Annotated in this window: 36 protein-coding genes and 2 pseudogenes; 17 read left to right on the top strand and 21 right to left on the bottom strand. The window is 67.6% G+C overall.

Going from position 1 to position 42,334, the window contains the following annotated elements; translation table 11 throughout:
- From LI92_RS22190 to eccB, 4 genes and pseudogenes are all read right to left on the bottom strand, one after another.
- A pseudogene (locus LI92_RS22190) lies at positions 1–95 on the bottom strand (WXG100 family type VII secretion target); the annotation flags it as partial.
- Positions 96–194: 99 nt separating this feature from the next.
- Positions 195–494 (bottom strand): PE family protein, encoded by a 300-nt coding sequence (locus LI92_RS06255; protein ID WP_046317140.1) that lies wholly within the window; start codon positions 492–494, stop codon positions 195–197.
- 361 nt (positions 495–855) lie between these two features.
- Positions 856–5,070 (bottom strand): type VII secretion protein EccC, encoded by a 4,215-nt coding sequence (locus LI92_RS06250; RefSeq protein WP_046317139.1) that lies wholly within the window; start codon positions 5,068–5,070, stop codon positions 856–858.
- Positions 5,067–6,578 (bottom strand): type VII secretion protein EccB, encoded by a 1,512-nt coding sequence (gene eccB / locus LI92_RS06245; RefSeq protein ID WP_046317136.1) that lies wholly within the window; start codon positions 6,576–6,578, stop codon positions 5,067–5,069. Before eccB ends, LI92_RS06250 begins: the two co-directional genes overlap by 4 nt.
- A gap of 468 nt (positions 6,579–7,046) precedes the next feature.
- On the opposite strand from eccB, the gene LI92_RS06240 reads away from it, so the two are divergent.
- Positions 7,047–8,825 (top strand): molybdopterin-dependent oxidoreductase, encoded by a 1,779-nt coding sequence (locus LI92_RS06240; RefSeq protein WP_046317133.1) that lies wholly within the window; start codon positions 7,047–7,049, stop codon positions 8,823–8,825.
- Positions 8,826–8,959: 134 nt separating this feature from the next.
- Here LI92_RS06240 and LI92_RS06235 read toward each other — a convergent pair whose 3' ends face one another.
- The 5 genes from LI92_RS06235 to fabG are packed head-to-tail and all read right to left on the bottom strand — an operon-like array spanning position 8,960 to position 13,406.
- Entirely contained in the window at positions 8,960–9,523 is a 564-nt protein-coding gene (locus LI92_RS06235) for a hypothetical protein (protein WP_046317131.1), read from the bottom strand.
- A gap of 15 nt (positions 9,524–9,538) precedes the next feature.
- Positions 9,539–10,258, bottom strand: a complete 720-nt coding sequence (locus tag LI92_RS06230) for a GntR family transcriptional regulator (protein ID WP_046317129.1) — start codon at positions 10,256–10,258, stop codon at positions 9,539–9,541.
- A gap of 3 nt (positions 10,259–10,261) precedes the next feature.
- On the bottom strand, positions 10,262–11,455 hold the full coding sequence (locus LI92_RS06225) for an acyl-CoA dehydrogenase family protein (RefSeq protein WP_046317127.1): 1,194 nt from the start codon (positions 11,453–11,455) through the stop codon (positions 10,262–10,264).
- Positions 11,452–12,672 (bottom strand): acetyl-CoA C-acetyltransferase, encoded by a 1,221-nt coding sequence (locus LI92_RS06220; protein WP_046317124.1) that lies wholly within the window; start codon positions 12,670–12,672, stop codon positions 11,452–11,454. The genes LI92_RS06225 and LI92_RS06220 overlap by 4 nt, the downstream gene beginning before the upstream one ends.
- Positions 12,669–13,406, bottom strand: coding sequence for a 3-oxoacyl-ACP reductase FabG (gene fabG / locus LI92_RS06215; RefSeq protein ID WP_046317123.1), 738 nt, complete (start codon positions 13,404–13,406; stop codon positions 12,669–12,671). Before fabG ends, LI92_RS06220 begins: the two co-directional genes overlap by 4 nt.
- 93 nt (positions 13,407–13,499) lie before the next feature.
- Between fabG and LI92_RS06210 the strand changes: the two genes are divergently transcribed.
- Positions 13,500–14,666 (top strand): acyl-CoA dehydrogenase family protein, encoded by a 1,167-nt coding sequence (locus LI92_RS06210; protein ID WP_046317121.1) that lies wholly within the window; start codon positions 13,500–13,502, stop codon positions 14,664–14,666.
- A 326-nt stretch (positions 14,667–14,992) separates the two neighbouring features.
- A pseudogene (locus LI92_RS23675) lies at positions 14,993–15,368 on the top strand (peptidoglycan endopeptidase); the annotation flags it as partial.
- Between the two features lie 319 nt (positions 15,369–15,687).
- On the opposite strand, the gene LI92_RS06200 reads toward LI92_RS23675, so the two are convergent.
- Complete coding sequence (locus LI92_RS06200; RefSeq protein ID WP_046317117.1) at positions 15,688–16,251, bottom strand: SAM-dependent methyltransferase; 564 nt, start codon at positions 16,249–16,251, stop codon at positions 15,688–15,690.
- 21 nt (positions 16,252–16,272) lie between these two features.
- Between LI92_RS06200 and LI92_RS06195 the strand changes: the two genes are divergently transcribed.
- Complete coding sequence (locus LI92_RS06195; protein ID WP_353585444.1) at positions 16,273–16,851, top strand: diacylglycerol-binding protein; 579 nt, start codon at positions 16,273–16,275, stop codon at positions 16,849–16,851.
- A gap of 15 nt (positions 16,852–16,866) precedes the next feature.
- The gene (locus LI92_RS06190) at positions 16,867–18,522 is read left to right on the top strand and encodes a ribonuclease H-like domain-containing protein (protein ID WP_046317113.1); all 1,656 of its coding nucleotides are present in this window, start codon (positions 16,867–16,869) and stop codon (positions 18,520–18,522) included.
- 6 nt (positions 18,523–18,528) lie between these two features.
- Here LI92_RS06190 and LI92_RS06185 read toward each other — a convergent pair whose 3' ends face one another.
- Positions 18,529–18,921 carry a hypothetical protein gene (locus LI92_RS06185; protein WP_046317111.1) on the bottom strand — a complete coding sequence of 131 codons (393 nt, stop codon included), beginning with the start codon at positions 18,919–18,921 and terminating at the stop codon, positions 18,529–18,531.
- 110 nt (positions 18,922–19,031) lie between these two features.
- On the opposite strand from LI92_RS06185, the gene LI92_RS06180 reads away from it, so the two are divergent.
- The 3 genes from LI92_RS06180 (at position 19,032) to LI92_RS06170 (ending at position 21,721) form a co-directional block, all read left to right on the top strand.
- Positions 19,032–19,343, top strand: a complete 312-nt coding sequence (locus LI92_RS06180) for a DUF732 domain-containing protein (protein WP_046317110.1) — start codon at positions 19,032–19,034, stop codon at positions 19,341–19,343.
- 164 nt (positions 19,344–19,507) lie between these two features.
- Positions 19,508–20,197, top strand: a complete 690-nt coding sequence (locus LI92_RS06175; RefSeq protein ID WP_046317152.1) for a VldE C-terminal domain-containing protein — start codon at positions 19,508–19,510, stop codon at positions 20,195–20,197.
- Between the two features lie 12 nt (positions 20,198–20,209).
- On the top strand, positions 20,210–21,721 hold the full coding sequence (locus LI92_RS06170) for a hypothetical protein (RefSeq protein WP_046317107.1): 1,512 nt from the start codon (positions 20,210–20,212) through the stop codon (positions 21,719–21,721).
- A 3-nt stretch (positions 21,722–21,724) separates the two neighbouring features.
- On the opposite strand, the gene LI92_RS06165 is transcribed toward LI92_RS06170, so the two are convergent.
- Positions 21,725–22,843 carry a hypothetical protein gene (locus LI92_RS06165; protein ID WP_046317105.1) on the bottom strand — a complete coding sequence of 373 codons (1,119 nt, stop codon included), beginning with the start codon at positions 22,841–22,843 and terminating at the stop codon, positions 21,725–21,727.
- 158 nt (positions 22,844–23,001) lie between these two features.
- Here LI92_RS06165 and LI92_RS06160 point away from each other — a divergent pair, with 158 nt between their 5' ends.
- The gene (locus tag LI92_RS06160) at positions 23,002–23,403 is read left to right on the top strand and encodes a DUF6319 family protein (protein ID WP_152665354.1); all 402 of its coding nucleotides are present in this window, start codon (positions 23,002–23,004) and stop codon (positions 23,401–23,403) included.
- 15 nt (positions 23,404–23,418) lie between these two features.
- Here LI92_RS06160 and LI92_RS06155 read toward each other — a convergent pair whose 3' ends face one another.
- Positions 23,419–25,779, bottom strand: coding sequence for an AAA family ATPase (locus tag LI92_RS06155; protein ID WP_286134891.1), 2,361 nt, complete (start codon positions 25,777–25,779; stop codon positions 23,419–23,421).
- 58 nt (positions 25,780–25,837) lie between these two features.
- Here LI92_RS06155 and LI92_RS06150 point away from each other — a divergent pair, with 58 nt between their 5' ends.
- Complete coding sequence (locus LI92_RS06150; protein ID WP_046317103.1) at positions 25,838–26,338, top strand: TspO/MBR family protein; 501 nt, start codon at positions 25,838–25,840, stop codon at positions 26,336–26,338.
- Positions 26,339–26,350: 12 nt separating this feature from the next.
- Here the strand turns inward: LI92_RS06150 and LI92_RS06145 are convergent, their stop codons facing one another.
- Entirely contained in the window at positions 26,351–27,358 is a 1,008-nt protein-coding gene (locus LI92_RS06145) for an oxygenase MpaB family protein (protein ID WP_046317145.1), read from the bottom strand.
- A 225-nt stretch (positions 27,359–27,583) separates the two neighbouring features.
- On the opposite strand from LI92_RS06145, the gene LI92_RS06140 reads away from it, so the two are divergent.
- The gene (locus LI92_RS06140) at positions 27,584–29,782 is read left to right on the top strand and encodes a molybdopterin-dependent oxidoreductase (RefSeq protein ID WP_046317144.1); all 2,199 of its coding nucleotides are present in this window, start codon (positions 27,584–27,586) and stop codon (positions 29,780–29,782) included.
- 23 nt (positions 29,783–29,805) lie between these two features.
- On the opposite strand, the gene LI92_RS06135 is transcribed toward LI92_RS06140, so the two are convergent.
- The 3 genes from LI92_RS06135 to LI92_RS06125 all read right to left on the bottom strand — a co-directional run bounded on the left by LI92_RS06135 (position 29,806) and on the right by LI92_RS06125 (position 33,056).
- Positions 29,806–30,855 carry an esterase/lipase family protein gene (locus LI92_RS06135; RefSeq protein WP_046317101.1) on the bottom strand — a complete coding sequence of 350 codons (1,050 nt, stop codon included), beginning with the start codon at positions 30,853–30,855 and terminating at the stop codon, positions 29,806–29,808.
- 89 nt (positions 30,856–30,944) lie between these two features.
- Positions 30,945–31,574: a chymotrypsin family serine protease gene (locus LI92_RS06130; protein ID WP_046317099.1), complete on the bottom strand. Its 630-nt coding sequence runs from the start codon at positions 31,572–31,574 to the stop codon at positions 30,945–30,947.
- A 285-nt stretch (positions 31,575–31,859) separates the two neighbouring features.
- Positions 31,860–33,056 (bottom strand): NAD(P)/FAD-dependent oxidoreductase, encoded by a 1,197-nt coding sequence (locus LI92_RS06125; RefSeq protein WP_046317097.1) that lies wholly within the window; start codon positions 33,054–33,056, stop codon positions 31,860–31,862.
- A gap of 131 nt (positions 33,057–33,187) precedes the next feature.
- Between LI92_RS06125 and LI92_RS06120 the strand changes: the two genes are divergently transcribed.
- Both LI92_RS06120 and mgtA read left to right on the top strand, forming a co-directional pair.
- Positions 33,188–33,634, top strand: a complete 447-nt coding sequence (locus LI92_RS06120; RefSeq protein ID WP_046317095.1) for a hypothetical protein — start codon at positions 33,188–33,190, stop codon at positions 33,632–33,634.
- 41 nt (positions 33,635–33,675) lie between these two features.
- Complete coding sequence (mgtA, locus tag LI92_RS06115; protein ID WP_046317093.1) at positions 33,676–36,315, top strand: magnesium-translocating P-type ATPase; 2,640 nt, start codon at positions 33,676–33,678, stop codon at positions 36,313–36,315.
- Between the two features lie 174 nt (positions 36,316–36,489).
- Here mgtA and LI92_RS06110 read toward each other — a convergent pair whose 3' ends face one another.
- Positions 36,490–36,720: a hypothetical protein gene (locus LI92_RS06110; RefSeq protein WP_046317091.1), complete on the bottom strand. Its 231-nt coding sequence runs from the start codon at positions 36,718–36,720 to the stop codon at positions 36,490–36,492.
- A complete protein-coding gene (locus LI92_RS06105; protein WP_046317089.1) occupies positions 36,720–36,998 on the bottom strand; it encodes a hypothetical protein in 279 nt (92 codons plus the stop codon). Before LI92_RS06105 ends, LI92_RS06110 begins: the two co-directional genes overlap by 1 nt.
- 531 nt (positions 36,999–37,529) lie before the next feature.
- On the opposite strand from LI92_RS06105, the gene LI92_RS23670 reads away from it, so the two are divergent.
- Both LI92_RS23670 and LI92_RS06095 read left to right on the top strand, forming a co-directional pair.
- Positions 37,530–38,825 (top strand): hypothetical protein, encoded by a 1,296-nt coding sequence (locus tag LI92_RS23670; RefSeq protein ID WP_046317087.1) that lies wholly within the window; start codon positions 37,530–37,532, stop codon positions 38,823–38,825.
- Positions 38,822–39,541: a glycosyltransferase family protein gene (locus LI92_RS06095; protein WP_046317084.1), complete on the top strand. Its 720-nt coding sequence runs from the start codon at positions 38,822–38,824 to the stop codon at positions 39,539–39,541. The genes LI92_RS23670 and LI92_RS06095 overlap by 4 nt, the downstream gene beginning before the upstream one ends.
- 325 nt (positions 39,542–39,866) lie before the next feature.
- Here LI92_RS06095 and LI92_RS06090 read toward each other — a convergent pair whose 3' ends face one another.
- Both LI92_RS06090 and LI92_RS06085 read right to left on the bottom strand, forming a co-directional pair.
- Positions 39,867–40,280, bottom strand: coding sequence for a hypothetical protein (locus LI92_RS06090; protein ID WP_046317082.1), 414 nt, complete (start codon positions 40,278–40,280; stop codon positions 39,867–39,869).
- A 165-nt stretch (positions 40,281–40,445) separates the two neighbouring features.
- The gene (locus LI92_RS06085) at positions 40,446–41,021 is read right to left on the bottom strand and encodes a hypothetical protein (protein ID WP_152665353.1); all 576 of its coding nucleotides are present in this window, start codon (positions 41,019–41,021) and stop codon (positions 40,446–40,448) included.
- Between the two features lie 127 nt (positions 41,022–41,148).
- On the opposite strand from LI92_RS06085, the gene LI92_RS22930 reads away from it, so the two are divergent.
- Both LI92_RS22930 and LI92_RS06080 read left to right on the top strand, forming a co-directional pair.
- Positions 41,149–41,514: a hypothetical protein gene (locus tag LI92_RS22930; RefSeq protein WP_152665352.1), complete on the top strand. Its 366-nt coding sequence runs from the start codon at positions 41,149–41,151 to the stop codon at positions 41,512–41,514.
- 6 nt (positions 41,515–41,520) lie between these two features.
- Positions 41,521–42,222 carry a hypothetical protein gene (locus LI92_RS06080; protein ID WP_046317081.1) on the top strand — a complete coding sequence of 234 codons (702 nt, stop codon included), beginning with the start codon at positions 41,521–41,523 and terminating at the stop codon, positions 42,220–42,222.
- Positions 42,223–42,334: the final 112 nt, after the last annotated feature.

Here is a 42,334-nt window from a genome sequence, read left to right as displayed (position 1 = left end):
CGGCGAGCCTCGTCCTCAACGGTCTGCGCGTGCACATCGAACCGGCCGGCCATCGCACGCATCGCGTCCGGGTCGGTCATAAAACGTGTAGCCACTGTTTTCTCCTTTTCTGAAGCTTGTCGTTCTTCGTTGGTTGACGGGTTATTGCACCCGGCTAGGCGACGTCGGTAGCCGGGGAATGCGGGTAGTTCGATTTACCCCGCCGCAGCCGCATTGGCTGCCTCGGTGGCGGCGTAGGAGGTTGCACTGCTGTTGAGAGTGGCGACGAACATGTCGTGAATCGCCGCGGCCTGCGCGCTGACCTGCTGGTACATCGTCGCGTGGGCCGCGAACTGCGCCGCGGTCAGCGCGGACACCTCGTCGGCGGCCGCTGGGACAACGCCGGTGGTGGGGGCCGCGGCAGCGGCGTTCTGCGCGTTGAGCGCCGCACCCAGTCCGCTCAGGTTGGCTGCTGCAGCTGACAGCGCTTCGGGCTGCGCATTCACAAACGACATTGGCAGGTACCTCCTCCGGATTGCCCTCAGCAATCTCTCTGGTGTCGATCGTAAGGCCTGCAACGGCCCCGGAGAACCCGTGACGCCGAGTGTTCATCTGCAGATAACAAGTGTTCACCTGGGGTAACAATGCAGTCACGATTAAGCCGTGCTGTTGCTCCGGAAATGGGCTTCAGGCAGGAGAAACACACTGCTGAGATTTTCGGGCGGGCACCCGCGGGTTAACGACACCGACATATGCGGCCCCTTCGCCCCGGTTTAAATCATGCCGCGGCGAATTGCCGCTCAGCACTTTGCTGTGAAGACGCCAGCAACCACTGCGACGCTGTTACCGGCGTCACAGTGGTTGCTGCTCGAACACCTAACCAGTCGGAGTGGTTGCCCGCTCCTGCGCCGGCGCCCGGCGCAGCTCGGTGGCTGCGACCTGGACGAACACCCCGGTGTCCTCGGCCATCAACAGACCCCGGCCGCGGGGCAGCGGGCCGCCCTTCATCTTGCCGCGGATGAAGCCCTCGTCGGGGTCGGCGTCCATCACCAGCAGCGGCGCATTGGCCTGGTGCAGGGCCCGCAGCAGCGGATCGGCTCCCGCCGACGACCAACCCCCGAACGTCCGGGTGGCGATCACATGCAGGCCCACGTCCGCCGATCGCGTGACCCAGGGGGCCGCCTTTTGGAACGGCGAGTCGAAGCCCGGCGGGAACTGCTGGATGTCGTCGATGATCAAGAAGATCTCCGGACCGCTCCACCACGTCCGCGACAGCAGCTCCTCGGCCGACAGCCCCGGCGGAGGTTCGCGCCGGGCCAAGGTGGCGGCCAGTTCGTTGACCAGCTCGATGGTGCCGTCCAGGTTGTAGGCGAACTTCTCCACGTAGTCCGGACCGAGCGTGGTCAGCAACTGCCGGCGCGGGTCGACCAGCCACACCTGCGCCGACGGCCGGCCGTCCGGGCTGGGTTCCGGGGCGCTGCTGGCGCCCGGCGCATAGAGCCGTTCGATCTCGCTCATGATGGTGGCCAGGGTGGTGGTACGCCCACATTCGCGGCGCCCGGTCACCATCAGGTGGCCGTTCTCGGCGAAGTTGAGGTAGACCGGTTGCAGGTCCAGCTCGGAGATCGCCCAGGCGATACCGCCGGCACCCACGCCTTCGCGGCGGTCGTTGGCCGCCACCGCGCGCACCTCCTCCAGCCCGAACCGGGCCGGCAGGCGCCGCACCGGACGCACCCGGCCCACCGCCACCTGGCTGACGGCCGCGGCGACGCTGTCGGACTCGAACACCCGGGCGTCGGTGTCGGCCATCGCGGGCCGCGCGATCAGGGTGTGCAGACCGGACTGGGGATCGCTGTCGAGGCGCACGTAGTTGACCGCGACCATGCCCCGTCCCGGTTTGACCGGGACGTCCTTGGCGAACCGCGAGCGAACCAGCTTGGCGTCCTCGACCGCGGCCAGACGCAGCTCCACCCGGGAGCCGAAGCCACTGCGCACCGGCGGCCGCAGTTCCGATTCGCGGTCGGCGGTCACGATGACGTGCACACCGAACGAGGGCCCCTGGTTGATGATCTGGTTGACCTGCTCGACGAGCACCTCGTTGTCTTCCGAGAGCGCCCGGTAGTTGTCGAGCACCAGGTAGACGTCGCCGAAACCGTCGTTGGGCACCCGGCCCGGGGCGCCCTCGAACTTCCGCCGCCGGAAAACGTCCATCGACGCGACGTCGCATTCCAGGAAGCTGCGCTTGCGGGTCCGCACCAGGGCGAGCAGTTCGGCCACGGTGCGGCGCACGCCGTCCGGGTCGGTCGGCCCGCAGACGCTGCCCACGTGCGGCAGGCCCGCGACCGTGGTCAGCGAGGTACCGCTGTAGGCCAGGCAGTAGAACTGGACCTGTTCGGGCGTGTGGGTCAGGGCCGCCGAGCAGATCAGTGTCTGCAGGGCCGTCGTCTTACCCGAACCACCGGCGCCCAGGATCAGCACGTTGGCCCCGGGACCGGCGGTGTCCACGGTCAGCGGTGGCTGGTCGTGCTTGAAGGGCCGGTCGATCACACCGATCGGGAACACCAGGTCGCGGCGGGTGCCGTAGTCCTGCTGCCACGGGTGGCCCAGGTAGCGATTCACCAGCTCCTCGATGGACACCGGGACGTCCAGCGGTGGCTGCCACAGCCGGTAGGGCTCGAAGTCGATCTGGCGCAACTGGTCGATGATGACCGTGCCCACCTTGGGGGTCCGGATGAAGTCCTCCTCCTCGGCGGGTTCACCGGAGACCGCCGCGGGCTTGGAGTCGATCGCGGCGAGCTCGTCGGCCGCCTCGATCTCGGGGGTGCTGACGCTCACCTCGAGCGGAGTGAACTCGGTGGTGAACAGCTGCGGCCGGATGTAGTCGACCGCGTGCGTCAACGGCATCTGCTCGTCGTCGAGCAGCCCGCCCCGGTGGTAGTCGCGCCACAGGAACTCGGCCTGGAACCGGATGACCTCTTCCCCGCTCTTACGGAAGTAGCCCAGGCCCGCCTTGGCCGGCAGGTTGACCGCGTTGGGCACGCCGGCCGCCTGTGCGGCGCCGGCGGTCTGCGCCTTGAGCACCAGCCGGTAGCCCATGTTCTCCATCAGCTTTTCGGCGCGGCTCTCGATGGTCTGCGAAGCCATCATCAGGTGCACCCAGTAGGCGCGGCCCTGCCGGCCGATCGAGTCCAGCACCTCGACCGCGGTGGGCATGATGCGGAACCACTCGTAGAACTCGTCGATAACGACCACCAGCATCGGCAGCGGCGGCAGGCTGTCGTCCCCCCGCGCGCGCATCCGAGACCGGATCTCGTTGTATTCCTTGGCGCCGTCGACACCGGCGTTGTCGCACATGGACTTGCGCCGGGCGATCTCACCCCACATGGCCTCCAGGAACCGCTCCATGAGGGCCTGGTCGTCTTCCAGGTCGGTGATGATCCGCGATACGTGCGGCACCCCGGCGAACGGCTTGACGGCCGAGCCACCCTTGAGGTCGGCCAGCACGAACTGCAGGTCTTCGGGCGAGTGGGCCAGCAGCAGCGACTCGATCACCGTGCGCACCAGGGTCGACTTACCGGAACCGGTGGTGCCGGACATGACGCCGTGCGGGCCGTCGCCGCCCTCGTCGAGCGACTTCATGTCCAGGAACAGCAGTTCGCCGTTGTCGGAGCGGTTGCCGAACGGAATCCGCAGCCGGCCCCGGGCCCCCCCGGCGCGCCGGCTCGCCCACAGCTCGGCGAAGTCGATACGCCCGGCGTCTTCGATCCCGTAGTAGGACAAGATGTCGCGCGCACCGATGTGGTGCGTCACCTTCTGGCCGATCTCCTCGTAGGCCGCCGCGAGCCGCCAGTGCGACATGCGCTGGGAGAACAGTTCGGCGTCAGTCGCGCTGACCTGGTCGGCCAGGGCGAAGAACCACTCGTTGTCGTCGATCACCATCCAGGTGTCGCGGTCACGGGGCAGGGCGTTGATGATGCCCTTGTCGTCGATGCGCAGCACCCGCTGCGAGACACCCCGCCATTCCGGTTCCCCGGTCAGATCGAAGAACGTCACCCCGTCTATGCCCTCGGTGGTGTTGACGTACTCCCACTGCGGGTCCAGGCCGTCGACGATGATCAGGTGGTGCGGAGTCGGCGTCTCGGCCGACGAACTGGCGTGGCGCGGCATGAAAGATCCACGTCCGGAGAACAATTCGGCGTGTTCGGTGGCGAAGTCCTGCACCGAGCCGTAGACCATGCGGGCGTTGCCGGCGGCGTCCTGGCGGCGCGGGTCGCCGAAGTGCGGCATCCACTTCACCCAGTCCCACTGCGGCACATCGGAAGTGACGACGATCATGCGCAGGTGGTCGGGGCCGTGCGAGAAGGCCAGCTGGCAGATGATCGCCCGCATCAGCCCGAGCACCTTTTCCCGGTCGCCGACCAGGGAGTACCACGGTTCGACCAGCAGCGAGATCATCTTCGGCAGGTTGTAGACGACGCTCTGGTAGCGCCCGAACTCCTGCAGCGCCTTACCGGTCACCGGTTCGAGTTCGATGTCGGTCGGCATGTTCTGGGGCTCACCCCAGGTGACCTCGGGCCGCGTCATGCCGACCCCGACCCGGGCCAACCCGAAGTTGAGGTCCTTGCCGTTGGGCTGCCGCTCCCACATGCGCGACGACCCCACCGAGGCGGTCAGCGTGGCCGGTGCCGGGTGGTACCAGCGGTAGTTGGCGTCCATGCTGTCCGCGGAATCCGAAGCCGACTCCCGCAGGCGGTCCAGCATCAGCATGAACTGGGCGCGCATCGCGTCCAGCTTCGGCCGGCTCAGTTGCTGGGCGCCGCCGCCGAAACGGCCGCCGAACATCATCATCGCGACGCCGCCGATCATGAAGATCGGGAAGATCGAGCCGGCGCCCAGGAACATCCGGGAGCCGCTGGCCACGGTCATGGCCACCATGCCCACCAGCAGGCCGACCACGAGCACCCCGACCACCACCAGCCACCACGGCTTGCCCTCGGGCGGCGGGACGCTCAGCGGCGTCGGCAATACGATGTTCTCCGGCTTGACCACCGGCGCGCGTTCCGGCGTCGGCCGGGCGTATCCACGTTTCATCTGGGCACCGCCAATTCTGCTGGGCTCATATCGGTTGGCAGGGTGTCGTGACGCACCAGCGCATCCTGCCGGGACAGGGTCGGGCCGTGCGCCAGCAGGCGCAACGCCACCGACGGGGCCGGTGCCGGTTCGCCGACCAGCCCCAGCGCCTTGCGCTCGTCGTCACCGGGAATCCCGAAGCGCACGCCGGACGCCGACAGCCACCACAACGATTCCCGCGTGGAGGCGTCCGGGTCGTTGCCGGTCACCGCGACGAAGTTGCCGTAGCCCGGGCCGAAGTAGACGCGGTCGGCCTCCGGCAGGGCGGGGTCATTGGTCTTCACCAGGGAGACCACCCGGCCCATCTCCTTCTGGGGCACGGGAATCGTCGGTCCCGACACCACCTGCACGCGGGCCCGGCTGTCTCCGGTGGACCGCTCCCACCACCAGCAGGTGGAGGGGTTCTCCTTGATGTCGACCACCTGAAGCGGTCCTTCGGGGTAGGCCGAGAGGTCCAAACCGGTGACCACCGGCATCTTGGCCAGGTCCTGCGGTGTCACCACCGCCGGCGCACCGCCCCCGGTGGCGCCGGCGTTCTGCAGAATGCGGGCCACCACCGGCGACACGGTCTGGATGCCGTTCATGAGCACGACCGAATACTGTTGCGGCCCAGCCAGCTGCGGGGTGGTGAAGACGGTGCCCACGGGGCCGGGGGCATCCGGGAAAGCCGGCGGCTTGCCGGCATCGGGCACGAACGGCACGGCCAGTTCCGGGCCCACCGGCAGTGCGTCGAACAGCGCCTGGCTCATGGGGCGGGCGTGGTCCACCTGCTCGGGCGTCAGGCCCAGGGGCAGCAGCACCGCCCGGTCGGCGGCGTCGATCAGCGAGCGGCGGCCCTGGCGAACCACCCAGGACTCGTTGCCGTAGCGCAGCACCACCGCGTCCGGACCGTCGAGCACCCGGCGGCGCGAGTTGAGTTCGGGGGCGCCGTCGATCACGGTCACCGTCACCGGCGACGGGGCGCCGACGCCTTGGACGTTGGCCACGGTGTCGCAGATCAACCAGGACGACGTCAGGGGCGAGGTCGGCCGGATGTCCGACGGCGCACCCGGAATTCCGACCAGCGGACCGTGCGGCTGCTCGGCGATCTGACTCGATCGCACCTTGTGCGGGTTGTCCGGCCGCCCGGCGATCAGGCGGGCCGAGGCCAAATTCAATGCCGGATATATGGTGCCGCCCACTCGCACGTACAAGGCGCCGGAATCGCGGTCGGCGATGATAGGCGATTCGTTCATCTGGCCCGAGGGGCTCAGGAACGACCACAGCAGCGCGCCCAGGCAGACCACCGCGGCCGCCGAGACCGAGGCCACCACCGCCAGCGACTGCCGCCGGCCCGGCTCGACTTCCATCCGGACCTGCCAGCGCGTCAGCGCCATCGCGGTGCGCCGCGCCAGGAATTGGTACCCGGTCATCTGGGTACGCGTCGACAACCCCAGGCCGTAGCCGGAGCCCCGCTCTTCGTCAGTCACGGTGGGCCCCCATCCACACCTGCCGCGCTGACGGATAACGGCGCACCGCCGGTCCCCTGTTTGTCGTCATGTACCCCTGCCTGGTCACAAGTATCTACACTGCGCATGCTAGCTGTGTCACGCTACGACTGCCCGCCGTGCAGATTGCAATCTGACGGCGACGGCGAAACTCGGTCCGCCCGTTCTTGGCGCAATTATGACTGCGCTAGATGAACGATCTGTTAAGCGCGAGATTGGCATGAGTTGATCGGCGTGTTTACGCGGCGGAAAGCGATGGTGCCGGCACGTGAATTCCGGCCCGCGTTCACCCCGGGCGCCGGCGGCGCGCACCGGCCGCAGCCGGGAAGCGCGCACGTGTGGCGGTGGGTGAAAAATCCGCACCTGCGGTATCGGGATTTCCTGCCAGACCGCTGCGGATCTCGTGTCAAAGTATCGTGACACGATGGTTTTCGCGCTACCGTCGGCAGGGTGACTACGACAGACGGCCGCCCCGGCGACGCCGGACCGCAGGCCGACCAGGGCTACCGGGCCGAGATACACCAGAACCACAGCGAGACCGTCGACGTCGAGACTTACGGTGGCGGCTTCGACCTCAGCCGGCGTGCGGTCGCCCCGCATCTGCGTCTCGGCCGGGACCGCTGGTTCAACCTGCTCTGGCTGATTCCGATCGGATTCGCCGGGCTGGTGGCAACCATCGCGATCGGCAAAGGTATTCGCAACATCCCTGCCGTTGAGGAATTCATCACACGCTACCCGGGCAGCGCCGCCTCGTCGGAATTCCCCGGCGGAATCCCGGCCTGGGCGGGCTGGACGCACTTTTTCAACCTGTTCATGATGATCTTCATCATCCGCGCCGGCATCCAGATTCTCTGCGACCATCCCCGGCTCTACTTCAGCCGCAACTCCCCCCCCGGCAAAGACGAATGGCTGCGGGTCGGGCCACCGGTCCCCGACGATCCGTACTGGACGGCCAACGCCGACACCGTCGCACTGCCCGCCCAGTTCGGCCTGCCGGGCTTCCGGCACTCGATCGGACTGGCCCGCTGGTGGCACCTGGGCGTCGGCACATTGTGGCTGCTCAACGGGGCGGTCTTCTACGTCCTGCTGTTCACCACCGGCCAGTGGCACCGCATCGTTCCCACCAGCTTCGACGTGGTGCCGAACGCCGCCTCGGTCGCGATCCAATACGCCTCGCTGGACTGGCCCACCGACCACACCTGGTCGAACTACAACTCGCTGCAGATGCTGTCCTATTTCGTCACGGTGTTCATCGCCGCTCCGGCGGCGCTGATCACCGCACTGGGCATGTCCCCCGCGTTGTCTCAGCGGTTGGGGCTGGTCAGCAAGCGGATGCACCTGAACCTGCAGATCGCGCGTTCGTTGCACTTCGTGGTGCTGGTCTACTTCTTGGTGTTCATCCTCGTGCACGTCACGATGGTGTTCGCCACCGAAGCCCTGGTGAACCTCAACCACATGTTCGCCGCCCGCGACGACCACAGCTGGGTCGGCTTCGGCGTCTTCGCAGCGGCGTTCGTGGTCTGCGCCATCGCCTGGATCGCGGCCACCCCGCTCACCCTGCGCTACCCGCGGGTTGTGCAGAAGATCGGCTATGCCCTGATCGGGCCGTTCCAGCGGGCGCTGGAGCGGCTCGACCCCAAGCCCGGCACCTTCACCGAGGCGGACATCTCGCCGTTCCACTGGCGCAACGGCCGGTTACCCGACACCGTCGAGTACAAGGAGTTGGAGGCCGGAGACTTCCGGGATTGGCGCCTGAAGGTCTACGGCCTGGTCGAGAACCCGATGGAGTTCTCGCTCGAAGACCTCAAGGCCCTGCCCTACCACGACCAGATCACCCAGCACATGTGCGTGCAGGCCTGGTCGGGCGTGGCCAAGTGGGGTGGCGTGCAGATGGCGACGATCATGAACATCGTCAAACCGCTGCCCGAGGCCAAGTGGGCGATCTTCTACTCGATGGGTCTGGGCGCCACCGGCGGGATCTTCTACAACGCTCACCCGGTCGACCAGATGTGGCACCACATGTCGATGCTGGCCTACAACATGAACGACCAGCCGCTGCCCTACATGCATGGCCGGCCGCTGCGGCTGCGCAATGAGCTGCAGCACGGCTACAAGTTGGTCAAGTGGATCAAGGGCATCGAGTTCGTGGCGAGCTACAAAGAGATCGGCAGCGGCCACGGCGGCTACAGCGAAGACCACAAGTTCTTCGGCCGTCACCAGACGATCTGAGCTCGCAGGCTGCCAGGCAGCGGCGGCCAGGGCGTACCGCATCTGCGGCTCCTGGCCGGCCCGGGGCGCACTGATCCGGCGCGCCCGGCGCCACCCGGTGCGGCCCCACCCGCAGCTACCGCAGCGCGGAGGACTCAGATGCCGGTCCAGGCGGTGTCGAGCTGTTCGGCCACGTCGATGATCTGCGCTCGCTGAGACTGGGGGCTGTCGATCTCAGCTGCCACATAGCTGGCGATGAAACGCCGGATCTCGCCGTCGACGCCGGCGAAGATCCGCAGCAGCTCGCCGCGGATCGACGTCGAGGACACCTCGACGGTGATGTCGGAGGGCCGCGGTTTGGGCACGTCGATGATCAGCAGCAGCGGCTCGGCGGCGCGCGCGGTGGCGCGCAACGCGATGTCGCCGGACACGGTGAAGCGTTGCTTGTCCAGACGCAGGTCGATGAGCAGGTCGATCTCCAGCGGAATGTGGATCGCGAAGGTGAGTAACTCGCCCAGGGTTCGTGTCACCCGCGGCTGCTGGACCCGCACCGTCGCGCTGACCTTGGCGATGCCGCCCGGTCCCTGCCGCATCGACGGCATGGCAAACTCGTCGCCGGCGATGTCGGCGAACGCAGCTGCCACTCGTTCTTCACTGACCGCGACCTCGAAGAACTTCCGGCCGAACTCTTCGTAGGTCACGAAATTGTGGTTCTGCATAGTGTTGATACGGTCTCACGTCCCCGGCGCCGGCGGGAGTTGATCGGGGTGCGCGTCGCCGTCTCGGCACTCCACCACGCCGCGGCCGGCCAGGTGCTCGATCAGCGGCATCACGCCCGCTGCCAGGTGCTCGGCCATCGCCGAGCGGGCCAGCGTCTGGTCGCGCGCCGCCAGGGCGGCGAGCACCTTGCGGTGGTCCTGCATGGAGCGCTCCGGCCATCCGGCGATGCCCGGAAAGACCGCCTCCGGGGCGTACCGGGTGACCTGCGACATGATCTGGGCCAGCTTGGGCGAGTCGGCCGCCACGTTGATCGCCCGGTGGAAATCGTGGTTGAGCCGCACGATCCGCTCTTCGTCGTCGCCGGCATAGGCCTGCTCCAGCCGGTCCTGGATCTCGTTGAGCTCGCGCAGCTGCTCCTCGGTGACACCGGCCGCAGCCCGCGCCGCCAGCTCGCCGCCCACGAACGCCTGGACATCAGCGACGTCGGCCAGGTCTCGCCTGGTCACCGGCAACACCACGAACCCGCGGTGGGGCTGCTGGTCGAGCAGGCCTTCGGCGCGCAGTTCGAACAGCGCCTCGCGCACCGGAGTGACGCTGATGCCCAATTCCGTTGCCAGCTGGTCCAGCCGGACGTAGGCCCCCGCGGCATAGGCGCCGTCGAAGATGCGCTGCCGCACCAGCCGTGCGACGGCCTCCGACAGCTGCGGCCGAGTGCTGAAGTCGGGCGCGGACATGTCTTAGATGCGGTAGTCGGCGAGCAGCCGTTTACTGATGATCTGCTTCTGGATTTCGCTGGTCCCCTCGCCGATCAGCAAAAACGGCGCGTCGCGCATCAGGCGCTCGATCTCGTATTCCTTCGAGTAGCCGTAGCCGCCGTGGATCCGGAAGCTCTGCTGAGTCACCTCGTTGCAGTACTCGCTGGCCAGGTACTTCGCCATGCCCGCGGCAACGTCGTTGCGCTCGCCGGAGTCCTTCAGCCGGGCGGCGTTGACGACCATCAGGTGTGCGGCCTCCACCTTGGTGGCCATTTCGGCGAGCCCGAACGCAACCGCCTGGTGTTCGGCGATCGGCTTGCCGAACGTGCTGCGCTGCTGGGCGTACCGGGCGGCGAGCTCGAAGGCGCGAATCCCGACCCCGCAGGCGCGGGCCGCCACGTTGACCCGGCCGACTTCAATGCCGTCCATCATCTGGTAGAAGCCGCGGCCGGTCGTGCCGCCCAGGATGTCGGCGGCACTGGCGCGGTAGTCGTCGAAGATCATCTCGGTGGTGTCGATGCCCTTGTATCCGAGCTTGTCGAGCTTGCCGGGGATGGTCAGCCCCGGTACGACTTCGCCGAACCCGGTGGGCTTTTCGACCAGGAACGCCGTCATGTTGCGGTGTGGGGTGTCGGCGCCCTCGTCGGTGTGCACCAGCACGGCGACCAGGCTCGACGTTGCTCCGTTGGTCAGCCACATCTTCTGGCCGTTGATGAGGTAGTCGCCCTCGGGGGTGCGGGTCGCGCGGGTGCGGATGGCGGCCACGTCGGATCCCAATTCGGGCTCGGACATCGAGAACGCTCCGCGCACGTCGCCGGTCGCCATCGCCGGCAGATAGCGCTGCTTCTGCTCCTCGGTGCCGTGCTGGCGCAGCATGTAGGCGACGATGAAGTGGGTGTTGATCACCCCGGAGACGCTCATCCAGCCGCGCGCGAGCTCCTCGACGCACAGCGCATAGGTCAGCAGCGACTCGCCCAAACCGCCGTAGGCTTCGGGGATCATCAGGCCGAACAGGCCCAGGTTCCGCATCCCGTCGACGATCTGTTGCGGGTAGGCGTCGGCGCGTTCGAGTTCGGCCGCGTGCGGTATGACCTCTTTGTCGACGAATGCCCGTACCGCAGCGACGATCTCGGTCTGACTCTCGGTCAGGCCCAGCGTTTGGCAGATTCTGCTCATGCATCGATCCTCTCGAACACCGCGGCCAGTCCCTGGCCGCCCCCGATGCACATGGTCTCCAGACCGTAACGTGCCTGACGACGGTGCAGTTCGCGCGCCAGCGTCGCTAGCATCCGCCCGCCGGTCGCACTCACCGGATGGCCCAGCGAGATCCCGGAACCGTGCACGTTGGTCCGCTCCCGGTCCGCGTCGCCGAACTTCCACTCCGCCATGACGGCCAGCGCCTGGGCGGCGAACGCCTCGTTCAGCTCGATCAGGTCGATATCGGCCAGGGTGAGACCGGCCTTGGCCAGTGCCACGTCGGTGGCGGGTACCGGTCCGATTCCCATGACGTCGGGCTTGACCCCGGCGAGCCCCCAGGAGACCAGTCGCACCAGCGGGGTCAGTCCCAGCTGCGCGGCCCTGTCCCGGGTGGTCACCACACACATCGCGGCGGCGTCGTTCTGGCCGCTGGAGTTGCCGGCCGTGACGGTGGCTTCGGGATCGCTTTTGGCCAGAACGGGTTTCAGCTTCGCCAGCGTCTCCATCGAGGTGTCGGCCCGGGGGTGCTCATCGGTGTCGATGCGTTCGTCGCCGTTGCGGGAGGGCACCGTCACGGCAATGATCTCCTCGGCGAGCACCCCACTGCGCTGTGCCGCCACCGCGCGCTGGTGCGAGGTGACCGCGAGTTCGTCCTGCTCGGCTCGCGATATCTGATACTGCCGGCGCAGGTTCTCCGCGGTCTCCAGCATCCCGCCGGGTACCGGATGGTGCCGTCCGCCGGCGGTGGTCCGGCCCCGGGCCAGGCCGTCGTGCACCGCGACGCCGTGGCGGGCGCCGCCCCAGCGCATGTCGGTGGAGTAGAACGCCACATTGCTCATGCTCTCCGCGCCGCCGGCGATCACCACCTCATGGACCCCGCTGCCGACCTGCAGGCCGGCTTGGATCACCGCTTGCAGGCCCGATCCGCATCGCCGGTCGACCTGCATGCCCGGCACGGTCACCGGCAGCCCGGCATCCAAAGCGACCACCCGGCCGATCGCCGGCGCCTCGCTGTTGGGGTAGCAGTGCCCCAGCACCACGTCGTCGACGGCATCGGCGGGCAGGCCGGTACGTTCCAGCAACCCGGTCAGCGCGGCGACGCCGAGGTCGACAGCCGTCAGCGCCTTGAACATCCCGCCGTAGCGGCCGATCGGAGTGCGAACGGGTTCGCAGATCACCACCTCGCGCAGGGTCATAGGTGCCGCCCGCCGGTCACCTCGAGCACAGTGCCCGTCATATAAGAGGACAGGTCCGAGGCCAGGAACAACGCGACACCGGCCACTTCGTCGGGCTCGCCGGCCCGGCCCATCGGCACCTCGGCGACCTTGGAGTCCCAGATCCGCTGCGGCATGGCCTCCGTCATCGCCGAGCGGATCAGCCCCGGCTGGATCGCGTTGACCCGGACCCCGAGGTAGGCGAGCTCCTTGCTGGCGGCCTTGGTCATGCCCACGATGCCGGCCTTGGCGGCGGAATAGTTGGTCTGCCCGATCATGCCCACCTTGCCCGATATAGAGGACATGTTCACGATCGCGCCGCGTTTGCGTTCCCGCATGATCGCCGCGGCTGCACGCAGTCCGTTCCAGGTGCCCTTGAGGTGGACGGCGATCACCTGGTCGAAATCGCCTTCGGTCATCTTGCGCATGGTGGCGTCGCGGGTGATGCCGGCGTTGTTCACCATGATGTCCAGGCCGCCGAATCGCTCGACGGCGGTTGCCACCAGGGCGTCGACCTCAGCGGAGTCGGTGACGTCGGTGCGCACCGCCACCGCCGCGTCCGGCCCGAGCCGGGCCGCCGCTGCCTCGGTCGCCTCCAGATTCAGATCGCCCAGCACCACCCGGGCGCCTTCGGCGACGAAGCGTTGCGCGATCGCAAAGCCCAGCCCCTGTGCTCCACCGGTGATCACCGCCGTCTGGCCGTTGAGTAATGCCACGTTTCCCGTCCTCTGCCTGTTGTGCCCACCCGCGGTCGGGCCACATCATATTTCATATATGATTTCCCGACCAGTGCCGAAAGGGGCCGCGTCATGACGCCCGCATCCGTCGACGACGACGTCTTCGCCGACATCCTGTCCCAGACCCGCCGATTCGTCCGGACGGTCGTGCTGCCGCGGGAGCAGGAGATCCTCGACACCGATCGGGTCCCCGACGACCTGCGGCAGGCGGCCAAGGATCTGGGCCTGTTCGGCTACGCGATCCCCCAGGAATGGGGCGGGTTGGGCCTGAACCTGGCCCAGGACGTCGAGCTGGCGATGGAGCTGGGCTATACCTGCCCGTCGGTGCGCTCGATGTTCGGCACCAACAACGGCATCGCCGGCCAGGTGCTGGTCGGGTTCGGCACCGACGAGCAGAAGAAGCGCTGGCTGGAGCCCATCGCTTCCGGCGCCGTCGCCTCGTTCGCGCTCACCGAACCCGGCGCCGGGTCCAACCCCTCGGGCCTGCGGACCAAGGCCGTCCGCGACGGGCAGGAGTGGGTGCTCGACGGCCAGAAGCGGTTCATCACCAACGCTCCGATGGCCGATCTGTTCGTGGTGTTCGCGCGCACCCGGCCCGCTGACGAGCGCGGCGCCGGGATCGCGGTGTTCCTGGTGCCGGCCGATACCGCCGGGGTGCAGGTGGGGGCCAAGGACGCCAAGATGGGCCAGGAAGGCGCGGCCACGGCCGATGTCACCTTCTCCGGCGTGCGGTTGACCGACGCCGCCCTGGTCGGGGGCAGCGAGGACATCGGTTACCGGGCCGCGATGACGTCGCTGGCCCGCGGCCGGATCCACATCGCGGCGCTGGCGGTGGGCGCCGCGCAGCGCGCCCTCGACGAATCGGTGAACTACGCCGCCACCGCCACGCAGGGCGGCCGCATCATCGGCGACTTCCAGCTGGTGCAGGCGATGCTCGCCGATCAGCAGACCGGGGTGATGGCAGGCCAGGCGCTGGTCCGTGACGCCGCGCGCAAGTGGGTCAACGACGAGGACCGGCGGATCGCGCCGTCGGTGGCCAAGGTGTTCTGCACCGAGATGGCCGGCAAGGTCGCGGACCTGGCGGTACAGATTCACGGCGGCAGCGGCTACATCCGGGGCGTGCCGGTCGAGCGCATCTACCGCGACGTCCGTCTGCTGCGGCTCTACGAGGGCACCAGTGAGATCCAGCGGCTGATCATCGGCTCGAACCTGGTCAAGAACGCAAAGCGTGCACTGTAAGCAGCATCACTTTCGGTGCGGAATATGACGTACCATGGGCGGCGCATTATCCAGCGATTTCAGTGGCAAATCGGGTCTGCAATTCACCCATTGACCAGGCAATTTCGCGTAGATAAACCGAATTGTGACCTGCGACAGTCGCCCGCCGCAAACGTGTTTCGGACCTCTACCAGCACCAACGCAAATATATTGACGCCCGCCGTGGTATTTTCATAGCCCTACCTGGTGTTTTTCATTCGCACGTCGTGTTTGACAACATCGAGGCTAAACGTGAGGCGTGCCACAGATTTTGGCGACCAAGATAAGCGTTGTTACTGTGCCTGGTCATGTTTGGTCTCGAAGCAATAATGGCGCTCATCCAGGAGGTTTCCGGAACCCCGTACATCCTCGGCGGCGACTCCCCCGCCGGCACGGACTGCTCCGGTTTGGCCTCGTGGGTGTCCAACATCGCCACCGGTCGGCCGGCCTTCGGCAGCCGGTTCCACACCGCCAACGAGGAGTCAGCGCTGCTGGCCCGGGGCTTTAAGTACGGCACCGCGCCGGGCGCCCTGGTGGTGGGCTGGAACAGCCATCACACCGCGGTGACCCTGCCTGACGGCACACCGGTGGCCAGCGGCGAACGCGGCGGTGTGAACATCGGCGGCGGCGGCGCCTACCAATCGCAGTTCACCCACCACATGTATCTCCCGATGGACGTCGAGCCGCCGGCCGAGGCGCCCGCACCGATGGACGCGCCGTTCATGGAGTTCGCCCCCATGAACGAGCCGGCCCCGCCGCCCCCGGCAGAGCCGATGGGCGAACCCATGGGCATCGAGCTGATGGCGGCACCGCTGGACGCCCCGCCGTTGGAGGCACTGCCGTTGGAGGCACCGCCCGCGATGGAGGCGCCGCCCGCGCCGCCCGTCGAGTTGCCGTTCGGGTTCCCGGCCGGCGAGGCGCCGCCGATGGATGCCCTGCCGCTCGACGAGGTACCGGCCGAGCCCGGTCCGGAGCCCGGCGACTTCCAGGCACCGGCTCCGGCTTAGCCCTGCGGCGCCCCGGCCGCGGGCCGGCGCGCCAACAACCACGCCAAGCCGTCGGCTTCGCCACCGGCGATCACCTCGACACCGGGGAACGCCGCGCGCAGCTCACCGGGCGCCGCCCGGAACCGTCCGGCGGTGCCGCCGACCTGGCTCAAGGCGGTGACCGCCAGCAGTCCCCCCGGGGCCAGGCGGCGCACCATCGGTGTGTCGAGCCGCCGGTCGCGAAACCGCGCGCAGTAGACGACATCGGCAGGCGGTCCCTCCGGCAGGCCGTCGTCGAGGTCGACGACGTCGAACCGGCACCGGTTCCCGACCCCGTGCCGCTCGGCCAGGTCACGGGCCTGCGCAACGGCAACCGGGGAGATGTCGAACCCGGTCACCGACAGTCCCCGCAGGGCCAGCCAGACCGCCGCGGTGCCCTGACCGCAGGCGATGTCCACCGCGCGACCTGACACCGGAAATGCGTCGGCGAACGCCGCAAACTGCTCCGCCGGACCGATCGCGCCCGCAGCCGAGCGCCCGGCATACGTCGCGTCCCAGCGGGCGCGATCCTCGGCGCTCATCCGATGGACGATACTGCGGTGGTGAAATTACGCCCCTCGATCGCTGCGTTGCTGTTCGCCCTGGGCGCAGCAGCCGGTCTGATCGGTGACCACTCGCATGTGATCACCGGGACCACCGAGTACCTTCTCCCCTCGCAGGCCATCCCGTTCATCTGGAGCAGTCCGCTCTACTTCCCGATCCTGGTCGGATCGGCCACCGTCTTCCTTGCGGAGCTTCGGCTGCATCTGCCCGCGCCCCGCAGTACGGTCACGCTGCGCCAAGGGGTGGCCGGTCTGGCCGCCGTTCTGGGCAGCTATGTCGTCACCGCGATGCTGCACTCCGCCCCGGTGGTGCCCCTGACGACGTTGATCTGTGCGTTGGCCACGATCACCTTCTACGCGCTCGGAGATCGGCCGGCGATCGCCTGCGGTGTGCTGGTCGCCGTCATCGGACCGCTCGTCGAGATCGGGATCGCTGCCGCGGGGCAGTTCCGTTACGCCCCCGGCTCCGACCAGTTGTTCGGGGTGGCACCATGGCTGGTGCCGTTGTACTTCGCGTTCGGAGTCGTCGCAGCGCTGATCGGTGAGTTCGCGGTGGGCGCCCGGCGGCAGGCGCCGTAGGTAAGGGCGGGCGTCATGGCACCGGTCACGCTGGGCGGTTACCCGGCAAAACTGTGTGCCCGCCTCACCCACAACGAATTCGCGCCGGGAGTCCCGGAACCGGCGCCGCCACGTCCTGACCTGGAGTCGCTGCGCGAGGCCGGAATCGCGTTCGAGGGCCGCGTGGTCGACGAACTCCGGGCACGCTTCGGCGAAACCGGGCGTCTGCTGCTCATCGAGGACGAAACCGGCGCCGAGGAACGTCAACGGCGCACCGTGGCAGCGATGGAGGCCGGTGTCGAGGTGATCGCCGGCGGGCGCCTGCCGGACGTCGGCGGTCGCAGGGGCCTGCCCGACATGCTGGTCAGGCACCAGAACGGCTATCTGCCCGTCGACATCAAGAACCACCGCACCGTGATCGCCGGCAAACGTGCGCACGTCGAGGTCTCGCCGCTGTCCGACCCGCAGCACCGGCTGACCGTGCCGGGGCACAGCCATCGCGGCGCACGGTGGCACGACGATGTCATGCAGCTGGCGCACTACACCCGGATGCTGCAGGACTTGGGTTTTCACCCCGGGGTCAACCATGGCGGCATCGTCGGCAGCTCGGATCTGACCGCGCTGGTGGGCGAGAGCCTGGGCGTGACCTGGTATGACCTGGACGCCGAGAACATCGTGACGTACTCGTCGAGCGATCCGACACGTCGCAAGGCCCGCTCGGCCCTGCAGCGTTACGACCATGAGTTCGCGTTCCGTCTCGATGTCGCGACGGCCGCCGCGGCCGGACGGGAACTGGTGCGGCCCTATCGCATCCGGGACTGCGCGACATGCGCGTGGTTCGACTACTGCGCCGCGGTGGCCGGCGAACACGACGCATCGTTCGCGATCGAGGTCGGCCACCTCACGGTGCGGGAATGGCAGTATCTGTACCGAAACTGCGGCGACGGCGCCGGGTTGAGCGTCGCCCAGCTGGCGGCCGTCGACACCGAGGCGCACCTCGAGGCGTTCCGAGTCCAGTCCGTCGGCAAGAACCGTCCCGGCGAACGTTTGGCAAAGGTCGTACGGCGAGCTCGAATGGCCTGTGACGGTGTTGATTTCGAGGCCCACGAGCCCGGAGCGCCGTCGGTTCCTGCCGCCGACATCGAGGTCGACTTCGACATCGAGTGGGATGACCGGGGCCGGATTTACCAGTGGGGCCTGCGCATTCGCGAAGGCCAGGACGACACCACCGCCGGCTATGAGCCGGTGGTCTCGTTCGATCCGCTCGACGACGCGGCCGAGGCCGAGCTCGCCGCCGAGTTCGCCCGCCGGATTCAGCAGCTCCGCGACCGGGCAGCCCGTGAGGGCAAATCGCTCATGGTCTTTCACTGGGACCACCCGGAGACATCCCGTACGCGCAGATTCGCCGATGTCGAGCATGCTCTTGCGGGGATCACCTTTGACCTGCGGAAGTGGTTCGACGCGACGTATTTCGCCCGCACATCCTCATCGATCAAACAGGTCGCCGCATCCTTCGGCTTCCGCTGGGAGGTTGACGATCCCGGTGGCCTGGTCTCGCTGGGCGCCGTCGAAAACGCCCGCGGCAGCGGTCCGTCGGCCGAAGCCGCCCGACGGTGGTGTTTGAGCTACAACGAGTGTGACGTCGCAGCCCAGGCCGCGATCCGCGACGGGTTGCGCCGCCACGGTCGCTGATCAGGTTCAGCCCTGAGTCTTGACCGACGGGCAGATGTTGAGGTGGGCGGCCTCGACCACCTCGGCGGCAGTGGGATTGGCGACCTGCAGGTAAACCGAGAGCTGCTCGACGATGAGACTCCGCGGATGCTTCGAGAACTCCAGACACGCGGTCCGTCCGGCGGCCAGTCGGCGGGCTTCACTGCCGGGCGGGAACTTTCCGCGGATGGCGTTGAGGTAGGCCATCTCTGCGGGGCTGGGATAGGTCGACAAGTGCTCGGTGCACACCAGGATGTCCGGGCTGTCGCCGCAGTAGTCGGGGTCACGCGGGTTGAGCGGGTCTGCCGAAGCGGATACGGCACCGATCAGCCCGGCCAGCGCGCCTGCGGCCAGGGCCGTCGCGAGTGCGGTTGGTTTCACCTCGAGCGCCTTTCTCCTCGCCGCTGACGCTAGCAGCAATCCCCCTCCGCCCCGGAAGCTTGCCGGGTGTGGCAGGCACGCTGCGCCCGGTCGGACGTAGCATCCCTGCTATGAGTGGGACGGTCCGGTTCACCGCGGCGGCGGTCGTCGCCGGTGTCGCGATGGGGATGTCGATCGCGGCCGCACCGGCGCATGCCGATGAGGCCGGTTTCATGAACTACCTCAATACCCACGGCTACACCGCCCGCTACGCCGCCGACCAGCCGATAACCGAGCCCAGTGTGCGCACGCTCGGGCACATGATCTGCGAGAACCTGCGGGTGGGCCGATCCGTCGAGGCGCAGCAGCCGTACTACCCGGCGTGGCCGCAGTTCCCCCTGATCGCGCAGGCCGCACACCAGGAGCTGTGCCCCGGCGTGTAGCGCCTCGGTGTCGGCCGGCTCGCAGCGGAAGCCGCCACGGCGCGGATGATCCGCCGAATCGACCGTGCCGGAGGCCGGCGCGGGGCACCGATGACGGCGACGCGGGAGCCGCGTCGCGGCACCGCTCCGGCAGGTTCGGCGCGCGATTAACTAAAGTCCTCGTGGTGGACGGACGAAAGATCGCTAGGATCTGCGGTCGCAGCCTGGCAATTCTGACGTCACTGGCGGTCTCTGGAGCCCTTCTGTACGCCCAGGGCAGCCATAATCCGGCTCCCCCGCCTTCCGAATCCACCGTGGCGGCGCCCACGACGTCTGCGACGCCCGCACCACCACCCACCGGCGGCATCCGGATGGCCAACCCCGAGGAGGCCGCGGCCCTGGCAGCCAGCGTGCCGGTGCCCACCGACGGTCAGCAGTTCACCTTCCCGCTACCGCCGGGGGTGGCTCCGGAGAGCGGCCTGCAGGTCAAGACCATTTGGGCGGCCCGCACCATCGGCGTGCTGTTTCAGGAGATCAAGACCATCTACGGCTACCGTCAGGACCCGCTGAAGTGGCATCCCAGCGGCTTGGCCATCGACGTGATGATCCCGGACTATCACAGCGAGGCCGGGATCCTGCTCGGCGACCAGGTGGCCGGGTATGCGCTGGCCAACGCCGCGCGCTGGGGCGTCCACCACGTGATCTGGCGGCAGAAGATCTACCCGGGTGTCGGCGGTGGGAACTGGACCTCGGATTACGGCAACGAAACCGCCAACCACTACGACCACGTCCACATCGCCACCGACGGCGGCGGCTATCCGACCGGGCAGGAGACCTACTACGTCACCTCCATGAGCCCGCCGCCGGCGGATTGAGCGGTGGCCCCGATGCCCACCGTCGTGTCGCGTGCGGGTCGCGCCGGGATGGCCGGTGCCCTCATCGCCGCCGGTATCGGGCTTGGGGCCTGCAATGCCTGGTGGATGGCGGCGTTCATCGGGATACCGCTGATCCTCACCGGGTTGCTGGTCGTGCCGCGGTCCTCGCGCACCTCCGGGCTCACCAGGTTCGCGTCCGGGACGGCTTCACTCTTCGTGCCGGCACGTATCGAGGCCCTCACCCGCAGCACACTGGCCGACGCGGATCAGCAGCCGACGCTGGTGACCGCCACCATCAGCCCCGCCAACGACACCTCCTATCAGGCGCGCTGGGTGACATCGATGTCACGCAACGACTTCGAGTCGCTGACCAAGCGCCCCGACACGGCCCTGCCGCCGGAGGGGTTGCCGCCGCGCGAGCCGAAGCGCACCGCCGATTTCCGCGATCACCCCGGAAAGCGGGCCGTGGGGTATCCCGCGATCACGGTGCTGACGACATGGGCGGTGCTGCTCGGCGTCGGTGATGCGTGGCAGGTGTCGATCCGCGTGCCGTCGATTTCTGCGTCGGTGTCGGCGCCGACCAAGACCGCGGATCTGGATGCCCGTCGGGCCAACATGCTGCGGGTCATCAGCGAACGGCTCGGGCCCGGTGCTGCGGATAATCTGCTGGATCTTCGCTTCGCCGACGGCGGATCGGATTACGCGACAGTGTTCAACCCCGCCAATGGCGAAGCCACGTCGGTCTACATCGCCGAGGGCCGAGACGTTCACACCAGCCCTACATCCAACAGGCTACGTAAGTCGAGCACCTTCACCGCCGAGGACGTGGCGACGATCCCGTTGGCCACCATCGCCGATCGGATGGCCCGGGAGTTCCACGCGGTGGGTAACGACGCGGCCATGAAAGAGCTGCGGATCCAGCGGACCGGACCGACGGAACCGCTGATGCTCACGGGCACGTTCGATGCGCCCAGCGCCTTCGCGTTCCCCACCTCCGTCGAGGCGCGTCCCGACGGCACCGTCGCCGCGCTTTTCGACCCGGCCGACTTCGCTGCGGCACTCCGATCGGCCCGCCAAGCGCTGGACCTGGCCGGTGTCGGAGCGTCGGACCCGGTGCTGAGCACCCTTCAGATTCGGGGCATCGCGGCCAACACCCCACTGCTGCACGCCGGCCGCATTCAAAACAGCGGCGGGGGGCTGATCGAGTTCGGTTCCGATGGCCGCACCGGTGAGGCCGTCGTGGTTCCGGGGCAGTTCCCGGTCGTCACCTCCCGGTCCTACCGCACACGAGGACCGGGCTTTCGTTTCGACGACATATCGCCGGCGGTGTTCGAATCGGTTCGCGCACAGGCCATGCGGCGCGGTTCCCTGGAACCCTACGAAAGCCGGGCCGTCGATATCGAGATGTCCGACAACGGAAGAGAAGAGCTCGGACTGGTAATCCGGATTCAGCTCGCGGGTGTGGACGCCGCGTCGGGCACCTACTCACCGGCCGGGCGCTTTATCAAGCAGGGCACCCGTTGAGCGTCAGCGTGCTGATTCGATCGCACGGCGGGTGACGCCCTCCAACTGTGCGAGCTGAACTTTCGGCGGGCGGATCGCACCACGCTCGGCGAGTCTGGTGACGATGTCGCGGACGCGGCCGTAGTAGGTGGCCTGCTCGGCCGGCAGGGTGCTGGCGGCCGCGTGGTTGTAGAGCTTGAGCGCGGTATCGAGTTCATCCTGGTCGGCACGGTCAAGGTAGCCGGTGCCGACCTTCTTCCCGTGCGCCTCACACCCGATCCAGGCGCGGCGCAGCACCGTGACCGCCCGCCCGTAGGCGTCGGCCAGCCCGCGGTTGCCCGGGTACTCCTCGGTGCGCAGGGCCTGCGCCTCATCGAGTGCCATCTGGAAGGTCTGGGTCTGCTCGACGGTCACGTCGGTGATCGCCGGATACCGGAGCAGCATGGCCGGGTCGAGTTCGTAGGAGCCGTAGGCGCCCAGGACAGCGTTGTGGTGCCGGATCGCGTCCTCCCACAACCGTTTGGCGGCCTCTTCGCTGCCCGCATCGGCGATCCGCGGCCCCGCGGCCGGCGGTGGCTGCGGCGCCCGCGCGGGCGCGGGCGGTGGCCCGGCGGCGGCGCCGGCCACCCGCGACGGCAGCGCCGACTGCAGCCGGCGCAGTATCTCCGCGGCCGCGGGATCGGATTCGACGATGGCCACCCACCACTCGTCACTGCCGGCGGTGTCGGTGGAAAAAGTCAGCTTCAGGTACTTGTGGCCCAGCACGGTCAGATACCGGCCGTCGGTGGAGGTGACATCGGCGGGTCCGCCTCGCCGTGCCGCGGTCAACGACGTCAGCGGGTAACTGACGATCTGCCGGGCCTCGTCGCCGAAGTACACGCTGTCGCCGTCTACGGTGACCAGGATTGCGCCCCGGCCGGTAAGCCGCCCGTAGGTCAGCGCCGCCAGCGCGGCCGTGACCAGAGTCGCTGCCGTCGTTGCGATCACGAACCCGGGCGCCCCGGCCAGATTGAGGGCCACCAGCGTCATCATGCCCGCGACCAGCAGCACGAGTCCGGCTCGTGCCGCCGCATGATGGCGCCCGGTCAGGAACTCGGTCCGCGCCGACACCGCGACCGTCGGAGCAGGGGCTGCAGGCTTCATCGACTCATCGATTCCTCGGCGTCGGGGACGTCGTCCCAGCATAGGGGCTGACCCGGCGTGTCGCGGCGCACCCGACCCGCGTCGTGATCGAACGTGTGTTCTAATTCGTGTCGACGTTGCCCGCCGCGGGTGACGACCGACCAAGGAGTAGCCGCCTCATGACTGCGCCCACGCTCGCCCCCAACGCCGCCGACGTCAGTTCGTTCCCGGTGGCGCCGCCCGCCTCCCCGGCGCCGGCCGTCCCGGCTCCGGCCGCCGTGAAGGAGCCGGTCAAGAAGCCGGCCGCAAAGAAGCCCAAAACCTTGGAGCTGACCCTCACCGTCACCGGCACCGCCGACGGCGAGTGGCACGCGGAGATCAAGCAGGGCAGCAGCTACCTGGTGCGCAACCTCGCGGTGGCGGCCGCCGCGGTGGCACGCGCCGCCAAGGAACTGCACGAGGACCTGTCCGCCCCGATCGAGGCGTTGGTGGCCGAAGCGCGCGCTGCGCACGCCGCGCGGGTCGCAGCACTGGAGGCCGAACTCGAAGCTGCGCGGAAGGCGTTGGCCGACTTGAAGTGAGCCAGCCCCGGGGCGTCATCGACGCGCGAGCCATCCCAGGAACTCTTCGACGGTGAACACCGGCTTGCCGTAGTCCTGGGCTTTACGGGCCTTTCCGGATTGCGTGCCCGCCTCGGCGATGACCAGTACCTCACAGCGTGTCTTGGTCACCGAGCGCACCGGCGCCAGCCCGGCCGAGGCAGCCAGCCGCTCCATTTCGTCGCGATCCAGCACCCGGCCTTGACCGTTCACCGCGGTTCCGGTGAAGCAGACGCGGGCCCCGGGAACCAGGGCCGCGTCGATGTCGTCGGTCATCGACGGCGTATGCGCCAGCCCAGCCGCCAGATGCTCGGCGCCCAGCGCACTCAATGCGTCGCGCAGGCGCGCCGACACCTCATCCGGTAGCCGGGTTCGGGTGGCCGCGAGCAGCAGCTGGTCGGCGGCGGTCTGGCGCGCCGCCTGCTCCCAACTGGTCTCCCCCGGCACCTGATCGACAGAGGTGGTGCCCAGCAGGATCCCTCCCAGGCTTCGGCTGATCCGCAGCAGCGCGGACAGCGCCGGAAGGTGTTCTGCCGTTGGAGTTGTGACGCCGGGATCGCGGCTGAGCAGGATTCCCGACAGGGCGGCGGTCTCGTCGGGCTCTTCGAACGGCGATGAGCCGGCATCCATGCCGACGGCATCGAGACGCTCGAGCGCGGTCCGGGCACGCTGCAGTGCCGTACCGCCGGTGATGCGTGCGCCCCGCAGTTCGACGCCTAGTGGCATCGGCGTCACCTGTCCGAGTCGCTTGAGTTCGAAGTCGATCAGGCCGAGCGTTTCGTCGACATCCACCCCCACCGGCGTGCAGCCGGCCAGCATCGGCGCGATCACCGCCCAGGCTTCCCGCAGCGTGGGTGCCAGCAGCACGTCGGCCACCCCGATCCCGTACGCCTGCCGCGCGTCGGCCAGATCCCGCTGCGGGTTGACCAGTGTCGACACCGCCGTGCCGTCATCGAATGCCACCGCCAGCTCCACCGGGCGGGGCCGGGACATCCGGCCCTGCTCACCCACGGTCAGGAGGCCGATCGCACAGAAGCGGCGCGACCGGTCGCCTGCGGACGCGGCGCGCAGGAACCGGGCGATTCGGCGGTCCACCTTCAGATCCTTGGGCAGCACAGGGCGTTTGAGCACCAGCCCGGCCAACGAGGTGCACCGGCTCAACGCCACGTACAGCTGCCCGGTGGAGAACATGCCGCCGGACAGGTCCACCACCAGCCGGTCCAGGGTCTGGCCCTGGCTCTTGTGGATCGTGATCGCCCAGGCCGCCTTGAACGGCAACTGGGTGAAGGTGCCGACGACTTCTCGACGCAGACTCCCGCCATCGATCACCGGGCGGGTGGCCTCCCAGGTGTACGGGGCGACTTCGGTGATCTGGCCGTCGGGGAACTCGACTTCGACCACTGCGCCGTGGCGGTTGTACCCCACCCCCACCACCCGTCCGATCGTGCCGTTCACCCAGCGCTCGGACTGGTCATTGTTGAGCATCATCACCTGGGCGCCGACTTTGAACCGCAACTCGTCCTCGAGCGGCTTGTCGAACGAGGACAGGTCGCCGGACTCGGTGGCCCGGTGCACCATCTCCTCGCCGGGCAACCTGTCGAGGTGTTGACGATTGCGGGCCGTGACCAGCCGGTTGGTCGGCGCCAGCGTCAACCAGAACTCGTCGTCGGGGGGCACGAAGTCGGGGTCGACCCGGGCATCCAGGTGTGCCCGCGCGTGTCCGAGCAGCACGCCTTCACGAATCTCGTTCAGGATCGCGGTCATCCGGTCATCGCCGAGCTGACGAAACACCGTCGTCAGCGCAACGCTCGGGAAGTCCTCGCGGCGAAACGTGTTCGCCGAGAAGAAGTACGGGGTCTCATAGGTGGTCGAAAAATAGTGCCGCTCGCCTTCGGCGACCACGGGCGGCAGTTGGTAGAGGTCGCCCACCAGCACGATCTGCACGCCGCCGAACGCCGTCCCCGGTCGCGGGCCGAATCGCTGCAGCGCCCCGGCGATCATGTCGAAGGTGTCGGCGCGCACCATCGACGCCTCGTCGATGATCAGCGTGTCCAACGTGCCCAGTGTTTTGGTGAATCGGCCGGGCCGATACTCCCCGGCGATGACATCGGACAGTGCCGTGGTGGGCCGGAACCCGAACAGGCGGTGGATGGTGTGCCCGTCGACGTTGAGCGCGGCGATCCCGGTCGGGGCCGCCACTACCACGTTGCGGTCGGTGCCGGCCATGAAGTGGCGGATGAGCGTGGACTTACCGGTGCCGGCCTTGCCGGTCAGGAATAGGTTTCGGCCTGCCGCCAGCAGCCCCAACGCTTCTCGGAACTCCTCGGTCAGCACCACCGTGTTGCTTGCGGCCGCCACGATCGCACCCTACGGGATTCGGGCGCCACCGCAGCCGATCCGGTCTAGGGTGACGCCCATGGGAACCAGTTCGTCGACAGCACCGCAGTCCCGGTCTCAGCACCTGGCTGCGCTGGTGATTTCGCTTGTCCTGGTCGGCGCGGTGTCTGCGCTCGGTGGGATCAGCTCCGCGGGCGCCGCAGCCAAGTACGGAACGCTCACCCAACCCGGCTGGGCGCCGCCGAGCTACCTTTTCGGCCCGGTCTGGACCGTCCTGTATGTCCTGATGGCCGTCGCGGCATGGCTCGTCTGGCGTACCGATCCGCGGTGGCGCAACCCTGCGATCGTCGTCTACGGCGTCCAGCTGGCGCTGAACCTGGCGTGGTCGCCGCTGTTCTTCGGACTCGGATGGCGGGGGCTGGCCCTGGCCGACATCCTGGTGCTCGACATCGCCGTGGCCGTCACCATCGCGCTGTTCTGGAAAGCGCACCGCACCGCAGCCCTGCTGCTGCTGCCGTATTTCGGATGGATCCTGTTCGCGACCGCACTGAATTATTCGGTGTGGTCGCTGAACAGCTGAGGCGGCCCCGGTTCAGTCGGTTTTGGGGCAGTAGAAGTGCGGGTCGTTGCGGTACGCAACCGGCGGCAGGTGGCGCGCCGGTGTCTGCACCAGGGGTGCGTCCACCGGGAGGCGGCCTGAGGCGCGGTCCAGCGCCGAACGTTTGCGCGGGTGCATCAGGGCACGCTGCGGGCCGTACTTGGAGACCAGCGTGACGGCCTTGCAGAAGTAGCCGTGCAGACGCTCCTGGCGCGGGCTCCAGGTGTAGCCCATGAGTTCGCGGATCGGCGGGTCGTAGAGGGCGACGGTCATGAAGGTCAGGAAGCGCTGCATGACCTTGAGGTTCAGCGCCCACAACCAGTCCGGAATCCATTCCAGGGAAGGGTGCTTGGGCATGGTCGACAGGTCCATGACCTCACGGGCCGCCCAGTTGTTCTCCAGGACGTTGCGGCACATGTGATCCCAGTACGCTTCGAACTCTTCCCAGCTCTTGGGCACCGGGCGCATGCTCATGCCGTACATGCGGTACCACTGGACGTGCTCGTCGAACAGCTGGCGCTTGTCGGCCTCGGTCAGTCCGCCACCGAATTTCTCGGCGGCCAGCAGTGTCGACTTGAAGAAGGTCGCGTGCGCCCAGTAGAAGACGTCGGGGTTCAGCGCGCTGTAGCGGCGCCCCTGTTCGTCGACGCCTTTGATGCCGATGTGGTAGTCGCGGACCTCGGCACCGGTCTGAGGGGCGCGGTAGCCGTCGAACACCACGCCGCCGATCGGGTAGATCGACCGCATCAGGCGCGGGATGCGCTCCATGAAGAAGATCGAGTGCTCCTTGACCGCGGCGCCGAGCTGCGGGTGCATGTTCTGCATCGAGCCCGCCCAGGTTCCCTGGAACAGGCCCGTCCACTGACCGAAGTACTTCCAGGTCAGGGAGTCCGGACCCAGGGGAATCGGGGGCCCGTCGTAGCCACCGTTGCTCACGGGACAGCCTGCCGCGATCGGCGTTTCGCTGTCTGCGGGGCAGGTTTCCGACATGTCTTGAGTCACGGACGCGCACTCCCAGTCATCGTTGACCATATCTGACAACAGGCGTTATCAGTATCGGAGTGTAGGGGCACGCTGCACGCGGGTCAATCACCCGTTGTCGCCCGATGCGTAGCGCTGGGGGCGGCGACGGTGCCAGAATCGCAGTACCGCGCGCATCCGCCAACGTGCTGGTCGGGGGTCGGCAATGACGCCCATACGCGATAGCAGCCGAGGATGGAGACTCCCATGACAACGGTCGACCTGCCCCTGCCGAACGCGCGGAGCGCGACAGCCGACGGCACCCACACCAGTCAGTGCACGCTGTGCGAGGCCCACTGCGGCATTGCGGTCACGGTGACCGACGGAAAGGTCAGTCGCATCCAGGGCAACCCCGATGACGTCTTCTCCCACGGCTACATCTGCCCGAAGGCGACCGCGTTGGCCGGACTGCACGAGGACCCCGACCGCTTGCGCACACCCGTGCGGCGGGTCGGCGACAGCTTCGAACCCGTCAGCTGGGAAGAAGCCCTCACCGACATCGGCACCCGGCTGCGCCGCATCCGCAAGGCTCACGGCAATCGGGGCCTGGGCATGTACCTGGGCAATCCCGCGGCACACAGTTCCGGGGCGGTCTACGGCCTGATGCTGCGCGCCGCGTTGCTGACGCCCAACTTCTTCTCCGCGTCATCGATCGATCAGATGCCGCACGAGTACGCGGCCTGGAAGGTGTTCGGCTCCAACATCCTCATCCCGATCACCGACATCGACCGGACGCAACGGCTGGTGATCCTCGGCGCCAACCCGGCGGTGTCCAATGGCTCGCTGTCGATCATGCCCGGCGCCAAACGTCGCATCAAAGCGGTACGCGATCGCGGCGGGACCGTCGTGGTGATCGACCCGCGGCGCACCGAGACCGCCAAGCTGGCGGATCAGCACGTCGCGGTACGCCCCGGCGGCGACCCGTACCTGCTGCTGGGGATGCTTCACGTCCTGATCAACGAGAACCTCTGCGACACAGCGGCCATCGCCGAGCAGTCGGTCGGCATGCCGCAGCTGCGCCGCCTGGTGTCCGGCGCCTCCCCCGAGGCGGTCGCCGATCGTGCCGGTGTCGACGCGGAGACCATCTACGCCTTGGCCCGCGACCACGCGGCGGCGGAGTCCGCGGCGCTCTACTGCCGCATCGGCATCTGCCAGCAGGAGACCGGGACGCTGGTGAGCTGGCTGGTGATGGTGATCAACGCGGTCACCGGCAACCTGGACCGTCCGGGCGGCACCATGTTCACCACGCCGATTGCCGATGTCCCCCGCCTCGCGAAATACATTCCGGCGGGCTACGGCGCGTGGACGGATCGCTCGGGACGTCATAAGTCCTTCCGCAGTGAGCTCCCCTCTGTCGTCATGGCCGACGAGATCCTGACCGAGGGCGAGGGCCAGATCAAGGCGATGATCACCTGCGCCGGAAACCCGGTGTCGTCGATCCCGCACAAGGGCCGGCTGGACGAGGCGCTGGCGTCGCTGGATCTGTATGTGGCAGTGGATATGTACATCACCGAGACGAGCCGGCACGCGCACTACATCCTGCCGCCCGTCTCGCCGCTCGAGCGCGAGGACATCGGGCTGCTCCTCACGGTTTTCAGCGTCCGCAACAACGTCCGCTATCAGCACCGGACGTTCGAACCTCCCGCTGACGCCAAGGACGACTGGGAAATCTTGAGCCTGCTCGCGCTGGAACTGCTCCCGACTCCCCTGCGGCAGCTCGTGGCGCCGCTGCGAAAGCCGCTGATCAAGGCGATCAATCCGCTGCACATGGCCCGCTTCACCCTGGCGACCGGACCTTACGGCTGGATGCGCAAGGGCCCCAAGGGAATATCGATGCGCAAGCTGCGCAAGAGCGCCGGCGGACTGGACCTGGGGCCGCTGCAGCCCCGGCTGCGCAAGGTGATCGCCACGCGAGATCGCAAGGTTGCGCTCGCACCGGAGGAGTTCGTTGCGGCAGCCGCGGCACTGCTCGACGGGCCCGGCGATGACGCCAGCGGCTACGACCTCCAGCTCATCGGACGACGCCAGCTGCGCAGCAACAACTCCTGGCTGCACAACGTGCCGTCGATGACCAGCGGCAGCAACCAATGCACGCTGCACATGCACTCAAAGGACGCCCAAGCACGCGGCCTGGACGAGGGCGACCTCGTCCAGGTGACCTCCGATATGGGCAAGATCGAGGTTCCGCTGCACATCAGCGACGACATGCGGCCCGGTACCGTTTCGATTCCCCACGGCTGGGGCCACCGCGGAACGGGCTGGCGTCATGCGGAATCCCTGCCCGGGGCCAACGTCAACGACCTGCATGATCCCAGTCGGGTGGACACCTTCACCGGGACGGCCGCGGTCAACAACACCTGGGTTGCCGTCAACGCCGTCACGAAGGCGCCGGCCGCGCAGGCTTAGCCCTCGCGCCTTTGCGGCGCTGTTCAGACCGGCGGGCAGTCTCGGCGGTTGGGCGTCGTCATCGCCTTCTCCGCGGAGTCGATGGCTTCCCGGACCAGGTCGAGGACGCCGGGATCCCAGGTCAGCGCCGTGTCCCAGCGCAGGCCGGCCTGGTCGGAGACGTAGATGCTGTGGGTGTCGTCGGTGGTGAAGCACTGCCGATGCGGCAGGACACGGTCACTGATGTCGGTGGCCAGCGCGCTGGACAGCGCGACGATGCCGTCGTTGGGCCACACCGCCGCGTCGGCGCCGGGGGCGGGCGCGGCGAACCGATTGCCGCCGATCAGGGTTACCGGGATCTGGTCCAGTACACCGGCCTGGTCGTCGTTCCAGCCGTCGGGTCCCATCAGGTATGCGCTGTTGACCTCGCGGCCCGAGCCGGCCATCAACCGTTGCACCTCGGCCTGCATACCCTTCATCGCGTTTTCGCAGAAGCGATCCTGCCGGCAGCCCGACAGCGGTGAGATCCCATTGGCGTAGTCCGACAGGTAAGAGCCCTGCCACGGTGTTCCCAGCGTGGTCAAAGAGCGGATGCGGATCGGCGAATCGAGGCTCTGCAGCACCCGGAACGCCGCGCGCGAGTACAGCCCGCCCATCGAGTGGCCGACCACGTCGATCTCGCTGACACCGTGGGTGTCGCGCAGGTAGGTGAAGAACCGGGCCAGGTGCTCGCCGGCGGTGTCGATGCTGCCGGTGGAATTGACCGTCATGTTCGCCGGCAGGGTGATCGGGCAGTCGCCGAAGGCGCCGAAACCGTCCTGATCGGTCACGGGGCCGCGGCCGGCCATCGCCGGTGAGGTGTAGACCACGTAGCCGTGGTCGAGCAGGTCCTGCCGCAGCGCGGTGTCGGTGTTGCCGGCGGCGAGCCCCGACGCGCACGCCTGATCCGGTGTGGTGAACGGACTGGTGGCGGCCCCGCCGGACACAATCACCACCGCCCGCCCGCCGGGCTGCGGTGCGCGCGAGGAGCAGCCGGCGCCGAGCCCGGCGACAACAGTGAGAACGAACAGACTGAGCAGCAGACGACGTCGCACCGGTACCTCCGAGATTTCGTGATGGCCGCGAAGATGTTAGCCGGGTTGCCCACCCCGAGCCGGTTGTTCGACGGCTTTGGGGCGTTGCGTCAGCTTCCGATCGGGACGAATCCACTGCCCGGGCCGTCGCCGGCGTTGACGTCAGCCAGGATCGCGTTGAACTTCGTCAGTGAGGTGACCACGCGCGCGGGTGAGTACTTGCTGCCCATGGTCACGCCGAAACCGTAGACCAGGCCGACCAGCAGTCCGTCTATGGTCACCGGGGCACCCAGATCCCCGGGGTCGAATTGCTCCCGCATGGTCGCGCGCGGCCAGCCGGTGGACATGATGCGGTTGCAGATGCCGGGGGTGGCAGGTCCCCATTTGCATACCAGCGCATCATATTCCGGGTCTGGGCCGATGTCGTTGATCCCGATTCCGGCGTAATTCGACACCGGGATGAGATCGGGTTCGTCGAACTTGATCACCGCGTAATGCAAGTCGGCGTTGACCGCGGCCACGGTGCCCACTGCGGCGTCGGTACCCGCTACAGCAACCGCGGCGCCCGGCCCGCCGCACTCCGCTGCTGTGAAACCGACCAGATCGCCGGACCGGTCACGACCGATCGTGGTCAGTGTGCAGTAGTTGACGCCACCGACCACGATGACGGCTCCGCCGCCCAAGATCACCATCGCCGCAGCGGGCGGAGCAACCGGCAGCCCAACACCGAAGAGCAGCATGAGGGTAAAAGTGATTCGCCGGCGCGTGCGTTGCAAGACGCCTCCGCTCCGGTCAGGTGGTCTCCGGTGCGCGCGGCCGCGCTACCGCTGATCACTCGTCGAAGCACATTACGCGCTGCGGGTGCGCCTTGGTTGCGATCCCGGGCCCGACCGGTCATCGGGTGCGCGCCGAACCGCTGCCTGGGTGACCTCTCTACACCCACGGGGGCTCGCCAGACAACGCGAAACTCGGTACCACCGATGGCGTTCCGTGCGCCTTGTGGCGCACGGATCGCCTCCACGGGCTTACCCGACCGCCGACTTCACCGGCACCGGCGCCTTGTTGGCCCCTGGCCAGCGGTAGCTGCCGGGCTTACGACTCTCCTTGGCGATCTGCTTGACGACAGTGCTGCAGACCATCTCTTTGATGAAGGCCGCAAGCCTTCCGCCGATGTAGAGACTGCGCGGCGAATCATCGTGGTGTGCGACGGCGATGGTGCCGTGCCGGCGCCCAATGCTGATGTTCGCGCCCACGAAGGACTGATTGAGAACCTTCACCTCACTGCCCGCGATTCGCGCCAGCACGGTGCTGGTAGCCCGAGCCGCCAGCGGCATCGCCGCCTGGCAGCTCATCCGCAGCGGCGGACCTGCCGGTGCCGATGCGTCTCCCGCCCCGAAGATCCAGGGATCGTCAATGCTGGTGAGGCTCTCATCGGTGATCAGCCGGCCGATGCTGTCCGTGGTCAGTCCACTGCGCAGAGCCAAGTCAGGAACGCCGAAGCCAGCGGTCCACACGGTGACGCCGCTGGGCAGACTACGACCATCGGACAACCGGACCCGGTCTGCGAGGACTTCTGCGACCACCGCGTCGTCCTCGACGCTCACGCCCAATGTGGTGAGTTGTCTGCGCACCGACTCTCGGGCTTTCTCCCCGACCGCCGGGGCCAGGATGCCGCCGCACAGCAGCGACACCTTCGCTGCCGGGCGCTGCTCGGCCAGTTCGGAGGCGGCCTCGATTCCGGTCAATCCTCCACCCACCACGCAGATCGGGGCGTCGTCGGGCAGCAGATCGACGGCAGCTCGCAAGCGCTCGGCCTGTTCGAGCTCGCCGATGGGATAGGCGTGGGCGCGTGCACCGGCGACGCCTTCGGGCACCGTCCCCGTGCTGCCCACCGCGTAAATCAGATAGTCGTAGGAGACGACCGAGCCGGAGGCCAGTTCGACAGCGCGGTTAGCCGCATCGATTCTCGTGGCGGTGTCGACGATGAGGTTGACTCGGTCCCCCAACAGGGCGCCCAGGTCGACAGTGGCGTCGCCGCTACCGGCGACGAACTCGTGCAGGCGCACCCGTTCGACGAAGACTGGGCGCGGATTGACGATCGTGATGTGGAGATCGGGGTTCTGCTGCAGCCGATTCGCTGCCAGAGCTCCGGCGTAGCCTCCACCGATCACGACCACATGGGGATTTCGCAGTGAACTCAGTCGTGCGTTGTTGGCAGACATCTGGATCCTCCTGTTGTGTGCGGACACCCTTGGGACACCAGCAAGCTCGGGAATGTGACAGCGCCGGACCAGATGTGGCGCGCGTCACCAGATGGCCGTCACGATTGCGGTCGCTACGTCGTCTTAGGGGAATGAACCCACTACTGCACCGCTGCTGCCTCACCGCACTGGCACTCACGGGAGTTTTCGTCGGAGGCTGGGCCTACTGTGCGCCACTGCACTGGTACAACACGTTTCCGGGCTTCGGTCTTCGGTGGCTGCCCGTGCTCGGGCCCTACAATGAGCACTTCGCCAAGGATGTCGGCGCGCTGTATCTTGCGACTGCCATGTTGGCCGCAACAGCGTTCGTCTACTTGGGCAACCGTGCATTGATGCTCGCCACAGCCGTCACACTGTCGACGTTCAACCTGCTGCATCTGATCTATCACGTGCCGATGCTGCACATGTACGGCCTGCTGGACGCCGCATTGAACGCGCTCTTTTTGAGTCTGGTCTTGGTGTGCTCTGTGGCAATTGCGATTCCCGTCAAGACGACGGCCGACTCGGTGACCGCAGCCGCGCTGGCTGGCCGGCGATGAACGCTCTCGCAATCCGGGCCACTTAGGCGGACACTGGCGCCATGGCCGTCACATCGGCCGACGCGCCTGCGGCGGCCCACCTCGAACGGGTTGCCGAGGCGAGCGTGACCGATGTGTTGACCCATCTGGACACCTCTGCCGACGGGCTGTCGACCGCAGAGGCCCGGGCCCGGATGCAACGGTTCGGGGGAAACGTCGTATGTACGCGCCGGGTGAGTGCGCTCGCCGTGCTGCGCCGTCAACTCTCCAACGCGATCCTCGGGCTGCTCGCCGTGACCGCCGCGTTGTCCTACGCGCTCGGTGACCACACCCAGGCCGTCATCATCGGCATCATCCTCGCTGTCAGTGTCGGCCTGGGCTTTTTCAACGAATATCGTGCGGAGAAGGCCTCCGCCGCGCTGCATTCTGCGATCCGACGCCAGGCGGTGGCGCGGCGCGACGGTCGGTTCCAGCGCATCGACGTCAGCGAACTCGTCCCCGGCGACGTGATCCGGCTCAGTATCGGTGAGTTGGTTCCCGCCGACGTGCGCCTCATCGACGTCACCGGGCTGGAGTGCAACGAGAGCATCCTCACCGGTGAGTCCAGCCGAACAGACAAGTCCAGCGCCCCGTGCCCAGCAGGCACGTCGCTGGCCGACATGCACAACGTGGCGTTCATGGGAACCGTGGTCAACGCCGGCGAAGCGACCGGGGTGGTCTTCGCCACCGGCGCCCAGGCCCAGTTCGGCCGGATCGCCGTCGGTCTGGGCGAAAACCAGCCCGAGACCACATTCCAGACCGGCCTGCGCCGCTTCTCCTATCTGCTGCTGCGGGTCGCGTTGACGCTGACGGTGGTCATCGTCGTGATCAACCTGCAGCTGGGCCGGCCGGTGATCGACGCTGCCCTGTTCGCCCTCGCGATCGCGGTGAGGATCACCCCGCAATTGCTCCCGGCGATCGTCAGCACCAGCCTGGCAACCGGATCACGAAAGCTGGCGGAGAAGAAGGTACTGGTCAAACGCCTAGTCTGCATCGAGGACCTCGGCGACATCGACATCCTCATCACGGACAAGACCGGGACGCTGACCCACGGGCAGCTCGCCTTCATCGACGCCGTCACCGCGTCCGGGGAGCACTCCGATTTGCTGCTGCGCTACGGGTTGATGGCTACCGACGTCGACCCGGCCACCGGCGGAGCCAGCGCCAACGAGTTGGACGCGGCGCTGTGGGCGGGTCGGCAACCGCTCGGCGGTGGCGTTGCTCGGGTCGGCTTCCTGCCCTTCGACCACACTCGGCGGGCGACTTCGGCACTCATCAACGAGGGCGGCCGCCAGATTCTGGTGGTCAAAGGTGCACCGGAGCAGATGCTGGAGCGCTGCGAAGTCGTCCCGTCGGAGGCACACCGGACGCTGTCGGAGCTTTTCGCCGACGGGCGACGCGTCGTCGCGGTGGCCACCCGTGCCGCTGGTGAACTCCAGACCCTCACTGCCGCCGAGGAGGCGACTCTGACGCTTCAGGGTTTCCTCGTCTTCGCCGACACCCCCAAAGATGAGGCAAGGGAATCGCTCGCGCGGCTGGCCGGGCTGGGCATCGACGTGAAGATCGCCACCGGAGACAATCCCCAGGTAGCCGAAAAAGTCTGCGCAGAATTGGGATTGGAGTCCAAGGGCACGCTGACCGGGGCGCAGCTGGAGCAGATCGATGACGCCGAACTGGACAAGGTCTTGCACGAGCGCACGATCTTCGCCCGGATCTCACCGACCCAGAAGGAGCGCATTGTCTCCTCGCTGCGGCACACCGGCCGCTCGGTGGGTTTCCTCGGTGACGGCGTCAACGACGCGCTGGCACTGCATTCGGCCGACGTCGGCATTTCCGTCGACTCCGCCACCGACGTCGCCAAGGACGCCGCGGATGTCATCCTCTTGGAGAAGGACCTCGGCGTGCTGGCCTCAGGGGTTGCCGAGGGGCGGCGGATCTTCGCCAACACGATCAAATACGTACTGATGGGAACATCGAGCAACTTTGGGACGATGTTCAGCGCGGCCGCAGCGTCGGCAGTGCTGCCCTTTCTGCCGATGCTGCCCAGCCAGATTCTGCTGAACAACCTGCTCTACGACACCTCGCAGCTGGCGATTCCGGCCGACCGGGTTGACGAGGAGCAGTTACGTACGCCCTCGCACTGGGAGGTCGGGTTCATCCACCGCTTCATGCTGACCTTCGGCCCGGTGAGTTCGCTGTTCGACTTCCTGACCTTTGGACTGATGCTCGGGGTCCTGCACGCCGGGGAAAGCGAGTTCCGCACGGGCTGGTTCGTCGAATCACTTGCCACGCAGATCTTGGTCATCTATGTCGTTCGCACCAAGAAGGTTCCGTTCTTCACCAGCCGGCCGGGCGGCGCGCTGGTCGCCTCCACCGTCGCCGTGCTAGTGGCGGGACTCGTGCTGACGTTCTCCCCCATTGGGGCCGAGTTCGGGTTCACCACCGTGCCGTGGATCTTCTTCGCCGCGCTGGTCGCGTTGACGGTCGGTTACCTGGCGCTGGTCGATGCCACCAAGTTGGCGTTCTACAGCGAACCTTTGCAGAGCGCCGCCGAGCAGCTCCGTACCCGCGGGCTTGCGCACCGGCTGGGCCGGCGCGCCGCGCGCTTCGACCTCCCGCTGCTGGCGAAGCTTCCCGCCGTCCGAGCCCGTAGCGCTGAATGAACCCGCGCGGACCGGGTCTTCGGGCGGTGCCGATTTCCTAAACCGGGCGCGGCGACAACCGCTCCGGCGATCATGCAGACCGCGCCGGAATCCTGATCCGGCGAACCGGCAGGACGGGGCTTCTCTGTCGGGTGCACGCGCCCGAGTTCGAGCCTCGCGGGCGTTGGTACCGACCTAGTTGATGTCGTTGCCGCCGCCGGTGTCGTCGTCCATCATCTCCAGCAGGTAGTAGGAGGTGAGGTCGGTCAGGTTCTTTTGTATCTGCTGTTCACGAGGCAAGGCGCGCAGCAGTGTCGGCAGCAGGCTTAAAAATAGGACCAGCCTCCCCGCCCCGGTGCCTTCCAACCTCTGCAACCGGGTCTGCACCTTGTTCGACTCGGCGCGCTCCGCTACGGCGTCGTCCATCAGCGCCTGGTCGGGTTGACGATGTTCGGATTGTCCGTCAGCCCGATAACCGCCGCGCCACTCGACGCGATGTTGGCGTAACTCGCCTCAAGCTCGGTGCGCACCTTCTCGTACACCGCAATGAGGGCGGCGATGTACTGCTTGACCGCATCAGTTTCGCGCGTAACCGGTTTCGCCACAGACTGTCGCTCTTCCTTGAGCGCCTTGCTGAGGCGGTTTCGCTCCTCGACCGCCGCGACGAACTCAGTGACGGCGATGTCTAGTGCCTCGTTTCCCATGACTCCCCTGATGCTCCTTCCACTTGCGCCGCCGACGGCGACATCCGCCGGTTCGGACGCGATCCCACGAAGAATCGGTTCACGAACACAGTCACGATTGGGCCCGCAGCTACAAGGTCAGGATGGTGGACCACGTAAGCAACTGAGACACGCCGAGAGCCTATCGAGGCCGCACGACGCGACCATGGGAACGGCCTGCCGCTCACCGCGTGGGCATCTCCGAGATCGCCGGCTACCGGGTCGTCCGTGAGTTCGGCGCCGGGTGGCGTGGGCCAGTGTTCCTGGTGCAAACAACCCTTGTCGGCTCCGTCGTGCGCAGCGTGTAATCCCAACACGGTCCCGGTTTCCTTCGCTGAGGACGTATCGACTCCAGCCACCGAGTTTGCCTGTCGCAGTGGGCCATCAATCTGATGGACCGTGAGCCCGGCTACCCATTCCCCGCTGCGCGCGACGTCGGCGCGATCAGTGAGGCAACGTCCGCAGTCTGGCACCCAAATCATCCGAGGAGCGGCTTTCGTCTACATTTCGTGCATGGCAGCGCAGCAACCGATCCGGGTCGTGATCTGGGGTCCCGGCGATATGGGCGGACGGGCCCTTCAAACCACCTTGGATTCTCCCGACTACGACGTGGTCGGCTTGAAGGTGTTCAGCCCGCACAAGAACGGAGTGGATATCGGCGTACTCGCCGGCCGCGACCCGGTGGGTATCCGCGCCACCACCTCGAAGGAGGCGATCCTCGCGCTGGACGCCGACCTCGTGATCCACACTCCCACCACGCCTGCCCTCCTGCAGGGCGCGGACGAAGACGTGATCGAACTGCTGGAATCAGGCAAGAACGTCGTCTCAGCGGCAGCCTTCCACAATCCAGCCCAGCCGACTTGGCTCTCAGAGTCGCATTCGCCGCTGTCGATACTCCGCTCGCTGGCCCGCCTCAAGGTCACCGGCAACGTCTTCGGCCCAGCCGAGAAGCGAGCGCTCAAGGGATTGGCCGCCACCATGCGGGCCGTCAACTCCCCCGTCGGCTTCGCGCTGCGGCCCGGAGCCGAACTGCTCGCCCGGGGCGTCGTCGGCCGCGCGATCCACCAACGCGCCGACGGCGTCCGCCTGCAGAAGGCCTGCCTGAAAGGTGGCGTCTCCCTGCACGGAACGGGCCTGCACCCCGGTCTGATGGTCGAGCAGGTGCTGCTCCGGCTCGCCCTTCTGATGGAGGAGGTCGACCAGGTGCGGTTCCTCGAAGTCGGAGACCTCTCCGCGGCCCCCGACGGCATGTGGGGCGGCCTCTCCAGCCTGGGCTTCGGAGAGCCGCTCAGCGCGGTCGACAACGACCACGCGATCGCCTGGATGCAGCACTTCTACTTCGACGCCGTGCTCGGCAACGTCGCTTGGGAGCTGTGGGGCGTGCCCCCGGAACAGGTGCGCGTCGAACGGCACGTCTACCCCGTCCCCGCGCGGGTCGAGGTGGCTGCCGGTGGCACGGTGATCCGGCCCGGCACCGTCGGGGCGATCCACATGACCTACCGCGGCTATATCGGTGACCGGCTCTTCATGACCAACGAAGAGTGCTGGCACGTAGGCGGCGGCAACGCGCACCTAGGGCCCGATCATCCGAACAGCCTCGCCGGCGGCCACCTCATCACCCTGGAGGGCAAGCCCGGCAGGGTCGAGATGCGCAGCGAGCCCGACGACGAAGCGTTCAACGCCGACTGGTACGCCGTCACCGACATCTCCGTCAACGCCATGCTGTCCGCGGCGCCCGCGGTCATCGCGGCCCCGCCCGGCGTCGTCATCCCCGATCTCGCACCTCGCTACCGACTGGAGCCCGCATGAGTGCCACCACGCCCGCCATCGCCGTCGCCGTGGTGGGCGACGGCGCTGTCGCCGAACACCTGGCCCACAAGATCACTGAACACGCGAACTTCGGACTCGTCACTGACGGTGCTTCGGCGGATCTGGTCGTGTTCGCCACCGACGGGCCACCGGACTCCCAGGCGGTGCTCGAGGCACTCGCGTCCGGCACAGACGTCATCACCGTCTCGCCGGTCGCCGATACCGCGGCCGTGCTCACCGCCTGTCGCACCGGCGGCTCCACGTTCCACGCCACGGGAGGACATGCTGCTGCCCTGCCGGGCTACGTCTTGCGGGCCCTCTCCGGGATGAGTCGCGGCACGCAGTCGGTGACGCTGTCCCAGGCCGTCACCGAGCATTCGGCCGACGAGCCGTCGCTGGAACTCGCTCAGGCTCTCCTGAGCGACGCCGTCTTCCGGACCGGAGGCCCCGACGCGCGCGCTGTTCTTGGCACCGACAGCCCGGACCCTGACGCTCCCCTACAGTGGCGCCTGCGCACCGAGTCTGGCGATGCCCGCGGCAACACGCGATTCACGTTCCACGCCGGCGATACGCCCGACGCCGTACATCCTGCTGTCCACCTGACGTGCTGGGGCATCCTGGCTGCCATCGCTCCGGTGCGTGCCAGCGCGCCGGGGATCCTGCACCACGATCTGGGGATCGATCACGTCCGAACCGACCACCGCCTCCCGTCCTGAGGACGAGGGCTCGCGGGGCTGCTCGCCATCGGCGCTGGACTCGCGGGGATCTGCGTAGATACAGCAGCCCGCCCGGTCACCGCAGGCAATCGACCATCTGAGCCAGACGCTCACGGCCCACGGTGCGCACTCGCGAGTCCATCGACTCCATCAGGTCGAGGGCGACCACCGCCGGAGGCAGCGGTTCCAACCGATGATGATGCTGGTGTGGCACAAGTACACGGCACAGCGCCGCCCAGCTTGCTCCGAGCGGATCGGTGCTCTCGGGATCCGGGACGCCCCTGTGATCGCTGGCCCCCAACGACCGTGCACCCCTCCGGGACCGTCAGCCGTTGACAGGTCCGCAGCCCCGCACGACGTGGTCATTGGTGATGCTGTGCAGGTACCAGGTGTTGTCGACGTTGACCAGGCCGACGGTGGCTTCCGATGCTCCGGGTGCGCGCTGCGTGTCGACGATGTTCTCGTACCACCAGTGCGTGTAGGTGTAGCAAACGTTGAGCGTGGCGACGTCGTTGTGGACCGACTGGACCTCAGCGTCGGCGACACTCATTCCGTCGTTGCCGAGGGTGGTTCGAGTCTGTGGGTCGTGTTCCCCCTGGCGCCCGAGTTGCCGTGCTGCGCTGCGGAGATCGGTGTAGGCAGCGCCGGTGTCCCCGGACCGGAGACTGGGGTCGATAACGGCGCGAAACTGCTCGGCGCCGGGACTCGATTGGGAGGGCTGCAGGTTGTACAAACTCATGGCCGGCCAGATGTCGTTGGTCAGACGGTTGATGATCTGTTGGTCTGGCGCTCGAGGTGGTGTCGGACTCCTCGGACTACATGCCAGGACCGTGACGAACGGGACCGCCAGAGCGAGCGCGGATTTCATCGGTATGGCAGCTCGAAGCCCCACTGTCCCACCACCTCAGCTGTCGACAGATCCGCAGCCCGGCACGACGTGGTCGCCGGTGATGCTGTGCAGGTACCAGGTATCGGTCTTGTGCAGGGCGAAGGTAGCTTCGGAAGCTGCGGAAACCCCGGAATCGGCTGGGTCGTTGCGCGGCACCGAGGTGTAGGTATAGCACGCGACGACCGTCGCATCAGTCGCATCGATCGATGTCACAGCGGTATTCGCCAGGCGAAGTGGACCTACCCGAAAGGTGATCGGCACGTTGTCGGCGCCCATAACCACCCCGAGGTCTATCCCCGCAGCGTGCACCATGCTTGCCTCACCTGGCTCGACTATCGACCAGAACCGCTTGGACTCAGGGCTGCCCTGAGCGTAGAGCCCGTAGCCCTCCACGGCGGGCCAGATGTCGTTGGTGAACCGGTCGATGACCTCCCGCTGGTCCACCGCGGTTCCTGTCTTTGCTAGATCGCCTGGTGGGCTGCAGGCCGCGACAACGGGGACGAGGACGCACACGAGCGTGAGCACCCGTACGGCAGACACCCGGACGGCCTCGCCGACTGCCGCTGCTGCGTGCCGGTCCAGGAACGCCATCGTTGCCCCTCTCGCTGGAGTCCTTTGCGGAAGCTATCGCACGCTGCGGGAGCTGGCCAGTCCCCGCGAATGGCCCACCACGCCCCGGCGAATTCCGCAAACAGTCATTCACTAATACAGTTCCCCCATGACCTCCCCCGTCCTGCGGGTTAGCCCGCTCAGCCTGCGCACGCTGGCGCAGCGCTGCGCTGCACTGCCGGGTCAGGTCGCGCCGCCACTGCCCGCGGCAAGCGGATCGGCGTGGCAGTCCAGCGGCGCGGCGGCGAGCACCACGCGCGTTGTCACCAGCACAGCCGCGACGGCGCTGAGTGGACGAATGACGGCCAGCTCGGGAAAACTCACCAACGCAGCGCACGAGTACGAAGCGATGGACGACAACGGCGCAGCTGCCCTGGCCGCAGTTCCCCAGGGCGGCGGGAGGTTCACCCCGCTGGTCCCGCGCGGCAGCGGTGTCGACTGCGGTGCCGCCGTCGGACTCGGGACACCGAGGTAGACCGCGATGGCTTTTCCGACGCTGTCGCAGGTCGAAGGCGCGAGCTGGGCCTTCCTGCGGGCCAACGCCACCGCCTGGAGCAGGCTCGCCCACACCTGGGAAGCCGCGTTCACCGAAATCCGCGACGCTTCGGCCAGCCCCGGCGACACCCAGTGGACCGGCGCGGGCGCCGAAGCATTCCAACAGGGCGCCGCTGCTGACGTGGTGAAGGTCCGCGACGCCGCCGACCTACTGGTGAAGGCGGCAGGTATCGCCAGCCGCGGCGCTGATGCCCAAGACGGGAACAAACATTCAGTGCTCGACGCCGTCAACGCCGCCGAGCGCGAAGACTTCCATGTCGGCGAACTTCAGGCGGCGCACACCAGCTACGACCACAATGACGCAGCGGGACTGGATAGCTTCGAAGCCGGCATGCTGGCCGACTGTGCGAGCGGACTCGATCTGAACCCCGCCGCCCAGGTCTTCGCCTCCAGGGCGGACAACGACATCATCACCATGGCTACCGGATTCACATTGGGACCCGACCCCACAACGGTGGACTTCGGGGCCATCCGCCTCGCTGCTGATCCCGGACCACCGGGCATCTTCGGCACTCCCGGCACCAGCATCGCCGCCCACAGCAGCTACCGGAATCAGGGCAATCGAGCCCTGCTTGACTTCGGCGCCGTCATCGCCGGTGTCCAACCGCCGTATGTGGTGGTGCCGTGATGAACCGACCCATCTCGTGGGCAGGGTCTGCTGCACGATCAGGTGACAGTTTCGGTCACGCGGCCTGACTGGCCGGTGTGGTCATGATGGCTTCGAACTCGATCGGGGTCAA

Source organism: Mycobacterium sp. UM_Kg1, assembly GCF_000972925.1.
Classification (GTDB): Bacteria; Actinomycetota; Actinomycetes; order Mycobacteriales; family Mycobacteriaceae; genus Mycobacterium; species Mycobacterium hiberniae.
This window is presented reverse-complemented; position numbering and strand designations above follow the sequence as displayed.

Excerpts from the sequence above, each read along its gene's own strand:
- LI92_RS06255 (WP_046317140.1), bottom strand. The coding sequence starts at position 494 with ATGTCGTTTGTGAATGCGCAGCCCGAAGCGCTGTCAGCTGCAGCAGCC.
- LI92_RS06250 (WP_046317139.1), bottom strand. The coding sequence starts at position 5,070 with ATGAAACGTGGATACGCCCGGCCGACGCCGGAACGCGCGCCGGTGGTC.
- LI92_RS06235 (WP_046317131.1), bottom strand. The coding sequence starts at position 9,523 with ATGCAGAACCACAATTTCGTGACCTACGAAGAGTTCGGCCGGAAGTTC.
- LI92_RS06230 (WP_046317129.1), bottom strand. The coding sequence starts at position 10,258 with ATGTCCGCGCCCGACTTCAGCACTCGGCCGCAGCTGTCGGAGGCCGTC.
- LI92_RS06225 (WP_046317127.1), bottom strand. The coding sequence starts at position 11,455 with ATGAGCAGAATCTGCCAAACGCTGGGCCTGACCGAGAGTCAGACCGAG.
- LI92_RS06220 (WP_046317124.1), bottom strand. The coding sequence starts at position 12,672 with ATGACCCTGCGCGAGGTGGTGATCTGCGAACCCGTTCGCACTCCGATC.
- LI92_RS06210 (WP_046317121.1), top strand. The coding sequence starts at position 13,500 with ATGACGCCCGCATCCGTCGACGACGACGTCTTCGCCGACATCCTGTCC.
- LI92_RS06200 (WP_046317117.1), bottom strand. The coding sequence starts at position 16,251 with ATGAGCGCCGAGGATCGCGCCCGCTGGGACGCGACGTATGCCGGGCGC.
- LI92_RS06190 (WP_046317113.1), top strand. The coding sequence starts at position 16,867 with ATGGCACCGGTCACGCTGGGCGGTTACCCGGCAAAACTGTGTGCCCGC.
- LI92_RS06180 (WP_046317110.1), top strand. The coding sequence starts at position 19,032 with ATGAGTGGGACGGTCCGGTTCACCGCGGCGGCGGTCGTCGCCGGTGTC.
- LI92_RS06170 (WP_046317107.1), top strand. The coding sequence starts at position 20,210 with ATGCCCACCGTCGTGTCGCGTGCGGGTCGCGCCGGGATGGCCGGTGCC.
- LI92_RS06165 (WP_046317105.1), bottom strand. The coding sequence starts at position 22,843 with ATGAAGCCTGCAGCCCCTGCTCCGACGGTCGCGGTGTCGGCGCGGACC.
- LI92_RS06160 (WP_152665354.1), top strand. The coding sequence starts at position 23,002 with ATGACTGCGCCCACGCTCGCCCCCAACGCCGCCGACGTCAGTTCGTTC.
- LI92_RS06150 (WP_046317103.1), top strand. The coding sequence starts at position 25,838 with ATGGGAACCAGTTCGTCGACAGCACCGCAGTCCCGGTCTCAGCACCTG.
- LI92_RS06140 (WP_046317144.1), top strand. The coding sequence starts at position 27,584 with ATGACAACGGTCGACCTGCCCCTGCCGAACGCGCGGAGCGCGACAGCC.
- LI92_RS06130 (WP_046317099.1), bottom strand. The coding sequence starts at position 31,574 with ATGCTGCTCTTCGGTGTTGGGCTGCCGGTTGCTCCGCCCGCTGCGGCG.
- LI92_RS06125 (WP_046317097.1), bottom strand. The coding sequence starts at position 33,056 with ATGTCTGCCAACAACGCACGACTGAGTTCACTGCGAAATCCCCATGTG.
- LI92_RS06120 (WP_046317095.1), top strand. The coding sequence starts at position 33,188 with ATGAACCCACTACTGCACCGCTGCTGCCTCACCGCACTGGCACTCACG.
- mgtA (WP_046317093.1), top strand. The coding sequence starts at position 33,676 with ATGGCCGTCACATCGGCCGACGCGCCTGCGGCGGCCCACCTCGAACGG.
- LI92_RS06110 (WP_046317091.1), bottom strand. The coding sequence starts at position 36,720 with ATGGACGACGCCGTAGCGGAGCGCGCCGAGTCGAACAAGGTGCAGACC.
- LI92_RS06105 (WP_046317089.1), bottom strand. The coding sequence starts at position 36,998 with ATGGGAAACGAGGCACTAGACATCGCCGTCACTGAGTTCGTCGCGGCG.
- LI92_RS23670 (WP_046317087.1), top strand. The coding sequence starts at position 37,530 with ATGGCAGCGCAGCAACCGATCCGGGTCGTGATCTGGGGTCCCGGCGAT.
- LI92_RS06095 (WP_046317084.1), top strand. The coding sequence starts at position 38,822 with ATGAGTGCCACCACGCCCGCCATCGCCGTCGCCGTGGTGGGCGACGGC.
- LI92_RS06090 (WP_046317082.1), bottom strand. The coding sequence starts at position 40,280 with ATGAGTTTGTACAACCTGCAGCCCTCCCAATCGAGTCCCGGCGCCGAG.
- LI92_RS06085 (WP_152665353.1), bottom strand. The coding sequence starts at position 41,021 with ATGGCGTTCCTGGACCGGCACGCAGCAGCGGCAGTCGGCGAGGCCGTC.
- LI92_RS22930 (WP_152665352.1), top strand. The coding sequence starts at position 41,149 with ATGACCTCCCCCGTCCTGCGGGTTAGCCCGCTCAGCCTGCGCACGCTG.
- LI92_RS06080 (WP_046317081.1), top strand. The coding sequence starts at position 41,521 with ATGGCTTTTCCGACGCTGTCGCAGGTCGAAGGCGCGAGCTGGGCCTTC.